Here is a 42581-nt window from a genome sequence, read left to right as displayed (position 1 = left end):
CGGCGGCCCCGGCCACGCTCAGTGATTGCAGCAGTTCCCGGGCCGCTTCCAACCCGGGTTCGGCCGCCACCGCGCGGTGCAGCAGACCGAGCGCGAGCGCCCCGTCCCCGGCCGCCAGGGCGTCCAGCGCCCGGTTGTAATCGATCCGACCGGCGTAACGCAGCCGGAACAGCACGCTCAGGTCCTCCCGGCAGGACGGGCAGCCGAGCGTCTGCGGGTCCGCCGGCACCCGGCACAGCGGGCACTGCACGTCGAGGAGGCTCACGGTGGTCATCGCGGACCGGCCTCCTCCGGGCGCACCGGGCCGAGCGACTCGGCGGCCGGCTCGCTGCCGAGCTCCCGCTGCGCCTGCGCGTACAGCGCCAGCAGGTTCGACATGTGGGTGTTGACCGCCTCCATGTTGGGCGCCTCGACCGCGTCGTCCAGCCCGCGCAGCTCCGCCATGATCCGCTGACCCAGGGCCGGCGAGACCATGTTCTGGTTGACGTAGACGTTGCACATGGTGAGCATCCGGAAGGTGTGCCCGAGCGAGTCGCACAGCTCGTCCGCCTTCTGGGCCGCGCGCATCGCGCCCTCCCAGTCGGCGGCCTCGCGGCGCAGCCGCAGCTCGGCGGCCACCGAGCGCAGCCGGTCCAGGTCGCTCGGGTCCAGGTGCTTCTCGCAGTAGTGGATGAACAGGCTCAGGTACGCCTCCGAGCCGCGCACCCAGCGCTGGGCCTTCAGCTGGCGCTGGGCCCGCTCCAGGGCCTCGTCCACCGACTGACCGCGGGTCTGCCCGGCCGCCAGGTCGTCCAGGGTGTCCATCAGCCGCTGCGCCTCGCGCATCTCGGCCTCGGTCAGCTCGCCACCCCAGCGGTCGGTGAAGGTCTCGATCTGCCGCTGCTGCTCCTCGACCTGCACCTTCAGCTCGGGGTCGAGGGTGACCCGCTCCAGCTTGACGGTCTTCTCGGCGCCGCCCTGGATCCGCACCGACAGGGTGATGGTACGGTCCCGGTCCAGGCCGAAGGAGACCTCCACCGGGGTACGGCCGCCGAGGCCCTCGGGCAGCCGCAGGGTGAGGTGGCCGATCAGCTCGTTCTGCTGGGCGACCTCGTGCTCGCCCTCGTAGACCGCGATCTCCAGCCGCTGACGGCCGCTGCCGGAGACCACGAACTCCCGGCTGACCGGCGAACTGGTCGGGTAGCTGGTGTTCTTGGGGATGATGACGGCGAGGCGGCCGTCGTTGAGCTCGATGCCGAGGTTCTTCGGGGTGATGTCGAAGGGGTTGGTGACCTGCATCAACTCGCCGCACTCCGCGCAGACTTCGGTGCCGGGCGGGTTGACCTTGGCGCAGGAGGCGCAGCGCAGGCCGACGTCCTCGGCGGCGGAGGAGGCCACCTTGGTCTGGCCGGGGGCGGCCGAGTTGAGCGGCTCGCCGCACAGCTCGCAGGCGGTCACGCCGGGGGCGGCCGGCGTGCCGCAGCGCGGACAGTTGTCGCCGCGCAGCACGGTGGTGGCCTGCGACTGCCTCGGGACGGTCACGCCGGAGGTGGCCGAACCGGCCATGTCCTGGCCGCACTTGGAGCAGTCAGCGGCGTCGGTGCCGACCGGGATGTGGCAGGTCGGGCAGGAGACCCGGTCGCCGCCGAGCAGGGAGGTCGCGCAGTTGGCGCAGTTGGAGGCCGACAGGTCCCCGGGGGCCCGACACTCGGGGCACTCCACCTCGCCGACCAGGGCGGACTGCACGGCCGCGCCGAGCGCCACGCACTGCATCGGGTTGACGCCGCGCTTGATCCGGTGGTTGCCGAAGACCTCGCCGAGCCGCCGGGCGACCAGCGGGATCGCGGTCGAGCCGCCGACCAGCACCACCTCGTCGATGTCCCCGACGGTCAGGTTGGCCTGCATGATGGCCTTGTGGGTCAGCTCGATGGTCCGCTCGATCTGGGCCTCGATCAGCTCCTCGAAGCGGGCGCGCTCGAACTCCGTCTCCAGCACCAGCTGTCCGGCGCCCAGGCCCGGCAGGATGACCTCGGAGGACTGCTGGTTGGACAGTTCGATCTTGACGGTCTCGGCGGTGGAGGCGATCTTCGGGCGGTCGCGCAGGTCGGGCTGGTAGTCGGAGCCGTACTCCTCGCGGATGTCCTCCAGCAGCGCGGTGGTGATCGCGCGGTCGAAGTCGTCGCCGCCGAGCAGGTTGTCGCCCTCGATGCCGAGCACCGAGACCGAGCCGGGCACCAGCAGCAGGATGGAGATGTCGAAGGTGCCGCCGCCCAGGTCGTAGACCAGGACGGTCCGACCCTCCTCGCCGGCCTCGCCGGCGAGCCCGTACGCGAGCGCGGCCGCGGTCGGCTCGTTGATGATCCGCAGCACGTGCAGGCCGGCCATCCTGCCCGCCTCCTGGGTCGCCGCGACCTGCCGCTCGCCGAAGTAGGCGGGGACGGTGATCACGGCCCGGTGGAAGGGCTCGCCGAGGCGCTGTTCGGCGTCCTCCTTGAGCCGGTGCAGGATGATCGCGGAGATCTCGATCGGAGTGTAGGAGCGGCCGTTGAACCAGACGTTGACGTCGCCGTCGGTGCCCGCGGTGACCTTGTAGTCGACCTCCTTGAGGGCCGCCTGCACCTGCGGGTCCTTGAACTTGCGGCCCATGAAGCGCTTGACCGAGCGGATCACGTTGGCGCCGTCGATGGCGGTCCGGCTGCGCGCGGTGGAGCCCACCAGCAGCTCGCCCTTGCGGCCGCTGCCGACCACGGAGGGCGTGGCCTCCTGGTTCTGCCGGTTGAAGATGATCTCCGGCTCGCCCCGGCGCAGGTGGGCCACCACGGAGTTGGTGGTGCCCAGGTCGATGCCGAGTGTGCGGTACATGTCGTTCCCCTCTTGCCCCTCGTGGTCCTGGCTACTTCTTGCGCTTGCCGCGCTTGCCCGGCTTGCCCGCGGCCCTGGCCTGCCGACGGACCCGGGGCGGGACCGGCCTGGCCCGGGCTTCGACGGGCTCTACGGGCTCGACGGGCTCCGGCTCGACGGGCTCCGGCTCGACGGAATCCGGCTCGACGGAATCCGATCCGAGGGCCGACGGCTCAACGGCGTCCGCCGCTACGGCCGACGGCTCGACGATCTCCAGCCCCTCGGGCCTGAGCTCCGCGATCCGGGGATCCTCGACCAGCGGCAGCGCCGACTCCGGTGCGGCGACCACCACTTGGGCCCGCCGCAACACCTCCTGGTCCCAGAAGAACCCGGTCACCACCGTCTGCACCACCGTCTCCGGCGCCACCCCCGGCCGCACCTCGATGCCGACGATCTCGGTCAGCGCCGGGTCCGCCGCCAGCCCCTCCAGCCGCATCGGCCGCACCCCGGCCTTGGCGAGCCGACCGAGCAGCCGTCGGCGGGTGGCCTCGATGCCCGCGCCGCGCCCGAGCGCAACCAACTCGCGGTCCAGGCCGAGGGCGGCGAGCGCGTCGTCGACCTCGACCAGGACGCCCAGCAGTTCGCGCTGCTCAGCCCGGGCGGCCTGCTTCTGCTCCGTCAGCTTGCTGCCCAACAGCGAAGCGCGGAACAGCAGTTGGCTGAACTTGGCATCCAGATCGACGGACTCGACGCCCGGCGGAACCTCCAGCCGCCGGTGGCCGTCGAGCGGGGATGCGGTCGGTGCGTCGGTCATTCCGGAACCTCGATCTGCGGCAGCACGGACAGGTCGGCCGCGTATCGGGCCGGGACGGGTGGTTCGGGGTCGGCCCCGGCGGGTGCGGGCTCGGCGAAGTCGGCGGCCAACTCGGCTCGGTGCAGGGCGAGAAGGGCCGGGGCGGACGGCAGCGGCGGGCGCTCGATCACCAGCAGCGGTTCGGCGAGCGCGGGCGCGAGGAGGTCGGCGGCCTGGTCGACTGGCTCCGGCGGGAGCGGCTGCTGGAGGTCCGCCTCCAGTCGGCGGTCCGGGTTGCGCAGCAGCGCGGCGGCGTCCTGGATCTGCTGGCGGGTGAACCGGCCCGCCTTCAGCGCCTTCCCGACCGAGAGGTTGATCTCGCGCACCCCGGCCGTGAGCGGGATGCCCAGGACCTCGTACGGCGAAGGTTCGTGCAGTGGCATGGCGGGCGGTCCCTCTCCTCACGGCTCGGACGGGCTGAACGGGTCGAACTGATCGGAACTCACGACTCCCGGAAGGTAACTGACGGCCACTCATGGCACGCACGGTCTACGACGACGGCGACTCCCGTGCGGTTGCCGGTCACCGGAGCCGGTTGATCCGCGTCTGCAGGGCACGCAGCTCCCGGTCCCCCGGGTTGCACTCGATGGCCGTGGCGATCAGCTGGCGGGCCTCCCAGTAACGGTGGGCGTTGGCCTCGGCGACGGCGAAGGAGCTGAGAACGATGCCGAGTTCGCTGTTCAGCTTCGCGGTGTCCTCCGGCGAGCCGGACAGGTCGAGTGCCTCCTTCAGCAGCCGGATCGCCTCCCCGTAGCGGCGGGCCTCGTAGTGGCCGATCGCCTCACCGCGCCAGACGCTGACCATCAGGCGCCGGATGTCGGCCGAGTCGTCGTAGGACTTGGCCTTCTGCAACAGGGCGGCCTGGGCGGCGAACGGGCTGTCCCGCATGGTGTCGATGACGTGGTTGGCCAGCAGCACAGCGACCCGGCGCGGCGCCTCGCGCGCGACGTCGCCGTCCCACTCCTGGTCGACGCGCAGGGCCTCGGCCATGTGCGCGACGGCGCGGGTGCGGCGGTCGGCGAAGGCAGCGGAGCGGGCGAGCTGGCGCAGCACGAACGCGAGGCCGAGCCGGTGGTCCGGGTCGTCGCTGAGGTCGATCAGCCGCCGCCACATCTCGGCGGCCTCCTCCAGCTCCGCGTCGGTGGCGTCGGGGTGGCTGAGCTGGCCGGCCCGGTTGCCGAGGGCGGCCTGCAGGAAGCGTATGGCGGTCAGGTCCCCGGGAACGAGGTCGAGGCTCTTCTGCAGCAGCGCGAGGGCGCGCGTGTAGTCCTTGTCCTCGTTGTTGATCTTGCGGGCCCACTGGGCGTAGGTGGCGCCGAGGTCGCCGCGCACCTCCTGGTCGTCCGAGGCCAGCGCGAAGGCCTTCTCCAGCAGCGCGGCGGCTCCGGCCTGGTCGTCGTCGCTGCCCTTGAGCAGGGCGCGGGCGGCCCGGACGCCGGACTCGGCGGCGATCCCGGCCGCGTCGGCGGGCAGCACGGCGCCCGGGACGGTCCGGGCGCGGGTGAGGCAGTCCAGGGCCTCGCGCCAGTCCTGGTTGCGGTGGTGCTCGCGGGCCTGGCTGACCAGGGACTCGCCGAGCAGCGCCTGCCAGCCCTCGCCGCGCTCGTGCTCGGCGACCGCGTCCAGGGCGGCGACGGCGGCGGCCTGGCGGCCCTGGAGGCTCAGGTAGCGCTGCGGGCCGAGTTCTCCGAACAGGCCGAGGGCCCGGGTGAGCGCGGGTGCGTCGGGGCCCGCCGGGCGCCGCCAGGCCCCGACGGCCTGCTCGAAGGCGGCGGCCCAGGCGGCGAGTTCGGGCTCGGCGCGCAGCAGCCGGTCGAGGGTGGGGCCGACGGCGAGGCGGCGGGCGGGGCGGCCGGGCAGCGTGATCCGGACGTCCTGCTGGGCGAAGGCGTCGGCGGCGTGGGCCTCCATGCCCAGGCGCAGGGTCCAGGCAGTGACCTCGTCGCCGCTGCGTCCGGCGGCCCGGTCGAGGGCGCGCAGGTCCTCGTGGAGGCGGTCGGTGAGCGCGGTGCGGGCCGTCGCCATCCGCTCCGGTTCGGGGGTGCGGCCGGTGATCCGGGCGGCCTCGTCCCACAGGCCGGGCTGGTGCAGGGCGGCGACCAGGCAGCCGAGGGTCCAGGCCCAGACGTCCTGGTCGTCGGCGGTCACGGCCAGCCGGTAGCCGGCGAGGCCGAGGGCGTGCAGCACCCGGGGGTGGGCCGGGTCCTTGCGCAGGAGCGCGCGGTAGGCCTGGTAGGCCTCGCGGTGGCGGCCCTCGACGGCGTGCTGGTGGGCCTCGTGCTCGGCGAGCAGGACCAGCGCGCCGACCGCCTGCGGGTGGTCGGGAGCGAGGGTGAGGACCTGGCGCAGGTCGCCGGCGGCCCGTCCGGGCTGTTCGGCGGCGAGTGCGGCACCGGCCCGGCGGACCAGGACGGCGGCCCGGGCGGCGCCGGCGTCCTCCGGCAGGTCGGCCAACGCCTCGTCCAGGCGGCCGAGTTCGGCGCGCAGCAGGGCGAGGTCGAGCCGCAGCGGCGCGGCGGCGGCGCTGTCGCCGAGCGCCTCGGCCCAGGCGGCGAGGACGGGTTCGGCCTGCTCCGGGGTACCGGCCCGGCGGGCGCAGTCCAGGACGGCGCGCAGGGCCGGGCCGGTGCAGCGGACGCAGCGCGGGGAGGCGGCCCCGGCGGGTGCGTGCAGGTGTGCGGCGCAGCTCTCGCGGCCGCAGCCGCCGCAGGTGCCGGTGGCGGGGTGGGCGCAGACCGCGCAGTCGCCGGTGGGGTGCGCCGGTGCCGCCATGGGGGCGGTCAGGAAGTGGCGGTACCAGTCCAGTGCGGTGGCCCAGTTGCCGGCCCGTTCGGCGAGCAGGGCGCGCAGCCGGGCGAGCGCCGGATCCCCGGCCGGGTCGGGGTCGAGCGGTCCGAGGAGGGCGATGGTCTGGACCGGTCGGCCCGCCAGCAGGGCCACGGCGGCCAGGTGGTAGCGGTCGCGCGGCCCGGCGGTGGCGTCGAGCAGGGCGGTGACCTGCTCGGGGGCGCCCTCGGCCAGGGAGAGGGCGGCGCGCAGCCGGGACTGCCGGTGGGTGAGGGCGCCGGGCAGGGCGTCGGCCAGGGCGAGCGCCGCGACGGCGCGTTGGCGGGCTTCGGGGTGGTCGCGGCCGGTGACCAGCAGGTGGGCGGCCTCGCGCAGGGCGGCTTCGCGCAGCGCGGCCCGGTAGCCGGGGGCGGCGGGGTGCTCGGCGGCGGCCTGCTGCCACAGTCCGCGGGCGGCGACCGGGTCGGCGGCCAGCCGGGTGCGGGCGAGCCGGTCGCGGGCCAGGGCCCGACGCTCTTTCAGCTCGCGGTCGTCCAGCCGCTCCCAGCGGGCGAGGGCGCCGGCCTGGTCGTCGGTGCGGGCGAGGGCGAGGCCGTGGTGGAAGGCGGCGATCCGGCTCCAGCGGGAGTCCGGTTCGGTTTCGGCCTCGGCGCGCAGGATCGGCTCGGCCTCGGCGGCCTGGCCGGCGGCTATCAGGGCGGCGCCGAGCCGGACCCGGGCGGCACGCCAGTCGGGGGCCTGGCCGAGGCCGGCCCGGTAGTCGGCGGCGGCCTCGGCCGGGCGCTCGGCCCGCTCGTGGACCAGGGCGAGGCCGAACCGGGCGGGGGCGAAGGAGGGTTGGACGGTCAGGGCCGCGGTGAACTGCTCCCGGGCCTGGTCGTCGGCGCCGAGCAGCAGGGCGAGCCGGCCGAGGGCGTAGCGCGGGCGCGGGTCGTTCGGGCTCTCCCCGGCGGCGGCCGCGAGGTCGGCCCAGGCCGCGTCGGTGGCGCCGAGCCGCTGGCGGGCCAGGCCGCGGAAGAGCAGGCTGTCGGTGCGCAGCGCCGGGCCGCGCCCCCAGGGGGAGGGCTCGCCGGGGCCGCGGCGCAGCGCCTCGTCGAAGGCGGTGACGGCGGGTTCGTCGCGGTGCAGGGTGAACAGTTGGGCGCCCCAGCGGAACCAGAGTTCGCCGCTGCCGCCGGGGGCGGCCGCGGCGAGCAGGGGTTCGGTTTCGGCGGCCCGGCCGGTGGCCCGCAGCAGGGCGGCCCGGGCGAGCACCGGCCAGTCCCGGCCGGGCAGGGCGGCGAGGGCGCGGGCGGTGGCGTGGTCGCGCTGGTCGGCGGTGCCCTCGTGGCACAGCCGTTGCAGCCAGTGCTGGGTGCGGGCGGCGGCCTCGGCCTCCTCGCCGGGGTCGGCGCCGGCGGCGGTGGCCTGGAGGAAGGCGAGCAGCGGCCCGAGGTCGCCGTCGGGGGCCTGCGTGCGTTCCTCGGCGAGGCGGCGCAGGCTCCACCGGGGCAGTTGCCGGGCCGGGTCGGCGAGCAGCGGGAAGGCCTCGCGGTGCAGGGCGAGGGTGGCCTGCTGGTCGCCCGTGGGGATGGTGGCCTCGGCCTGGCCGAGCAGGGCGAGGCCGCGCTGCGGGCTCAGCTCCCGGGGTCCGTTGGCGAGTTGGCGGGCCAGCCGGGCGTAGCGGCGGCGGGCCTGCGGGGCCTTGCCGGCAGCGAGTTGTTCGGCGGCGGCGGCGAGGGCCTTGGCAACGCCGGTGGCGTCCAGGGCCGTTCGCCGGCGCGCGAGTACGACGGCGGCCACACCGGCCAGTGCCACCACGACCAGCAGCATCGCGATCAGCAGCATGCACCGTCCCCCTGATGTTCGACAGTCGCCCACCGCATGATCAACAGTCCCCGCACGATCATGAGTTGACGTGATTTCGTGATGTTGCTCGGGCGCCATCAGAATAGGCCCTCCTCGGGGCGGCCGAACAGGAACCCGGACTATCCTGGGCAGCCACATCAGCAGCGGTGAGAAGCGTCGGGGGTCGCGTGTCCGAGTCTCGTTGGGTGCCCGGGCTCCGCTTCGGGCCCGAGTTCGACCCCGAGCAGTACGAACTGCTGGAGTTCCACCACCGCGGCGGCGAGGCCGAGGTGTGGCGGGCCGTTCGTACCGGCCACAACGGGATCAAGGAACTGGTCGCCGCCAAGATCATGCTGGAGCGCGACCCGTCCGAGGTGCGCCGCTGGCTGGGGCGCTGGGACGACGTCTCGCACAACGCCCACCGGCTCGGCGTCAACGACCTGGTGGTGCCCAGCTTCCTGCTCGGGCCCTCCCCGCACCGGCCGGGCACCGTGTCCTCCGGCGGGCTGCTGGGCTACCAGATCTCGCCCTGGGTCGAAGGCGTGCCGCTGCACACCTGGGCGCGCAGCCAGCGCGGCGGCCAGACGGCGGTGGCCGAGGTGCTGGCGCGGCTGTGCCGGATCGTCGACGAGCTGCACCGCAAGCGCTGGGTGCACCGCGACATCTCCCCCGCCAACGTGCTGGTGGACGGCCAGGGCCAGGTCAAGCTGATCGACCTGACCTTCCTCGCCCCGCTCGACCACACCCTGACCGTCGCGGTGTTCACCCCCGGGCACGTCCCGCCGGAGGCCGAACAGGTCGGTGGCTTCCCGACCACCGCCAAGGACCTCTTCGCGGTCGGCACCCTGGCCCGCACCCTGCTGCTGCCCGACCACGGCCGGCTCGACCACCGGCTCGCCGCCGAACAGGCCCGCGCCGAAATGCTCGCGGCCGGCTACGGCGAGGAGTTGGCCCGCTGGGCCTGCGAACCGCTGGCCCGGGACCCGGACCGCCGCCCCTCCCCGCTCGGCCCGTGGGTCGCCCGCGGCCGCGAACTCCTGCGCGCCCACCGTCCGGTGGCCCGCACCGCGGGCCTGGCCGTCCTGCCCGACCGCGCCGGCCGGCCGCTGGTGGTCACCGGCGGCGCCGACGGCACCGCGCTGGCCGGCCCCGGCCGCACCGGACAGCGGCTGCCCGCCGGCCAGGGCCCTGGAACGGTACGGGAGTTGGCGGCCGGCTGGGCCGGTCGCCAGGGCGAGCTGGTGGTCTGCGCCGAGGACCGGTCCGGCACCCTCTGGGTCGGCACCGCGACCGGCTGGTGGGAGGCGGCGCGCGGAATCAGCGGACTGGCCGGGGCGGTCAACTCGGCCGGGGAGCTGACGGTGTGGACCGCGGCCGGCGGCGCCCTGCGCTCCTACCGCTGGGCGCCCGGCCTCACCCTGACCGGCCAGGAGCACCCCGGCTGCCCCGCCGACCGGGTGCTCGCCGCCGAGGAGGAACGCCCCGGCGCCTGGCTGGTGCTGGTCGAGCACCGCGAGCGCGTGCTCAGCTGGCGGCCGGGCGCCGGCCGGCCGCCCATCCCGCTCGGCCCGCCGGGCGCCCTGCGCGCCGGGGCGCTGGCCCGTACCTCCGCCGGACCGCAGGCCGCCACCCTGCGGGCGGACGGCTCGGTCCAGCTGCACACCCTGGGCCCGGCGGGGGCGGGGGCGGCCCCGGAGATCGGCGACGGGGAGCCCGCCCTCGGCATCGCCATGGTCGGCCACCGCGGCGGGCCGACCATCGCCCTGGCGGGCGCGGGCGGGGTACGGCTGCGGCTGCCGGCCGGCGGCGCCTCGCGGCGGCCGCGCTGGTGGCGGCCCACGCTGCGCCCGGCCACCCGGGTCGCGCTGGCCGTGGGGGACGACTGGCGGCTGTGCCTGGCGGCGGTGGTGGAGGGCGAGTTGCAGGTGTGGCAGGAGGACGCGGCGTACCGCTGGCAGGCGGTGGAGCTGCCGGAGGAGGGCTGAGCCACCGCCGGGCACGGGTGCGAACGGGTCCTAAGCCTCCGGGCAGCCGTGCAGGAGCTCGGCGAAGGCCTCACCGACGGAGTCGAACGGGAAGATCCGCAGCGCCGCGTCGCAGTCCGGCGTGCTGATCACGTAGCGCTCGGCGAGGTAGGAGAAGTCGTCCCAGGGCTCCCAGGTGTGGGCGCGCAGCAGGACCCGCCCGCAGCGGGTGCAGCCGATCCACGGCACGAGCACCAGGTCGGCGAGCTCCGGCTCGCTCCAGCCCGTCACCACCTCGGCCTCGTCGCGCTCGCCGTCGAGCAGCCGCACCCCGGCGGGAGCGCTGTCGCCCGGGCAGCGCAGGAGGCCGGGAGTGAGCCGCTCGCGCTCGCCCCACTGCTCGGCGAGCACGGAGATCTGCGCCCGGTCCGCACCGCCGATCGGGACCTGGCGGGCGAGCAGGCCCTCGACCAGCAGACCGAGCCCGCACTCCTGCTCCCCGATCTGCCAGCAGTCCTTGACCTCTTTCGAGGCGGGCTCCGGAAGGAGATCGGCTATCCGGTACCAGAGGGCGGTGTCTTCGTCCATGGGTCGAACCCTAAACCCCTCGGCCGACCAGGGCCTCCGGCAGCACGTGCACCGGCCCGGCGGCACCGACGTACGTCTCGCCGCCCGTCGGCCATGAGCGGTCCGAGGCCGCGATCAGGGTGTCCGGCAGCCCGGCGGCTTCGGGGCGGAGTTCGACGCGGTGGTCGTGGCCCCGGAAGTCGCTGCCGATCACCTTCGCCGGGACGGCTCCCGCCACCGGCTCGGCCGTGAGCCGGAGTTGGCCCGGGCGGAGCAGCGCGAGGCCGCGACCGGGGGCGGTGGAGGGGTCGGCCAGCGACAGGGCGCCGAATGCCGTACGGGCCTCGACTCCCGTGGTCTCGGCGGGGATCAGGTTCGCCTCGCCCAGCACCCGGGCGACGGCGGTGTCCGCCGGGCGGTGGTACAGCTCGTCCGGGCTGCCGGACTGGGCGATCCGGCCGTCGCGCAGCACGGCGATGGTGTCGGCGAAGGACAGCGCCTCGTCCTGGTCGTGGGTGACCAGGACCGCCGTGGTCCCGGACTGCCGCAGGGTGGCGGCGACTTCGCGGCGCAGCTCGGCGCGCAGCGCGGCGTCCAGGGCGGCGAAGGGTTCGTCCAGCAGCAGCAGGCGCGGCCGGGGCGCCAACGCCCGGGCGAGGGCGACGCGTTGCTGCTGGCCGCCGGAGAGCTGGTGCGGGCGGCGCTCCCCCAGTCCGGGCAGGCCGACCAGGTCCAGCAGTTCGCCGACCCGGGCGCGGCGCTGCGAACGCGGCAGGCCGAAGCCGATGTTGGCGGCGACGCTCAGGTGCGGGAAGAGCGCGCCGTCCTGCGGGACGAGGCCGATGCCGCGGTGTTCGGCGGCGAGCCGGCTGCGGCCGTCGTCCAGGACGCGGCCGTGCAGCACGACCTGCCCGGCGGCGGCCGGGTGGAAGCCGGCCAGCACCCGCAGCAGGGTGGACTTGCCGCAGCCGGAGGGGCCGAGCACGCAGGCGAGGGCGCCGTCCGGCACGGTCAGGTCGATGCCGTGCAGGACCGGGCTGCGCCCGTGTGCGGCGTGCAGGTCGACGACGGAGAGTCCGGTCATGGGGTGCTCCCGGGACGGCCGAGGGTGCGGCGGGTCAGCAGCAGGACGGAGGGGACGGACAGCGCGACCATCAGGGCCGCGTACGGCGCCGCGGCGCCGTAGGCGAGGCCGCTGGTGTAGACCCAGAACTGGGTGGCCAGGGTCTGGGTGCCGGTCGGGCGCAGCAGCAGGGTGGCGGTCAGCTCGGTGGAGGCGGTGAGGCCGACCATGGCGACGGCGGCGCCGAGGCCGGGCAGGACCAGGGGCAGGGTGACCCGGCCGAGGACGGCGAGCGGCCGGGTGCCGAGCGAGCGGGCGGCCTCCTCGACGCCGGGCGGGACCTGGGCGAGGGCGGCGCGCACGGCCGTCAACGCCAGCGGGAAGAACAGCACGACGTACCCGGCGATCAGCATCGGCGGCTGCTGGTACAGGGGTTGGGCCCAGCGGACCGCGAAGTACACCACCGAGAGGGCCACCGCGATGCCGGGCAGCGCCCGGGTGAGGTAGGCGACCCGCTCGACCGCGCGGGCCGGCCGGGTGCCGCGCCGCCAGCCGTACAGGGCGACCGGGACGGCGGCGGCGGTGGCGACCACGGCCGCGCCGAGCGCGTACCCGAGGGTGGCCAGGGTGGCGCCGAGGACGGAGGCGGAGGGCAGGGTGGTGGAGCTGCCCTTGATCAGCCAGTACGCCAGCGCGTACAGCGGCACCCCGAGCGAGACGCCGACCAGCGCGGCCAGGGCGGCGAGCGCCGGGACGGTCCAGCCGCCGAGGCGCACGGGCGGGGCGGGGCGGGCGAGGGCGCCGTGCCGGGTGACCCTGGCCCGGCGGCCGGCCCAGGCCTCCAGGCCGACCAGCAGCAGGGCGAGCGCGACCAGCACCAGGGTGAGCAGGGAGGCCGAGGCCGCGTCGAAGCCCAGCTTGTACTGGGTGAACACGGCGGTGGCGAAGGTGGTGTACCGCAGCATCGCGAAGGCGCCGTACTCGCCGAGCAGGTAGAGCGAGACCAGCAGCACGCCGCCGGCCAGCGCGGGCCGGGTGAGCGGGAGGGTGACCCGCCACAGGGTGGCGAGGCGGCCGCGGCCGAGCGAGCGGGAGACCTCCTCGGCGGCGGCGTCGCCGTGCCGCAGGGCGGCCGCGACCGGCAGGAAGACCAGCGGGTAGAGCGAGCAGGTCATCACCAGCACCGCGCCCCAGTAGCCGTGGACGGAGCGGAACAGCGACACCCAGGAGTAGCCGCGGACGAACTCCGGTACGGCGAGCGGCAGGGCGAGCGCGACGGTCCAGGCCCGGCGCCCGGGCAGGGCGGTGCGCTCGACCAGGTAGGCGGCGCCGAAGCCGAGGACGGCGGTGGCCAGGGTGACGGCGGCGGTCAGGCCGAGGGTGTGCCCGAGCAGGGTGGCGATCAGCGGGCGGCCGAGCAGCCGCCGGGTCTGGTCCCAACCGGCCTGCGCGGCCTGGGCGATGACGAAGCCGAGCGGCGAGGCGACCACCGCGACGACGGCGACGGCGACGGGGGCGAGCAGGCCGGTGGCCCGCCATCGCCCCCGCGGCCCGGCAACGGGGGTCGTCACTGGAGCAGACCGGCGTCCTGCAGCAGGGCCAGGGCCTGCTTGCCGTCGCCGAGCTGGGCCGGGTCGGCGACGGTGCCGATGCCGTCCAGGGCGGGCAGTTCGGGCTTGCCCTTCACTCCGTCGACCAGCGGGTACTCGTAGCTCGCGGAGTTCGCGATGACGGTCTGGGCCGGGGCGGAGGCGAGGTAGCCGAGGAAGGCCTGGGCGGCGGCCTGGTGCTTGCCGTGCTTGAGGACGGCGGCGCCGGAGACGTCGACCAGCGAGCCCGGGTCCCCCTTGGGGAAGTAGTGCAGGGTCGCGTGGGTCTCGGCGGCGCCCTTCTCGTCGCGCATCCGGTAGAAGTAGTAGTGGTCGATGACGCCGCCCTCGACCTCGCCGCTGTTGATCGCGGCGGAGAGGGTCTCGTTGCTGTCGTAGACCTTGGCGTTGTCCTTGAGGCCCTTGAGCCACTGCTTGGCGGCGTCCTCGCCCTTGGCCTTGAGGACCTGGGTGACGACCGGGGCGAAGTCGGTCTCGCTGGGGGCGATGCCCAGGCGCCCCTTCCACTCGGGCTTGGCCAGGTCGAGGACGGAGGCGGGCGGCGCGGTGTCGGCGCCCTTGCCGGTGGCGGCGAGGAAGGCGGAGGTGCGGGCGGAGACGCCGACCCAGTCGCCCTTGCCGGAGCTGTCGTTGGCCGGGACGGACTTGAGGGTGTCGGGGGCGACCTTGGCGAGCAGACCCTTGTCGCCGAGGACGGTGAGCGCGGGCGGGTTCTCGGCGTAGAAGACGTCGGCCGGGGAGGCGTCGCCCTCCTGGAGGATCTGGTTGGCCAGCTCGGCCTCGTCGCCGGAGCGCAGCTCGACCTTGATGCCGGTGCGCTTGGTGAAGTCGTCGGTCAGCGCCTTGACCGTCTGCTCGTGCTGGCCGCTGTAGAGGGTGATGGTCTGGCCGGCCAGGGCGGTGCCGGAGGCCTCGGGGGAAGCGCTGTCCCCGCCGGAGCCGCCGGAGCTGCCGCACGCGGTGAGCGCGAGGGCACAGGCGGCGAGGAGGGACAGGGCCGCGAGGGGCCTGGCGGTTCCGGGCATGGTGAGGGTCCTCCGAGGAAGCGGGTTCGGCCGTGCACGCCTGCGGCAGTCGCAGGGCATCGACCTGGCGACACGAGAACCTAGGGCAGGAAAGGCTTGCCTAACAAGTGTCGGAGCGTCACATCTCGGTCCGGTCGCGGTGAGGTAGGACTTCGGTGAGCGCCACCCCAAGCCCTCGCAAAATCCCCTTCAAGCGCAGGTCGGAGCGGGCGCGCCCGGACGAGGCGGATTCCGGCGGCCGATCCGGGTCAACGATCTGGACTACGGTGCGTGATGGCGATTCGGCGGTACAAGGAGGGCCCGGACGCGCCGAGGCCTCGGAACCGGGCAGCGGTTCCGGGGCCTCGGGGTCATCGGGGAGGGGGATCAGCGGAAGCGGCGCAGCCGGAGGCTGTTGCCGACCACGAAGACCGAGGAGAAGGCCATCGCGGCCCCCGCGATCATCGGGTTGAGCATCCCGGCCGCCGCCAGCGGCAGGGCGGCGACGTTGTAGCCGAAGGCCCAGAACAGGTTGCTCTTGATGGTGCCGAGGGTCTTGCGGGAGAGGCGGATGGCGTCCGCCGCGGCCAGCAGGTCGCCACGGACCAGGGTCAGGTCGCCCGCCTCGATCGCGGCGTCGGTGCCGGTGCCCATGGCCAGGCCCAGGTCGGCCTGGGCGAGCGCGGCCGCGTCGTTGACGCCGTCGCCGACCATCGCCACGACCTTGCCCTCGGCCTGCAGCCGCTTGACGGTGTCGACCTTGTCCTGCGGCATGACCTCGGCGATCACTTGCTCCGGCTCGATGCCGACCTCGGCGGCGACCGCCTCGGCGACCAGCTTGTTGTCACCGGTCAGCAGCACCGGGGTCAGGCCCAGGGCCCGCAGCTTGGCGATGGCCTCGGCGCTGGTCGGCTTGACCGCGTCCGCCACCTCCAGCACGGCCCGCGCCTCGCCGTCCCAGCCGACCGCGATCGCGGTGCGGCCGGCCGACTCGGCCTTGCGCCTGGCCTCGGCGAGGGCCTCCGGCAGGTACTGCGACCACTCGTTGAGCAGCGCCTCCCGGCCGGCCACCACGGCGTGGCCGTCCACCACGCCCTGGACGCCCAGGCCCGGCACGTTCTCGAAGCCCTCGACGGCGGGCAGTTCACCGGCCTTGGCGGCGGCGGTGGCGATCGCCCGGGCGATCGGGTGCTCGGAGGCGTGCTCCAGGGCGCCGGCCAGGCGCAGCACCTCGGCCTCGGTGACGCCCTCGACGGCGTGGACGGCGAGCAGGGTCATCTGGCCGGTGGTGACGGTGCCGGTCTTGTCCAGGACGATGGTGTCGATCTTGCGGGTGGACTCCAGGACCTCCGGGCCCTTGATCAGGACGCCGAGCTGGGCGCCGCGGCCGGTGCCGACCAGCAGCGCGGTCGGGGTGGCCAGGCCCAGGGCGCACGGGCAGGCGATGATCAGCACGGCGACGGCGGCGGTGAAGGCGGCGGTCCAGCCCCCGCCGGTGCCCAGCCAGTAGCCGAGGGTGGCCACCGCGAGGGTGATCACGATCGGCACGAAGACCGCGGAGATCCGGTCGGCGAGGCGCTGCGCGGCGGCCTTGCCGTTCTGCGCGTCCTCGACCAGCTTGGCCATCCGGGCGAGCTGGGTGTCCGCTCCGACCCGGGTCGCCTCGACGACCAGCCGGCCGCCCGCGTTGACGGTGGCGCCGGTGACGCTGTCGCCGACCCCGACCTCGACCGGCACCGACTCGCCGGTCAGCATCGAGGCGTCCACCGCCGAGGCGCCCTCGACCACCGTGCCGTCGGTGGCGATCTTCTCGCCGGGACGCACCACGAACCGGTCGCCCACCGCCAGCTCGGCGATCGGGATCCGCACCTCGGTTCCGCCGCGCAGCACCGTCACGTCCTTGGCACCCAGTTCCAGCAGCGCCTTGAGAGCGGCGCCTGCGGTGCGCTTGGAGCGGGCCTCGAAGTAGCGCCCGGCCAGGATGAAGGCGGTGACGCCGGCCGCCGCCTCCAGGTAGATGTTCGAGGCGCCCTCGCTGCGGGCGATGGTGAACTCGAAGCCGTGCCGCATGCCCGGCATCCCGGCGTCGCCGAAGAACAGCGCCCACAGCGACCACAGGAACGCGGCGCCGGTACCGAGCGAGACCAGGGTGTCCATCGTCGCGGCGCCGTGCCGGGCGTTGGTGAAGGCTGCCCTGTGGAACGGCCAGGCGGCGTAGGTGACGACCGGGGCGGCGATGGTCAGTGACAGCCACTGCCAGTTGTCGAACTGCAGCGCCGGCACCATCGCCATCGCGATCACCGGGACGGCCAGGGCCAGCGCGGTGAACAACCGCTGGCGCAGCGGGGCCAGCTCGTCGGCGGGCTCGGCCTGCTCGACGCCCTCGCCACCGGCGGCGGCCGGGGGCTTGGGCAGGGCGGCGGTGTAGCCGGTGGCCTCGACGGTGGCGATCAGGTCGGCCACCTCGACCTCGCCCTCGAAGGTGACCTTCGCCTTCTCGGTGGCGTAGTTGACGCTGGCCGAGACGCCGTCCATCCGGTTGAGCTTCTTCTCGATGCGGGCCGCGCACGAGGCGCACGTCATTCCGCCGATCGAGAGTTCCACCTCCGTGGAGGCGGGTGCCTGCGTGGTCATCGTTGCTCCTCGTGACAGTCGGTACTTCGAGGTACGTGCGCGGCCGGGCCGTCATACCCTGCAGGGGTATCGGGCGGTGCCGGGTTCATTTATACCCATGGGGGGTATCGAAGGCAAGCCTTGGAGGATACCCCAGGCCGGTATTTTTCCAGCCCACGAACGGCATCCAGCCGTCGGGCAGCGTGCACCGAACGCGCACAGCGCGCCCCGCCAACAGCCAGGCCCCGAGGCCTCACCCGGTTGCGCCCCCGCCGGTGCCGGGCGGCCGGCTCGGGCCCGGGGAAGGACGTGTTCCCTCACAGAGGTCTCACGCCCAAGTGGAAACGCGTCTCACAACACAGGTCAGCGCCGCGGGACGCGTCCCCGTGGCCGATGAGACGTCAGGCCGACTCCCCGACGGACGGCAAGATGAGGCACAGTTGTGCGCCCCGCCATCTCTGACGACTCATCACGGATCTGGAGAGCCTCCTGTGAGCACCCCCCTCCCCACCCGGCGCCGGTTGTCGCTGGGCCTGGCCCTGGCGGCCGTGCTGACCGGCGTCGGCGCGTACACCGCCTCGGCCGCATCCGCCGCGGCCGCGCCGACCCCGGTACCCCTCACCTCCTCGGCCTGCCCCGCCGACCTGCAGCAGGGTGAGGCCGACGGCTGCGTCACCCAGCTCCAGCTGGAGCTGAACCTGACCGGTGCCCGGATCACCGTGGACGGGCAGTTCGGCCCGGCCACCGACACGGCCGTGCGCAACTTCCAGGCCGCGCACGCCCTGAGCGTCGACGGCATCGTCGGGCCGGCCACCAAGTCGGCGCTCGACACGGCGGCGGCCGCCGCCTCCGGCACCGTGGACCTGCGCACCCAGTGCGGCGACCTGCAGACCGGCGCCAGCGGCCCGTGCGTCTCGACCCTGCAGACGATGCTGAACTCGTTCAACGCGGGCCGCCTGACCGTGGACGGGCAGTTCGACCCGGCCACCGACACGGCCGTGCGCAACTTCCAGGCCTCGCACGCCCTGGCCATCGACGGGGTCGTCGGCACCGCCGTCAAGAACGCCCTCTACACCAGCACCCCCACCCCGCTGCCCAGCGGCCCGATCGACCCCGCCAAGGTCCTGAACGCGGCGAAGTCGTACCTGGGCGTCCCCTACGTGTGGGGCGGCGGCCACTCCCTGCGCGGCGAGGGCCCCGGCCCGTCGCTCGGCACCTGCGACGGCTACACCGGCTCGATCCAGCCCTGCCCGGCCAACACCACGGCCGGCCTGGACTGTTCGGGCCTGGTCCGGGCCGCCTTCTGGTTCGGCGCCGGCATCGACCTCGCGGGCGGCGGCGACACCGACCAGCAGACCCTGGACAGCCACCTCACCCCGATCGCGGAGTCCCAGCGCCGGCCCGGCGACGTCGAGTACTTCGGGACGGACCCGCACACCACCACCCACGTCGTGCTCTACGCCGGCACCGACCCCGCCACCGGTGCGGACATGATGTACGAGGCGAAGGAGACGGGCACCAACGTCCACTACGTCGGCCTGCGCACCGGCGGCTACTGGTACCACGTCTCGGCCTGACCGCCCGGGGGCTGATCGCCCAGGCATGTCATCGGCGGCCTCACCGTCCGCCCCGGGCCCATCCACCTGTCCCATGGGCAGCGAGAACGCCCATGCCTACCAAGCTCGCTGCCATCGCCGCGGGAGCCGTCTCGTTCACCGGCCTCGGAGTCGGCACCGCCACCACCGCGTCCGCCACCGCACCTCCCGCGTGCGGCTGCTACGGCAAGGTGCAGTCGATCCCCGGGAATCGGCGGATTCCCGGGGACATCGCAACACAGTGATCGCCTGGCGTCGGCCAGGAGCCCGGCGAGACGCTCGGCTGGGGTCCCCCAGCCGAGCGTTTTGTCGCCCTCGAAGCGGGATGAACTCGGACGTAGGTCAGTCCGTGGCCTTGGGATGACCGGTGCCCGCGTAGGTGATCCAAACAATGCGGTCGGCATCGTCGATCAGGTACCAGATGCGCCCGCCGGCCGTGACCTCGTACTGCCAGCGCTCCAGGGCTTGCCCCTTGAACATGGCGGTACTGAGACTGTTCTTGAGTCGGTGCTGACGGCCAAGGTTGTCAGTCGCGCGGGGGGCGGCTCGGATCATCTCGAAGGCACGGCGCATGGCCCAGGTACGGGAGGTGCCGACCGGTCTCAACGGAACGCGGCGACATTGCGGGCGGCCCAGTCGGCGAAGGGGTGCGGGGCCCGGCCGAGGACCCGCTGAACGTCCGGACTGACGCGCAGCTCGGCCGGGTTCGGGGAGCCGAGGATGTCCAAGGTGTCGTCGGCGAGTTCCGCCGGCATGCTCCGGGCCATGGCGGCCCTGGCCTCGTCGCGGGTGAGCTCGTGGAACCTCACCGGCGTGCCGAGCGCGGCCGCGACGGCCTCCGTCTGCCCGCGCGGCGTGATCACCTCCGGGCCGGTCAGCTCGTACACGCCGCCCGCGTGCCGGTCGTCCAGCAGGCAGGCCGCCGCGACTGCGGCGATGTCCGTCGGGTCGATGATCGGCACGCCGACGTCCCCGAAGGGCGCGGCGACGACCTGGTGCGCGCGAACGGACTCGGCCCACCACAGGGCGTTGGAGGCGAAGCCGCCCGGCCGCAGGACGACCCACTCCAGGCCGGACTCCCGCAGCGCGTCCTCCAGCGCGCGCATCGCGATCCGCGTCGGGCCGAACGGCCTGGTCGCCACGCCCTGGCTGGAGAGCAGGACGACCCGGCGCACCCCACCGGCCGCGGCTTCGGCGATGATGTCGGTAGGGTCGGCCCCTGCGGCGTGCAGGTCGCCGGACAGCAGCAGGAACAGCGCCTTCGCCCCCTCCAGCGCGGGCCTGAGGCCGGCCGGCCTTCCCAGATCGGCCACCAGGTGGCGGACGCCGTCCGGCACCGCCGCCGCGTGCCGCGACACCGCCGTCACCTGCTCCCCCGCCTCGGCCAGCGCCTGCGTCAACGGCCGGCCGATGTTCCCGGTAGCCCCGGTCACCACGATCATGATCAGCTCCTTGTCGGTGTCCTCTGTGCTCCTCACGCTAGGAGCGGCGGCTAACTTTTCGTAAGGACATACCTGGAGGTAAGTTCATGACATGACGGAAGGTTTGCAGCACAGCCAAGCCGAGGCCAGAGCCCGGTATGACGTGTTTCACACCGACTGCCCCGCGCGCGACATGGTCGACCACGTGACCAGCAGGTGGGGCATCTGGGTGCTGATCTCCTTGCGGAGCAACGACCTCCGGTTCTACGAGCTGCGCGAGAGCATCCAGGGCATCAGCGAGAAGATGCTCTCCCAGACCCTGCGCGCGCTGGTCGACGACGGCCTGGTCTGGCGGAAGGTCGAGCCGACGACGCCACCCCAAGTCACCTACGGGCTCACCGTGTTCGGCCGGGAGGTCAGCGAGCCGCTGACGGAGCTGTTCGACCGGATCACCAGCCGACTGTCGCTGCTCGGCCTGCGCCGGCCCGGCAACGACTGACCGACTGCCGGTGAACACCCGGCGGCCTTCGCGCCGGTTCGTGCTACTCGATGCCGAGTGCCTTGCCGTAGACCGCGGAGCTTCGACGGACCGTCATGCCCACCCGCTGGTAGAGAGACAGCGCACCGGTCTCCGAATGAGTCCACAACGTGCACGTGCGGTGGCCCTGGCGGTAGAAGGCGCGGAACGACTCCCGCAACAGCATGCGGGCGATCCCCCGGTTACGGTGATCCCTCCGGACTGCGACCCGCTCGACATATCCCTCGTCAGTGCCCGGAACGTTCAACGACAGCACCGCGCCGACCATCTGCTCGCCGGCGTACGCCACTGGTGAGAGCGCCGGTGCGAACGTGTCGCGCTCGACGGTGTGCCGGGCCCATTCCTCGTAGGACTTCCGCCGCTTCTGCCATTCGTCGAACGCGTCCTCGGTGAGCTGGTACGCGGCTCGTTCGTCACCGGGTTGGAAAAAACGCAAGGTGATCCCAGGCGGCGGCCCGGGCACCACAGGTTCGGCGGGCATCGCGATCTCCAGCAGCCACTGGGCGACGAACGGCTCGTACCCGCGGGATCGCAACAGCTCCACCGCCGCCCGGTCGCTGTCCGAGACCGTCTGGCTGAGCCGTTCACTGCCCGCTCGGCGTGCCCGCGCCTCGACCCAGTCGAGCAGTGCGCTGCCCAGCCCTTTCCCCCGATGATCGGGGTGGACGTCGACCGCACTGCGTCGACCGCCGTGCACCCAGGCCCGACCGATGAGACACTCGGCCGAGTCGTACACAAGGAACGTATCGACGGCCAGGTCGAGGCCGGGCAGTGTGAGGTCCGCGGCTATGCGGTCGGGTTCGGTCTCGGGACAGCCCAGGAGCTCGCGCTCGCAGGCGGCAACCAAGTCATGTACCGCACGGGCATCGGCGACGGTCGCGGCCCGACACCGGTAGGAAGCCGGGAACAACGCGGAAGACAGATCAGCCATGGCGTGACTCTGTGCCAACCGATCTCACTCTGTCGACCGAGTTACCCAACCACTGGCAGTTTCCGTAACCATCAGGTAGGTGCCCCAGCCGCGCCACACGTCGGCGGCCCCTTGGCATCAGTCATCTAGGATCTCGGCCATGCGCCACAGCCTCACCGACCTCGCCCGCTGCCTCTGGGGCGACGAGTACGGACCCACCCCCGACTGCGACGCGCAGTGGCAGCACGAGGAGTCCTACTTCACCGAACTGCCGACCTTCGCCGGCCCGGACGAGATCCTCACCATGTTGCGGACCCTCTGCCCGCACCTGGTCGACGGCTACCTCCCGGTCCGGGTCCGCAACCCGTCGGAGCGTGGCCGCAACACCGACGGTGCGCCGCCGAATGCTGGGTGCGGAACTTCGGAGGATCAGAGAGGGACTCAGCCTCAGAGTCGATGACGTGGCAGCCCGACTCGGCTGGCACCAATCCAAGGTCAGCCGACTGGAGAACGGCCGCCACGGCGTGAAGGCGAATGAGGTCGGGATACTGCTCGACGTCTACGAAGTCACCGACCCGGAAACCCGGGAGGCGCTCGCAACGCTGGCGCGCGAAGGCAAGCGCAGGGTGTGGTGGCAGCCGTACTCGGATGTGATCTCGCAGCGCTATGCCTCGTTCATCAGCTTCGAGGCGGAGGCTGTGTCGATCCGGAACGCTGACGGCTTCGCCGGCATCGTTCCGGTCCGTGACTCCAAGGACCCCAGCGGTCCGGCGCTCGTCTTCCCGGCCGAGGCATGGACGGCGTTCGTCACCGCCATCAAGGCCGGCAATATTCCCAACGCCTGAACATTCCTGCGTGAGAAGTCGGCCAGGCCGACTTCTCACGCAAACCTCTCCCCAGCCTCCCCACCGCGCTCAAGAAACTGAAGCAGGTCTTCGCCGACTGAAGCCTGTTGCGGGAGACCGGTCCTCCGTACGATGCCGCGTGTGATCAAGGAAATGCCTGTATGTCGTCGGGAGCGGCGATGAAAGCCACCGCCGTCTCTCCGCCGCGGCCGTTGGATGTCACCTCGGTCTTTCCCGAGCTCGCCGCTCATGCGAGGACAGCGGTCCGGCTGCATCCTGCGCCGGCGACTCCCGGCCCGCGTGACAGCTCCGTGGGAGGGCCGCTGGCCTGGCCGGAGGATGAAGCATGGCCGACCTGTCCGGGTGGCCGTCATCCGGTGCACCGGCAGCCTCATCGCCCCGCCAACGTCCGGGGCGATCGGTCGACAACGTTCGCCTACCACGGTGAGATCACCTGGGACCGGATACCCAAGGACGAATCGTGGCCCTTGCTGCCCGTGATGCAGGTGTATGCGCATGACGTGCCCTGGTACGACGGTTTTCCGGAGGGCATGGACATCCTTCAGATCCTGTGGTGTCCGTTCCAGCACTCCTACGACGCTCGGGGGGTGCCCTACAACGGAATCGCCGGCCCGTGGGTCCAGGTCCGCTACCGCCGCACCGATGACCTGGGAGACCGCTTTCTGACGCCGCCGGAGCCGGTTGCCATCGGTGAGCCCGGCTATCTGCCCACCCCCTGCCTGCTTCGGCCGGAGCCGGTGACCGAGTACCCGCACCCGGGTGTCCTGGGCGAGGAGTTCGAGACCCGGGTCGAGGAATGGGAGACGGCGACCTTCCCCGACCCCGACTACCCCGAAGAATACGAATCCCGCTACTCCTGGGACCTCTCGACGGCCCCGGGCTGGAAGCTCGGTGGCCATGAACCCTGGAACTACCAGGGCTACTACGGCCCGGTGCGGTGCGGCACGTGCGGCAGCGGGATGCGCTTCGTGGCCGCGATCGCCAGCGACGAATGGGACGGGGGCACGGAGAGCTGGGCGCCTGTCGGCTTTCTCGAAGGCAGCCCGCGCGATCGGCGTCAGTGCCAGGAGCCGACCGACGTCGTACTCGGGCGACGAGAGACCATGCGCGTCTTCACCTGCTCCCTCTCCCCAGATCACCCGGTCATCAGCGACCTGATGTAGCCGCCCGGCACTGTCACTTCGGGCCGCGTTCGTCGTCTCCGTCAGGACCGGCGAGTCCCCCAACGCCCGAATGGTTTGCGTGAGAAGTCGGCCTGGCCGACTTCTCACGCAAGTCCCGTCAGTGGTGGCCGTGGTGGTCGTGGCCCGCGTGCGGGTCACCGTGTGCTGCGTGCCCGTCCGCGTCCGGGGCGCCGCCCATCATGCGGAGCATCGCGGCGCCGCCGGTGCGGAAGAAGCGGATGAGGAGGACCACCGCCAGCAGCAGGAAGGCGATGTTGAGCCAGGTGGTGTAGTTCCACTCGACGCCGGACATCGGGATCTCGGCGTTCCGCTGGTTCGGGACCAGGCCGAGGCCGCCGAAGAGGAACTCGACCGTGTAACCCGCGAGCACCATCGCCGTGTAGAAGGTGCCGAGCAGGAAGAGGGCCATCCGGGGGCCGTAGTACTTCCGGTAGATGTTGAGGATCGGCAGGATCAGCAGGTCGGCGAAGATGAACGCGACCACGCCACCGAAGCTGATGCCGCCCTTCCAGAGGACCACCGCCAACGGCACGTTGCCGATCGAGCAGACGAAGGACGCGATCGCCACCAGCGGGCCGACCAGCGGGCCCCACAGCTTGCCGGCCAGCGGGTGGTCGGCGAAGAAGAAGGCCTGCCAGAACGAGTCGGGGACCCAGGCGGCGATGGCACCGGCGATGAGCAGGCCGATCACCAGGTCCTTGAGGATGGCGGCCCACTCCATCACGAAGACGTGCGAGACCGAGGTGAGGCCTTGCCGGGAGAGCAGGCGCCGGGCGAAGGAGCCCTCGCCCGCGACCGACATGTCCATCGCGGCGTGGCCCTCCATCGAGCCCGCCCGCCCGAACTCCGCCTGCTCGCGGGCCTCCCGGAGCAGCCGCTCGCGCAGCAGCAGGCGGAAGAGCAGGGCGAGCAGCAGGATCATCACCGGCCCGCCGACGAACTCGGCCGCGGTGAACTGCCAGCCCAGCAACAGGGCCAGGATGACGCCGAGTTCGATCACCAGGTTCGTCGAGGCGATCTCGAAGGCCATCGCCGCGGTGAAGTTCGCGCCCTTGCGGAACAGCGAGCGGGCCAGGGCGACGGCCGCGTAGGAGCAGGAGGAGGAGGCCGCGCCGAGGGCGGAGGCGACGGCGAGGGTGCGCGGGCGGTCGTCGCCGAGCAACCGCACCACGGTGGACTTGTGGACCACGGCCTGCACGACGGCGGAGAGCAGGAAGCCGAGGATCAGGGCCCAGGTGATCTCCCAGGTCATCGATCCGGCGATGGACAGCGCGTGCAGGATCGCGTGCATGGTGGTCCGCCTTCCTCAGAGCCGTGTCCCCGGTGGGCGCCGGTCACCATATACCCGTACGGGGTATTCAGGAACCGTGGCGCGCCGACACCCGCCGCGCCGAGCACGCACAGCACGGTGGCAGCCAGCACGGCGTGGTTGGCGCCGTCGGCGGCGGCCCGGGCGCTGGCGGGGCGGCCGAGGCCCATCAGGGTGACGGTGACCGCGACGCCGAGCGAGGAGCCGAGGTAGCGGGCGGTGTTGTTGGCGCCCGAGCCCGTCGCGGCGCGGTGCGCGGGGACGCTGGTGACGGCGAGGCGCCCGAGCGCCGCGTTGAGCACGCCGCTGCCGACACCGGCCACCGCCAGGCCGGGGGCCAGCCCGCCCGCTCCCTCGGCATCTCCCTGCGCACCCTCAGCCGTCTGCTCTCCGAGGTGATGCAGGAACTCGGCACCTCCAGCCGCTTCGAGGCGGGGGTGCGGGCGGCCAAGCTCGGCTGGTGGACTGACGTTCGTGACGAGTTGTGATCGCTTCTCATGACGGGTTGTGACCGGTCTGCGAGCCCCCGACCGGCGTCCTAGCCTGAAGGGGGACACATGGCACGGCCACACGCGCCCTCCGCGGCGTCGACACCCCAACCCCTTCCAGCCGAAAGGGGGGCATTTGTCATGACCACCCAAGCCACCCAGTTCACCCTGGAAACCGTCGACGGCTCCGGCATCGTCCTCGGACAGTCCTTCCTCACCCTGGACGGCAACGGAGAACCCGCCATCGCCTACCTCTCCGGCCCCGCGACCGAGGCCTCCGTGATCGTGGCGCGCCGGCACAACGGCCAATGGACGCTCGACAACACCGGCGGCCGCGGCACCCCCGACAACACGCGGGTCGGCCTGGGGTTCGACTCCAGCAACGTTCCGCACATCGCCTACCGGGACGGCGGCACCGACAACGGCATCTTCGGCACCAAGACCAACGACGAGTGGTCGTTCGAGGAGATCCCCACCCAGGGCGGGATCATCGCGCGCGGCGTGGCCGACGTCTCCCTGCAGATCGAACCGAACCTGCACGACCCCCCGTTCGCCGACACACCCACCGTCGGTTACCGCGACGCCTTCCAGGGCGACTCCGTGGCCGTCGCACGGAAGGTCGGCGCATCGTGGCAGATCAGCGGCGTCGACGGAGCGAGTGCGACCAGGAACGGCCTCTCCCTGGCCTTCGACAGCAGCGCCAACCTGAGGGTCGCCTACTTCCAGGGCTTCGACGACGGCACCGCCGTCATCCCGGAACCGCTGAAGCTGGGAGCCGAGGTGCCCAGCGACGTGACCGACACCGCGCCGCCGACCTTCGTGAGCCAGGTGATCGACAAGGACGTCCACGCCGCCGCCGGCGTCTCCATGGCCCGCGGCCTCTTCGCCACCCAGCTCGTCGCGTACGCCGACCACCAGGTCGGCATCGTCCACGCCTGGGTCAACGAAGGCGTGGGGCTCCCCCCGAGCATCGAGGTGGTCGCCCCGGCCAACGGCGGCGCCGGCCCCCGCCACCCGTCCGCGGCGGGCAGTCCCCACCAGCTCCTCTTCGTCACCTACCTCGACGGCGGCCAGGTCATGCTCGCCGAGCGCGCACCCGACGGAGAGTGGAACAGCCGGCCCGTCGCCCCCGGCGACGGCTGGCCCTCGCTGGCCTTCGGCAAGGACGGCACGGCACACCTGGCCTACGGGACAGGCAAGTTGATGTACGCCCGAGCCCCCATCGACCCCGTCTGACCGCCAACACCCCCACCGACTCCGCAGCCACCCCGATCCCACCCGCCCGGAACCGACCCCGCAACGGGAACTGATGCGTCGCACCACCACCGGGGTGGCCGCACTGCTGGCCGCCACTCCCCTGCTCGCCGCCTGCGGCAGCGGACCCGGGGCGCCCACCGACCCGGCCGCCGGTCGGCCGAAGACGGAGCTCGCCCTCCCCGCCGACAAGGAGGCCTGGAACGCCACCTCCCCGTACCCGACCAGCACGGTGACCCTGGCCGTCAGGCAGCGGTTCAGCGTCGCCGGGAACAAGGGCCCCCAGCAAGGGGCCTGGATCCAGACCTCGGCGAGGGACGGCGCCGCACTGCGGCCCGGCCCGGACGTCGTCACCACGCCCTGCCCGGAGGACTCGCTCGGCTGCGTCGAAGGAGTCGACCACGTCTACACCGCCCTCGCTCCCGGCACCAGCACGCTGACCTGGGAGTTCCACGACAGGAGCAAGTGCCGCGACGCGCCGACGCAACCGGTCGTCGGGTGCAGCGACATCACCAAGAGCATCCAGGTCACCGTCCGCTGACAGCCTCCGCCAGCCCGCGGTTGAGGGCCGCGTGCACCCCCGGTTCCAGGTGGCGGGCCCAGGGCGGGTTGTGCTCGCCGCGTAGGCGGGCGCAGCAGGCGAGGGCGTGGCCGAACTGGTCGGGCGTGAGATAGCCGAGGTGGTGCGTGGTGTCGTCGGCGGCCGCGCCGTTGAGCGTCCTGCTGGTCAGGTCTCCCATCGGCAGGACGGAGAAGCCGCGCCGGGCCGTGGCGTAGCTGTGCGCGGCGTTGGCGGTGAAGACGCCCATGCCGAGGAAGACGGTCACCAGGTCGGTCAGCTTCTCCTCGTCGGCTTCGGGCCACGAGGCTCTGAGGCGTCCTTCGCCGATCAGGCGCAGATGGCCGAGTTCGTGGGCGATGAGCGCCGCGAGTGCCGCCGGCCGGTCGGCGTGCCCGACGTCGAGCTCGATGACGTCCCGGCCCTCGGTCCGGTGGTAGTGGCCGACCGTGCGGCGCTTGCCGCTCCGCCCTGCGGAGTTCTGGTCCTCGGCCTCGAAGAGCTGGACTTCGAGGGCCCCGGTGTCCGCGTCCATCACGGCGCCGACGCGGTCCACGAACTCCCGGATCCGGGCCCGCTGGTCGGGCCCGGTCAGGCCGGTCGGCAGGAAGTCCGCGGTCGGCAGGGCGAATTCGCGCCGCACGGCCTGTTCCCCGAACTCGGCCACGCACCAGCGGAGGACCTTCTCCACCCACGCCCGCCCCTTGGCACCCTGCGGATCCTCGGCGGACGCCGAGCCGGACACCGAACCGGCCGCCCGCATCCAGGGTTTGACCTCGTCGAGGTCGATCGCGCCCGGAAAGCCTTTCTCCGGCCGCTTTTCACCTCCGAAGATCCATGACATGCCGGCATCCCCCCGTGCATCACTCGTGCATCCCCTGCGATCCACTGTAGCCACGCGTCCGGCGCCCGGCGAGAAGCGGGAGGCGGCGGTTTCTCCGAGGCTGCCAGTCGCGGATGCAAGCTGCGACGGGACCAAATCTTTGGTCGACCTCTGGGTGGGGCTGAGGGCGCACGAGACTCCGGCTGCGGACCGTGAGACCGCCGTTCAGCAGCTGCGGGACGTCCCGCCGGGGTTCCTGGCCCAGTACGTGCGCGTCGGCAGCCTCACCGCCGCGCTCGACCTGCCCGAGCCGGCGATCGGCCGGGAGGCCGCCGAACTGGTCCGCGGCCGGCTGCGCGCGGCCGCCGCCACCGGGGCGGACCTCCGACGCGAGGTCCTGTTCGCCCGCTGGCCGGCCGCCACCGGAGAGCACCCGTCCTGGCCGTGGCCCACCAGTCCTCAGGTCTTTCATCGGTATGCGATTCGTGCCGCAATTCCACCTGGCTGGACTCATGGCGTCACACCTTTGACATATCCGGAATGACAGCCATAAGGGCTCTCATTACGTTCATCGCAGGTCGGTCGCCTGGCCGGCGTCCGCGAGAGAGACAGAGAGAAGTGACATGCTCACGCGCACATTAACTGTGGCCGCTGCCGGAATAGGCGCGACAGTCCTTGCAGCCACCGGCATCACCTACGCCTCACCCTCCGGATCCACCTCGGTGCTCCCGTCCGTCCAACAACCGACAGCCCAGCCTGGCCAGCCGGCGGCCCCGCCCGCCCAACAAGCCGCCCCGGCCCCGGCCGCGGCCGCCGCTGGCGGCGGCAGTGCAGGCGGAGAGAAGAACGCGGGCGGCGGGCACGACAACGGCGGGCACGACAACGGCGGCGGCGGACGTGACAACGGCGGCGGCGGGCACGACAACGGCGGCGGCGGGCACGACAACGGCGGCGGCGGACGTGACAACGGCGGCGGCGGGCGCGACAACGGCGGCGGCGGCGGACGCGAAGGCGGCGGCGGACGCGAAGGCGGCGGCGGCCGTGAAGGCGGCGGCGGCCGTGAAGGCGGCGGCGGCGGACGCGAAGGCGGCGGCGGCGGACGCGAAGGCGGCGGCGGCGGACGCGAAGGCGGCGGCGGCGGACGCGAAGGCGGCGGCGGCCGTGAAGGCGGCAAACGCGGCCACCACAAGGAGGGAAGGATCTTCATCAACGAACGTACGTACTCCGCAGGCACTGAGGGCTGCATCACCGCGGCCAGCGGCCTGGGCGCCAGAAGCTTCAACATTCGCAACGAGAGCTGGAGGACCGTCGAGGTCTTCCGCGGCTTCAACTGCGACAACGGCGGTCCGGTCGCCGTCGTGGGCCCCCACAGCTCCAACAACGGCGTGCGGGCCCGTGGCCTCGACGAGAACGAGTGGGGTGGCGACTGGGATTGCGAGGGCGTCGTGGGCAGCTTCCGGGTGATCGGCCACCACCGCGAGTGGTGACAGCCTGCCGGAAGCGGGCGCTACGCGGCTTCGAGGCCGTCGCCTACTCGCATCAGTGCCTCCCCCGCCTGCTCTCCCGTTGGGACGGCTACCAGTGGGCACCGGAGTCGATCGCGGTCGACTCCGCCGCCGCCCGACGAGTGCCGAACGGGATCGACTGCGATGGGGTGGTCCACATGTCGGCACCTCAGCCACGCAGGACCCACGTGGGCAAGCACCGTACGACCTGATCCACCTGGAAGCACGAGACGCCCCCTCCTCCGCGGAGAGGGGCGTCTCGTGCTTCCGCCCGGCGCCCTGTCCGACCTGGACGGCCGTCGGAATGACGCCCACCCCGGCGGGAGGCGGCGGCTTTCCGGGGCGGCCGGTCGCGGGGCGCAAGCTAGGACGGGACCAAATCTTTGGTCGACCCGGGTAGGGGCTGATGGCGCGCGAGACTCTGGCTGCGGACCGTGAGACCGCCGTTCAGCAGCTGCGGGACGTGGGGTTGCGGGTCACCGGGCCACGGTTGGAGGTGCTGCAGTCGCTGGCGGCCGAGCCGCACCAGGACGTCGAGTCGATCACCGAGGCGGCGCGGGAGCGGTTGGGGACGCTGACCAGCCAGGCGGTCTACGAGATGCTGCGCAACTTCCTGGAGACCGGGCTGGTGCGCAAGTTCGAACGGCCGGGCCGGACGGCGGTGTTCGAGTTGTCCGGGCCGCCGCACCACCACGCGCTGTGCAGCCGGTGCGGGCGGGTGGCGAACGTCGAGGTGGAGGCGCCGGCGCCGCCCCGGAAGGGGCTGCGCGGCTGGCGGGTGGACGACGCCGAGCTGGGGTCTTCCACGGGGAGTGCCCGGACTGCCGGGGGCGCCGGCCGGAGTGACCGGCCGGCGCCCCTGAGGTCGGTCAGCCGGCGGGTCAGCCGGCGGCCGGGGCGGGGGTCGGCCAGACGATGCCGGCCTGCACCACATGCGCCGGGGCGGGGGCGGCGGGGGTCGGGTCCGGCCAGACGATGCCGTTGTCCGCCGGACGCGCGGTGGTCGTCGCGGACCCCTCGACGGCCAGGACCGCGGCGGCGGCGAAGGCCATCGGGGCGAGCAGGCGAACGGCAGTAACGCCGAGCGCCTCCCGGACGTCCCCGGCGTGCACCCACTCGCCGAGCGCGATCACGTCCAGCTCACCGTCCGCCGCCTCGATGGCCGGGCCCGCCTCGGCCATGCCGGATTCCAGCTCGTCCAGGATCCGCCGCACCGGCCAGTCGGCGCGCTCGGCGACGTCGGCGGCGTTGTGCTCGGGGGTGAAGCCGGGCAGTCGGCCCTCGACGATGCGCATCAGCGCGGCGCCGCAGTGGGCGAGCAGCTCGCGCACCGTCCAGTCCGGACAGGCGGTGGGCAGCTCGAACCGCTCCAGCGGGGTGTCGCGCAGCAGGGGCAGCAGGGTCTCGCGCTCGGTGCGCAGGAGTCTGCCCGGGCGCGCCGGGTCGCGGGTGGTGATCATGGGGCTCTCCCGTCAGATAGGACTGCTGATCAGTGGCCGGGCCTCGCGCTCCCGCGGGAGGCGGTCCAGCCCTCGGACAAGCCCGAGGTTGTGGTGGATCTCCAGGGCGGCGGTGGAGCGGTTCAGGGTGATGAAGTGCAGGCCGGGCGCCCCCTCCCGGAGCAGCCGCTCGGCCAGCCGGGTCGCGTGCTCGACGCCGATCCGGTGCGCCGCCGCGCGGTCGCCGCGGGCCGCCTCCAGCTGCCCGGCCAGGCCCTCCGGGAAGGAGGCGCCGCTCAGCTCGGCGAAGCGGGCGATCTGGCGGACGTCGGTGGCGGGCATGATCTCAGGGATGACCGGGGTGTCGCAGCCCGCCGCGGCGAGCCGGTCGCGCAGCCGCAGGTAGTGCTCGATCTCGAAGAACATCTGGGTGACGGCGTAGTCGGCGCCCGCCCGGCACTTCGCGGTGAAGTGCCGGATGTCGTCCTCCCAGTCCGTGGAGCGCGGGTGGCGCTCCGGGAAGGCCGCCACGCCGACCGAGAAGGCGCCGAACTCCTTGACCAGGTGGACCAGTTCGATCGCGTGGCGCAGGCCCCGCGGGTGCGGCTCCCAGGCACCGTTCGGGTTGCCCGGCGGGTCGCCGCGCAGCGCGAGCACGTCGCGGATCCCGACGTCCGCGTAGCGCCGCAGGATGGCCTGGAGTTCGGCGGTGGAGTGGCCGACGGCGGTCAGGTGGGCCACCGGGCGCAGGGTGGTCTGCGCGGCGATCCGCTCGGTCGTCCCGATGGTGCGGTCGCGCGAGGAGCCGCCTGCGCCGTAGGTGACCGAGACGAAGGTCGGCGCGACCGCCTCCACCCGCCGGATCGCGGCCCACAGGGCGCGCTCGCCGGCCTCGTCCTTGGCCGGGAAGAACTCGAAGGAGTACGTCCGCTCGCCCGCCGCGAGGATCTCGCGCAGGCCGCGCGGGCCGCTCCGGATGGTCTGGTCCATGGCTGTCACCTCATGTGTTGGGGTCGGTCGGCTGTCCGGGACTGCGGCCGGCCCGGTACGCGGGCGGCCGCGCCCATCCTGCCCGTCGACCGCAACAGCACTGGTACAAGGCCGACTTGAGGCCAGGTCGAGAGCCGTTGGAGGACGCGGCCGCCGCTCGGGACGAGGGCGGCGGCCGCGTCCGGCCCGGGGGCCTCCCGCCTGTGGGAGTCCGGAGACGGGCCCGGACGCGTTCGCCGAGCGTCAGTGGACGGCCGCGGTGAGGAAGCGCTCCTCGATGATCCGCAGCGTGCGCGCGTGGTCGACCTCCAGCGCGGTCATGTCGATCTTCCGGCCGCTGACCTGCTCCAGCAGGAAGACGAACTCGACGAAGGAGAGCGAGTCGATCAGCCGGTTCTCGATCAGGTCGAGGTCGGGGGCGATGTCGGTCCGCTCGGGGTGGCGCATGAGGATCCAGGCCTTGATCGGCTGCAGGGTGTCGGACACGGTCGTACTCCTTTGTCGTGGTGCGAGTGGGGGGTGGGGGCAATGGATTCGAGGGCTTGAAGAAGGCGGCGACGAAGGCCGGGTCGTCGGTGTCCGCCAGGACGGCGGCGTGCTCCTCGGGCAGCAGGTAGCTGCCCTCGGCGGGGTCGTGCACCAGGTAGTCGGCGCTGGTCTGGGCGTGCAGCCACTCGGCGGCGTAGCGCTGGTCCGGCCCGGCCTTGGCGGCGAACTCCTCGGCGAGCGCGGACAGGAACGGCCGGGCCATCGGGTTGATCAGCGACACCCGGCTGGCGAAGCCGCGTTTCACGCCGGGGTCCATGCCGCCGGGACGGGCTGCGCGGGGCCCGGGTGCACCGGGTCCACGGCCGGGCCGACACCGGGCCGAGGCCGGGCCCCCGCAGCGGAACCGAGGCCGCGTCAACTCTTCTACTTACCCTAGGGGGGTATGGTATGTTCTCGGTGAAGCAGCCGCCCGGACCACTCCGGAAGGCATCGCGCGCACCGACCGACAGGAGCACACCATGAGCGAGACCACCGTCACCGTCGAGTCCTCCGCCACCGAGGCCTCCTCCTGCTGCGGCTCGTGCGGCACCGGCGCCGCCAAGACCCCCGCCACCGCGACCGCCGAACGCGCGGTCTTCCAGGTGAAGGGCATGACCTGCGGCCACTGCGTCACCTCGGTGACCACCGAGCTGACGAAGGTCGACGGCGTCACCGAGGTCGCGGTCGACCTCGCCACCGGCCAGGTCACCGTCGACAGCACCCAGCCGCTCGCCGACACCGACGTCGCCGCCGCCATCGACGAGGCCGGCTACGACCTGGTCGGCCGCCTCGACGGCTGAGGCTGACCGGCCGTCGGCCCGGACGGCACCCCGTACGTCCGGGCCGACTCCCCTCCCACCGAGCCCCGGTAGAGTGGGAACACTCCTCACCGCACAGGAACCGGAGACGGCCATGGCCAGCTACAGCCCCCACAAGGACGACTTCCTCAAGCGGCTCCGCCGCATCGAGGGCCAGATCCGCGGCCTGCAGCGCATGGTCGAGCAGGACACCTACTGCATCGACGTCCTCACCCAGGTCTCCGCGGCCAGCCGCGCCCTGCAGTCCTTCGCCCTCCAACTCCTGGACGAGCACATCGAATGCTGCGTCCGGGACGCCATCGCCGAGGGCGGCCAGGAGGCCAACAGCAAGATCCGCGAGGCCAACCAGGCCATCGCCCGCCTGGTCCGGTCCTGATACCGGCGCATACGACGGCAGGCCCTTCGGTCACACCGGGGGGCCTGCCGCGTTACGGGGTGGGGGTATCAGAGGGGCATCGGAGGGAGCTCCGAGCGGGTGTCAGACCCTTTCGAGCGGCCGGTGCGGACCCTCCGGCAGCTCCACGGCGATCGCGTCACCGGGCCGCACCGGCCCGCCCGCCCGGACGACGCCCATGATCCCGGCGCGGCGCACGATCGTCCCGTCCTCCGCCCGCCCGACGACCTGCTTCAGCAGCCCCGTCCGGTAGTTGTCGATCTGCGCGCACGGGTTGCGCAGGCCGGTGACCTCCACCTCCGCCTCCGGACCGATCCGCAGCACCGCGCCGACCGGCAGGCCGAGCAGGTCCAGGCCCTCGGTGGTGATGTTCTCGCCGAGCGCGCCCGGCGCCACGTCGAAGCCGGACTCGCCGAGTTCCGCGAGCAGTTCGCGGTGGATCAGGTGGACCTGGCGCAGGTTGGGCACGGTCGGGTCCTGCGCGACGCGCGAGCGGTGCTTGACCGTCACCCCGGCGTGCACGTCGCCCTCCACGCCGAGTCCGGCGAGCAGCGTGACGCCCTCCCGATTCGACTTACTGAACGAGTACTCGGCGTTGCTGCTGACTGCCACCACGGTGCCGCTCATGCGCTTCGGACCCTCCTCGCGGACGTACGTTCGACCGGGATCGAAGCCTAGCTCCCGCAAGGCGCCCTGAGCAGCGGCAGGACGATCTCGTCCAGCACCTCGGCGACCACCCGGTCGGACGGCACGGCGCCCTCGATCAGGAACGCGTCGCGCAGCAGGTCCAGCGGCAGCGCCACGACGCGCGCGGTGAGCCGCGCCGGGTCGATCTCGCCCCGCTCGGCGGCCCGGTGCATCATCGCGGCCAGGCTGTTCACCGGCCCGTGTTCGACGAGCCCGCCGCGGAACCGGCCGCGCAGCTCGGGGACACGCATCAGGTCGACCAGCAGTCCGTGGACGGCGTCCATCGGCAGGTCGTCGAAGCGGTGCAGCAGACCGCCCAGGAACTGCACCAGGTCGGTGCGCAGGTCGCCGGTGTCCGGCGGCTCCCGGTAGTCGGGGGCGTTGCGGCCGAGGGCGGCCATCACCAGCTCGACCCGGTTCGACCAGCGGCGGTAGAGCACCGGCTTGCTGGTACGGGCGCGGGCGGCGACGCCGTCCATGGTGAGCCGGTCGTAGCCGTGCTCGGCGAGTTCGGCCCAGACGGCATCGAGGATCGCCCGTTCGAGTTCGTCGCCGCGCCGCCGCGAGCCGGCCGTACCCGCTCCGTCACTCACCACTGGATCCCGCACCCGCCCTCGGAGATACGTTGCGTTTCTTATCAAGGGCAGTTTACAGTCGAAAGCAAGAAACGCGCCGTATCTTATGGCCGAGATCAGGGGGTTCGTCATGCACGCCGCACTCACGAACGACACCGCACCCGCGACCGACGTCCTGGTGGTCGGCGCCGGCCCGGTGGGTCTCACGCTCGCCATCGGACTGGCCCGCGCCGGGGTCGCCTGCCGGATCATCGAGCGGGACCGGGAGTTCCGCACCGCCGGCGTCCGCGGCAAGGGCGTCAACCCGCGCACCCTGGAGTTCTTCGACGACCTCGGGGTGGTCGAGCGGATCCTCGACCGGGGCGTGCTCAACCTCAAGCTCCGCGTCTACGAGGGCGACCAGCTGCTCCAGGAGGTCGACCCCGGGGCCGGCAACCCCGCCACCCCCGACCGCCCGTACGCGGGCATGCTGCTGCTCGCCCAGCACCAGACCGAGGCCGTGCTACGCGAGCGGCTCGCCGAGTACGGCGTCACGGTCGAGACCGGCACCGAGCTGACCGGCTACACCCAGGACGGCGACGGCGTGCTCGCCACCGTCCGACGGGACGGCCTGAGCACCCGGCTGCGCGCCCGCTACCTGGTCGGCTGCGACGGCGGCCGCAGCGCCGTCCGCAAGCTGACCGGCATCCCCTTCCTCGGCGAGACCTGGGACGAGGAGCGTTTCATCATGGCCTCGATGGACGTCGACGGCCTCGACACCGACCACATGCACCTCTGGAACCACCCGAAGTTCGGGGCCGGCGCCATGACGCTGGTCCCGATGCGGCAGGACGCCACATGGGCCGTGCACGCCGCCGTCGAACCGGACGAGCACGGCGAGCTGCCCGCCCCCACCCTGGACACCTTCCGCCGGCTCTTCGCCGAGCGGGCCGGCCTGCCCGGGGTCCGGATGCACGAGCCGATCTGGTCCACCGTCTGGCGCCCCACCGTGCGGGTGGTCGAGCGCTACCGCGACGGCCGGGTCCTGCTCGCCGGGGACGCCGCGCACTGCCAGTCCGCGGCGGGCGGCCAGGGCATGAACAACGGCATCCAGGACGCCCACAACCTCGGCTGGAAGCTGGCCGCCGTGCTGCGCGGCGCGCCCGAGGCGCTGCTCGACAGCTACCAGGACGAACGGCTGCCGGTCGCCCGGGCGAGCCTCGCCGCCACCTCCGCCCACCACAGGACGGCGTTCGCCGGCAACGGCGCCGACGCGCTGACCGACCAGTTCCGCACCCTGGCCGCGCAGGGCGCCGACCTCACCGGACTCTCCCTCGACTACCGCGGCGGGCCGCTCGGCCGCGACCTCGACGAGGCCACCGGCGTCCGGGCCGGCGACCGCGCCCCGGACGCGCCCTGCGCGACCGCCGACGGCACGCCGACCCGGCTGTTCGACCTCTTCCGCGGACCGCACTTCACCCTGCTGACCTTCGGCGACCACCCGGGCCTGGCCGAACTGCCCGCCACCGCCGGGCTGCGCCGGGCCGCCGTGCTCGACCCGGACGGGCACGCCGCCCGCGCGTACGGGCTGCACGGGGACGCCGTGGTGCTGGTCCGGCCGGACGGCCACGTCTCGCTCACCGGGGCGACGGCGGACGCGGGTACGGTCCTCGACCACCTGCGGACCTTCGCCCTCTGACCCCGGCCACTCAGGCCGGGACCGCCCGCTCTTCGGCGTCGGCGAGCCAGAAGTACACCGGCGAGAGCCCGAGTTCGATCACCATCAGCACCACCTGGAACCCGTGCGGCCACCCGTCCACGACGATCGCCAGCACCCGCCCGAGGCCGCCCAGCAGGAACACCGCCGTCAGCCACCGGACCACCCGGGCGGGCACCGGCGCCTGCCGGGCGGCCCAGATCCAGGCCGCGCCGTACCCGGCGAAGATCGCGCCCATGAAGCGGCCGAAGCTGTCGATCGTCGGGCCGGGGTCCGCGATCCCGGGGATCGCGGCGTTCCCGCCCAGTACGTGGAAGAGCCCGATCGCCACACAGGCGACCCCCATGATCCACGCGAGCACCCGCAGTGTCCTCGCCATGAGCCCATCACCTCACCGCCGGTCCGCCTGTCGTCAGGTCTTGGTTGACACGTGTCCACCAAGCTAGCGCTGGCTGGTGGACACGTGTCAAGTAACCTGTCCGGCATGTCAGTCCAGGAACGCCGAAAGCGCCTGTCCCCCACCGAGCGCCGCGCCCAGCTGCTCGCCGTCGGCGCCCGGGCCTTCGCCGCCCGGCCCTACGAGCACGTGCTGATGGAGGAGGTCGCCGAGCAGGCCGGGGTGTCCCGCGCCCTGCTCTACAAGCACTTCGCCGGCAAGCAGGAGCTGTTCGCGGAGGTCTACCGGCAGGCGGCCGGGGACCTGCTGGTGAAGAGCCGCTTCGACCCGGCGGACACCCTGGTCGAGCAGCTGATCCAGGGCATGGACGCCCACCTCGACTACTTCATCGCCAACCGGCACGCCGTGCTGGCCGCCAACCGCGTCCTCGCCGGGGACCCGGTGATCCAGACCATCATCACCGAGGAACTGGACACCCTGCGCGGCCGCCTGCTCGGGGCGCTGCCGCTCACGGACGAGAGCGCGCGCCGGGCCGTCTCCCAAGTCCTGCGCAGCTGGCTGGTGTTCGTACGGGTGCTGGTCGTGGACTGGCTGACGGAGCAGAGCTGCACCCGGACCGAGCTGCGCGACGCCTGCATCGGCGCGGTGCTGGGTGCGCTGCGACCGCTGCTGCCGGCCGACCCGGCGCCCGAATGGGGGCGGTGAGACCTCGAACCGGGTTCGGGCGCGTACCATCGGGCATAACGAGAAGACCGCCTGAAGGGCTCAATTCCCTCAGAAAATACGACAGTTGGATGCTCGCGCCCTACAGGCCCACCCACTCCCGAAGGGATCCATGTCCACCGCCACCCCCGACACCGACACCCCGCTCCCACCACTCCACCTGCTGCCCTTCACCCCCGCCCGGCCGCCGCACCCGACCACCCTCCCGGACGGGACCCCCGCATGGCTCGTCACCCGCTACCACGACGTCCGTCAGGCCCTCGGCGACCCCCGTGTCACCCGGGCCGATCTGCACGAGGTCGGGCCCGCGGGCAACACCGCGGACGTGACCGCCAACCCGGCCTCCCTGTTCAACCAGGACGGCCCCGCCCACCGCCGGCTGCGCGCCACCGTACAGAAGGCCTTCACCCCGCGCGCCGTCGCCGACTGGCAGCCCTGGGTCGCGGCGGCCGTCCAGCAGGCGGTGGACGCGCTGGTGACCGGCGGGCCCCCCGCCGACCTGGTCGCGGCCTTCACCCGGCCGGTGCCCTACGCGGTCACCGCCCGGCTGATGGGACTCGACGGCGACGGTCCCGACCACCTCGACGAGGACCGGCTTCGGCGCTGGACCCTCGCCCTGCTGGCCCAGGGCGGCGACCCGAGCGAGGACCACGGCGAGACGCTCGCAGAATTCCTTTTCTTCACCCGCGAGTTGATCGAGCGTCGACGGCGCAGACCAGGTGAGGACCTGGTCAGCCGACTCGTCCGGGCCGCCGACCAGGACGGCGGCGTCCCCGAGGACGCGCTCGCCTTCCTCGTCCTCGGCCTCACCGCCAGTGGCAACGACAGCGTCACCGGCGCCCTCGGCAACGCCCTGGTCTACCTCCTCGGCGAACGCGCCGACCACTGGCCCCGGCTGGCCGACCCGGACATCACCGAGCACACCGTCGAACGCCTCCTCCACTTCATCCCCCTCGGCGACGACGAGACCACCGCCCGCCGCACCGCCGCACCGATCGAACTCGGCGGCGTCACCATCCCGGCCGGCGCCGTCCTCGCCGTCAGCATCGGCAGCGCCAACCGCGACCCCGCCGTCCACCCCGACGGCCTCGACGCCGACCTCGACCTCCCGCTCGCCGCCCCCACCCTCGCCTTCAGCGCCGGCCCGCACTACTGCATCGGCGCCTGGCAGGTCCGCCTGGAGATGCGCGAATCCCTCCGCCGCCTGGCCACCGCCCTCCCCGGCCTGCGCCTCACCACCCCGCCCGACCGACTCCCCTGGCAACTCGGCACCACCACGCGCGGCCCGGCCGCCGTCCCCGTCACCTGGTGATCCGGGCTTGTCCGGCCGTTCCCGCCGGGCGCGCGACGCGAAGTGTCGGACACGCCCCCGGGAGCGGCCTCAGCCGTCCAACAGGGCGTGCTCCCAGTGCACTTGCCGCTGCTCGATCCAGTCGGCGTCGCTGCGCCAGATCTCCCCGTGGCCCTCCGCCCACAGTCGCGCCCAGGGCTGGACACCCCGTCCGGCCTGCTCCCGCAGGAAGTCGTGCATGGAGCGGGTCCGACGCCCCAACAGCGGGACCAGGCGGCGCCGTTCGCCCTCGTCCAGCCCGTAGGCGTCGGCGAAGACCCGCACCCGCTGCCCGGCGTCGGCGCGCTGCCAGGCCGGATCCGCCGACAGCGGGACGAAGCCGTGCAGGGCGTAGGCGACGTCCCACAGCCGGGAGCCGGGGGCTGCGGCGTCCCAGTCGATGAAGGCGAAGCCGCCCCCGTCGTCGGCCACCAGGTTCCACGGGGCCAGGTCGTGGTGGGCGATGATCTCGTGCTCGTCCGCCGGGATCAGCACCTGCCAGCGGGCGTCCGGCGGCGGCGTGAAGTCCCGTACGGCGTCGTGGAACTCGCGGATCAACCGGGCGACGCGGGCCAGCCGCTCCACCGGCTCCACCAGCGCGAAGCGGTCCGGCCAGACCACCTCGCCCGGCACGAAGTCGAGCACCTCCCGCCCCCGGTCGTCCAGACCGAGCGGCCGGGGAGCGCCCCGGAACCCCACCGCGTGCAGATGCGCGAGCAGCGCGTGCACGGCGGGCGTCCACGGCCCGGCCGGGCGGCGCACGGTGTCCCCGACCCGGACGACACCGGCGCTGACGTTCCCGCCGCTCAGCGGCTGCTCCACCTCGCGATCCATCGCACCAGTCTGCCACGCGGCCCTGCCACCGATCACCGGGGCCAACAGCCCGCCGGGCACAGCCCGCTAGGCCCACAGACCCTCGCCCAGCACCCCTCCCGCCGGCGCCCCCGGCAGCACGTAGGCCACCGCCGAGGCCGTGTGCACCAGGAAGGGGTTGAGCGCGTCCTTCGCCGCCAGCCGCTCCTGCACCTTGCTGAACTGGGCCGGGTCGCGGACGAAGGCGCAGAACAGCAGGCCCCGGTCGTACGGGGCGTCGTCGTAGCTGTAGCCGCGCCGGAGCATCCGGGCGCCGGCGTCGAGCCGGGGGCTGGTGAGACGGACGTGGGCGGTGTTGGGGATGACGTAGGAGCCGTCGGGGTTCTTGGCGTAGATGTCGGGGTCGTCGTGTTCGGCCGCGCCGGTGAGCGGGGTGCCGTCGGTGAGGCGGCGGCCCATCGCGAGGTTGCGGCGGTCCTCGGGGAGGGCGGCGAAGGCGGCGGTGTCCATCCGGATGCGGCGGTAGACCAGCACCGTGCCGTGCTCGTACGGCCCGGGCGGGCCCCAGACCCACTGGCGGGCGGCCGTCTCGTCCGGGTTGGCGGTGCCGTCCTTGAAGCCGAAGAGGTTGCGCGGCGTGGTGCCCGGGGAGGTTCGGGCCAGGAAGCCGGACTGGGTCCAGCGGACGCCCGCCCCCGCCGACCTGCCCGCCGCGCCGACGAGTTCGGCGAGGACCGTGAGCGGCCAGCGGTCGGCGGCGCACAGCTGCACCACCAGGTCCCCGCCGCCGCGCGCCGGGTCCAGCCGGTCGCCGGGGAAGGCCGGGACGTCCGCCAGCGCGGGCGGCACGTTCAGGGCCAGCCGCGCGGCCAGCCCCGGGCCGACCCCCACCAGGCTGGTGAGCTGTGCCGGCTCCGCGCCCCGCAGGCGCGGGTCCGTCGAGGTGCCGCCGGCCGCCTCGGCGAGCACCCGGGTCAACTCGCCCAGCAGGGAACGCAGTACGGCGCGCCCGTCCGAGGTGGCGGCGGGCGCCAGGTCGAGGGCCAGCAGCACCGTGGCGGGCTGCTGGGGGGCCGTCACCCCGGCCTGCCGCTCGCCGTGGAAGGGAACGGCGGCGGGTGCGGAGGGGGGCGGGGGCGAGGCGGCGGGCCGCCCGCGCCCCAGCGCGACGAGCCCGGCACCGATCCCGGCGGCCAGCCCCGCACCGCCGCCCGCGATCAGCACCCTTCGGTCGACACCGCTTCCGGCAGCTCCCGGTTCTTTCCGCGCCTTTCCGGTTTCGGCATGCATGACCGACATTGGAGACGATAGAACACCCCTTATGCAACTTTTGACTATCCGTCAACTCGACTCCGATTCCCGACCGGTCCGTGGACGGACCTCGCTCCGGGGCCTCCCCGCGCTTCTCACCGCCGCCGCCCTCGCCCTGTCCGGCTGCTCCTCCACCGCCGACCCCTCCTCCGACGCCCACCACCCGGACGGCACCGTGGTCCGGGTCCCGCAGGACTTCCCGACCATCCAGAAGGCCGTGGACGTCGCCCGCGAGGGCGACACCGTGCTGGTCTCACCGGGCACCTACCAGGAGAGCGTGCGGATCGCCAAGCCCCGCATCGTGCTGCGCGGCACCGACCGCAACACCGTGGTCCTGGACGGCGGCGTACGGCTGGTCAACGGCGTCACCGTGAGCGGCCCCGGCTCGGTGGTCGAGAACCTCACCGTGCACGGCTTCCTCGCCAACGGCGTGCTGTTCACCGGCGTCACCGACGAGAAGCTGCAGCAGCGCGGCGCCGGCGGCTCCGCCTACAACCCCCTGGACACCACCCGCTTCCCCGCCGTCCAGGGCTTCCGCGCCACCCGCGTGACCGCCTACAACAACGGCCTGTACGGCATCTACGCCTTCGACGCCCGGGCGGGGGTGATCGAGGACTCCTACGCCTCCGGCGGGGCCGACTCCGGCATCTACGTCGGCCAGTGCAAGCCCTGCGACACCCTGGTGCGCGGCAACACGGTGGAGCGCAACGCCGTGGGCATCGAACTCACCAACTCCTCGGACGGGCTGTACATCCTCGGCAACCGCGTGGTCGGCAACCGGGTCGGCGTCACCGTCAACTCCAACGACCTCGAAGCCCTCGCCCCCCAGCACGGCGCCGTGATCGCCGGGAACGCCGTCAGCGACAACAACGCCCACGACACCCCCGAACAGGCCGACGGCGGCTTCGGCATCGGCATCGGGATCGGCGGCGGCACAGCGAACCGGGTCGAGCGCAACCTGGTCGTGGGCAACCTGGCGGCCGGCGTCATCATCACCGACCCGGCCGGCCACCCGGCCGGCGGCAACCAGGTCCAGCGCAACCGCACCGAGGGCAACGGCGTCGACCTCGTCCTCGCCTCGGCCGACCCCGGCAACTGCTTCACCGGCAACCAGCCCGCCGTCCAGAGCCCGCCGGACCTCGAAACCCAGGCCGCCTGCGGCGCCCAGGGGCGCGGCCCGCTGGCCTCCGGCCGTGCCGCCACGGTCCAGGCGCCGCCCGGCCTCGCGTTCAACCAGGTCCCGCCCCCGCCCGTGCAGCCGTCCCTGCCCGACCCGAACGCCCCCGGCCGCCCGGCCGTCGGCCTGCCGGGAGCCGTCGA

Annotated in this window: 43 protein-coding genes and 2 pseudogenes (1 of these 45 only partly in view); 20 read left to right on the top strand and 25 right to left on the bottom strand. The window is 73.2% G+C overall.

The annotated features are described in order from the left end of the window. From ACIRYZ_RS25635 to ACIRYZ_RS25615, 5 genes are all read right to left on the bottom strand, one after another. Positions 1 to 274 (bottom strand): hypothetical protein (locus ACIRYZ_RS25635; protein ID WP_402948121.1); only part of this gene is annotated, 274 nt, incomplete at its 3' end. Next, the gene (locus ACIRYZ_RS25630; RefSeq protein ID WP_402948118.1) at positions 271 to 2841 is read right to left on the bottom strand and encodes an Hsp70 family protein; all 2571 of its coding nucleotides are present in this window, start codon (positions 2839 to 2841) and stop codon (positions 271 to 273) included. The genes ACIRYZ_RS25635 and ACIRYZ_RS25630, both read right to left, overlap by 4 nt. Before the next feature lie 31 nt (positions 2842 to 2872). Continuing rightward, complete coding sequence (locus tag ACIRYZ_RS25625; RefSeq protein WP_402948115.1) at positions 2873 to 3634, bottom strand: nucleotide exchange factor GrpE; 762 nt, start codon at positions 3632 to 3634, stop codon at positions 2873 to 2875. Beyond that, on the bottom strand, positions 3631 to 4056 hold the full coding sequence (locus ACIRYZ_RS25620; RefSeq protein ID WP_402948113.1) for a hypothetical protein: 426 nt from the start codon (positions 4054 to 4056) through the stop codon (positions 3631 to 3633). Before ACIRYZ_RS25620 ends, ACIRYZ_RS25625 begins: the two co-directional genes overlap by 4 nt. Before the next feature lie 139 nt (positions 4057 to 4195). After that, positions 4196 to 8287, bottom strand: a complete 4092-nt coding sequence (locus ACIRYZ_RS25615) for a hypothetical protein (RefSeq protein WP_402948110.1) — start codon at positions 8285 to 8287, stop codon at positions 4196 to 4198. A gap of 188 nt (positions 8288 to 8475) precedes the next feature. Between ACIRYZ_RS25615 and ACIRYZ_RS25610 the strand changes: the two genes are divergently transcribed. Then, positions 8476 to 10272, top strand: a complete 1797-nt coding sequence (locus ACIRYZ_RS25610; protein ID WP_402948107.1) for a serine/threonine protein kinase — start codon at positions 8476 to 8478, stop codon at positions 10270 to 10272. Between the two features lie 30 nt (positions 10273 to 10302). On the opposite strand, the gene ACIRYZ_RS25605 is transcribed toward ACIRYZ_RS25610, so the two are convergent. From ACIRYZ_RS25605 to ACIRYZ_RS25585, 5 genes are all read right to left on the bottom strand, one after another. Then, positions 10303 to 10839: a hypothetical protein gene (locus ACIRYZ_RS25605; RefSeq protein ID WP_402948105.1), complete on the bottom strand. Its 537-nt coding sequence runs from the start codon at positions 10837 to 10839 to the stop codon at positions 10303 to 10305. A gap of 10 nt (positions 10840 to 10849) precedes the next feature. Next, positions 10850 to 11902, bottom strand: coding sequence for an ABC transporter ATP-binding protein (locus ACIRYZ_RS25600; protein ID WP_402948102.1), 1053 nt, complete (start codon positions 11900 to 11902; stop codon positions 10850 to 10852). Then, positions 11899 to 13452, bottom strand: a complete 1554-nt coding sequence (locus tag ACIRYZ_RS25595) for an ABC transporter permease (RefSeq protein ID WP_402948099.1) — start codon at positions 13450 to 13452, stop codon at positions 11899 to 11901. Before ACIRYZ_RS25595 ends, ACIRYZ_RS25600 begins: the two co-directional genes overlap by 4 nt. After that, entirely contained in the window at positions 13449 to 14516 is a 1068-nt protein-coding gene (locus tag ACIRYZ_RS25590) for an iron ABC transporter substrate-binding protein (protein ID WP_402948097.1), read from the bottom strand. Before ACIRYZ_RS25590 ends, ACIRYZ_RS25595 begins: the two co-directional genes overlap by 4 nt. Before the next feature lie 366 nt (positions 14517 to 14882). Next, positions 14883 to 17129, bottom strand: a complete 2247-nt coding sequence (locus ACIRYZ_RS25585; protein ID WP_402948094.1) for a heavy metal translocating P-type ATPase — start codon at positions 17127 to 17129, stop codon at positions 14883 to 14885. A gap of 470 nt (positions 17130 to 17599) precedes the next feature. Here ACIRYZ_RS25585 and ACIRYZ_RS25580 point away from each other — a divergent pair, with 470 nt between their 5' ends. Next, positions 17600 to 18685, top strand: a complete 1086-nt coding sequence (locus ACIRYZ_RS25580; RefSeq protein ID WP_402948091.1) for a peptidoglycan-binding protein — start codon at positions 17600 to 17602, stop codon at positions 18683 to 18685. A gap of 92 nt (positions 18686 to 18777) precedes the next feature. Then, positions 18778 to 18948 (top strand): hypothetical protein, encoded by a 171-nt coding sequence (locus ACIRYZ_RS25575; protein ID WP_402948089.1) that lies wholly within the window; start codon positions 18778 to 18780, stop codon positions 18946 to 18948. Positions 18949 to 19045: 97 nt separating this feature from the next. On the opposite strand, the gene ACIRYZ_RS25570 is transcribed toward ACIRYZ_RS25575, so the two are convergent. Then, a complete protein-coding gene (locus ACIRYZ_RS25570; protein WP_402948087.1) occupies positions 19046 to 19276 on the bottom strand; it encodes a hypothetical protein in 231 nt (76 codons plus the stop codon). A gap of 29 nt (positions 19277 to 19305) precedes the next feature. Then, positions 19306 to 20145 carry an SDR family oxidoreductase gene (locus tag ACIRYZ_RS25565; RefSeq protein ID WP_402948130.1) on the bottom strand — a complete coding sequence of 280 codons (840 nt, stop codon included), beginning with the start codon at positions 20143 to 20145 and terminating at the stop codon, positions 19306 to 19308. 91 nt (positions 20146 to 20236) lie between these two features. Here ACIRYZ_RS25565 and ACIRYZ_RS25560 point away from each other — a divergent pair, with 91 nt between their 5' ends. After that, entirely contained in the window at positions 20237 to 20623 is a 387-nt protein-coding gene (locus tag ACIRYZ_RS25560; protein WP_402948084.1) for a winged helix-turn-helix transcriptional regulator, read from the top strand. Positions 20624 to 20666: 43 nt separating this feature from the next. Here the strand turns inward: ACIRYZ_RS25560 and ACIRYZ_RS25555 are convergent, their stop codons facing one another. Then, positions 20667 to 21593, bottom strand: a complete 927-nt coding sequence (locus tag ACIRYZ_RS25555; RefSeq protein ID WP_402948081.1) for a GNAT family N-acetyltransferase — start codon at positions 21591 to 21593, stop codon at positions 20667 to 20669. 139 nt (positions 21594 to 21732) lie between these two features. Here ACIRYZ_RS25555 and ACIRYZ_RS25550 point away from each other — a divergent pair, with 139 nt between their 5' ends. The 3 genes from ACIRYZ_RS25550 (at position 21733) to ACIRYZ_RS25540 (ending at position 23601) form a co-directional block, all read left to right on the top strand. Further along, positions 21733 to 22032: a hypothetical protein gene (locus ACIRYZ_RS25550; RefSeq protein WP_402948078.1), complete on the top strand. Its 300-nt coding sequence runs from the start codon at positions 21733 to 21735 to the stop codon at positions 22030 to 22032. Position 22033: 1 nt separating this feature from the next. After that, positions 22034 to 22417 (top strand): DUF397 domain-containing protein, encoded by a 384-nt coding sequence (locus ACIRYZ_RS25545; RefSeq protein WP_402948075.1) that lies wholly within the window; start codon positions 22034 to 22036, stop codon positions 22415 to 22417. A gap of 179 nt (positions 22418 to 22596) precedes the next feature. Continuing rightward, positions 22597 to 23601: a hypothetical protein gene (locus tag ACIRYZ_RS25540; protein ID WP_402948074.1), complete on the top strand. Its 1005-nt coding sequence runs from the start codon at positions 22597 to 22599 to the stop codon at positions 23599 to 23601. 118 nt (positions 23602 to 23719) lie between these two features. On the opposite strand, the gene ACIRYZ_RS25535 is transcribed toward ACIRYZ_RS25540, so the two are convergent. Beyond that, positions 23720 to 24913: a permease gene (locus ACIRYZ_RS25535; protein WP_402948071.1), complete on the bottom strand. Its 1194-nt coding sequence runs from the start codon at positions 24911 to 24913 to the stop codon at positions 23720 to 23722. A 23-nt stretch (positions 24914 to 24936) separates the two neighbouring features. Here ACIRYZ_RS25535 and ACIRYZ_RS25530 point away from each other — a divergent pair, with 23 nt between their 5' ends. From ACIRYZ_RS25530 to ACIRYZ_RS25520, 3 genes are all read left to right on the top strand, one after another. After that, entirely contained in the window at positions 24937 to 25419 is a 483-nt protein-coding gene (locus tag ACIRYZ_RS25530; RefSeq protein WP_402948069.1) for a hypothetical protein, read from the top strand. A 141-nt stretch (positions 25420 to 25560) separates the two neighbouring features. Further along, positions 25561 to 26655: a hypothetical protein gene (locus tag ACIRYZ_RS25525; RefSeq protein WP_402948067.1), complete on the top strand. Its 1095-nt coding sequence runs from the start codon at positions 25561 to 25563 to the stop codon at positions 26653 to 26655. 73 nt (positions 26656 to 26728) lie between these two features. Continuing rightward, positions 26729 to 27214: a hypothetical protein gene (locus ACIRYZ_RS25520; RefSeq protein ID WP_402948065.1), complete on the top strand. Its 486-nt coding sequence runs from the start codon at positions 26729 to 26731 to the stop codon at positions 27212 to 27214. Here the strand turns inward: ACIRYZ_RS25520 and ACIRYZ_RS25515 are convergent. Continuing rightward, complete coding sequence (locus ACIRYZ_RS25515; RefSeq protein ID WP_402948062.1) at positions 27201 to 28076, bottom strand: hypothetical protein; 876 nt, start codon at positions 28074 to 28076, stop codon at positions 27201 to 27203. The genes ACIRYZ_RS25520 and ACIRYZ_RS25515 overlap by 14 nt on opposite strands. Positions 28077 to 28215: 139 nt before the next feature. On the opposite strand from ACIRYZ_RS25515, the gene ACIRYZ_RS25510 reads away from it, so the two are divergent. The 4 genes and pseudogenes from ACIRYZ_RS25510 to ACIRYZ_RS25495 all read left to right on the top strand — a co-directional run. Continuing rightward, positions 28216 to 28599, top strand: coding sequence for a hypothetical protein (locus tag ACIRYZ_RS25510; protein WP_402948060.1), 384 nt, complete (start codon positions 28216 to 28218; stop codon positions 28597 to 28599). Positions 28600 to 28678: 79 nt separating this feature from the next. Beyond that, the gene (locus ACIRYZ_RS25505; RefSeq protein WP_402948057.1) at positions 28679 to 29542 is read left to right on the top strand and encodes a hypothetical protein; all 864 of its coding nucleotides are present in this window, start codon (positions 28679 to 28681) and stop codon (positions 29540 to 29542) included. After that, positions 29539 to 29772 carry a DUF6087 family protein gene (locus ACIRYZ_RS25500; RefSeq protein ID WP_402948054.1) on the top strand — a complete coding sequence of 78 codons (234 nt, stop codon included), beginning with the start codon at positions 29539 to 29541 and terminating at the stop codon, positions 29770 to 29772. The genes ACIRYZ_RS25505 and ACIRYZ_RS25500 overlap by 4 nt, the downstream gene beginning before the upstream one ends. 194 nt (positions 29773 to 29966) lie before the next feature. Then, positions 29967 to 30236 (top strand): annotated as a pseudogene (locus ACIRYZ_RS25495) (transcriptional repressor); the annotation flags it as partial. On the opposite strand, the gene ACIRYZ_RS25490 reads toward ACIRYZ_RS25495, so the two are convergent. From ACIRYZ_RS25490 to ACIRYZ_RS25470, 5 genes and pseudogenes are all read right to left on the bottom strand, one after another. Further along, positions 30152 to 30367 (bottom strand): hypothetical protein, encoded by a 216-nt coding sequence (locus ACIRYZ_RS25490; RefSeq protein ID WP_402948139.1) that lies wholly within the window; start codon positions 30365 to 30367, stop codon positions 30152 to 30154. The pseudogene ACIRYZ_RS25495 and the gene ACIRYZ_RS25490 overlap by 85 nt on opposite strands. Before the next feature lie 74 nt (positions 30368 to 30441). Then, complete coding sequence (locus tag ACIRYZ_RS25485; protein WP_402948051.1) at positions 30442 to 31020, bottom strand: maleylpyruvate isomerase family mycothiol-dependent enzyme; 579 nt, start codon at positions 31018 to 31020, stop codon at positions 30442 to 30444. A gap of 12 nt (positions 31021 to 31032) precedes the next feature. Next, a complete protein-coding gene (metF, locus tag ACIRYZ_RS25480; protein WP_402948048.1) occupies positions 31033 to 31989 on the bottom strand; it encodes a methylenetetrahydrofolate reductase [NAD(P)H] in 957 nt (318 codons plus the stop codon). 243 nt (positions 31990 to 32232) lie between these two features. Beyond that, positions 32233 to 32475 carry an acyl carrier protein gene (locus tag ACIRYZ_RS25475; protein WP_402948046.1) on the bottom strand — a complete coding sequence of 81 codons (243 nt, stop codon included), beginning with the start codon at positions 32473 to 32475 and terminating at the stop codon, positions 32233 to 32235. Positions 32476 to 32581: 106 nt separating this feature from the next. Beyond that, positions 32582 to 32740 (bottom strand): annotated as a pseudogene (locus ACIRYZ_RS25470) (SAM-dependent methyltransferase); the annotation flags it as partial. Positions 32741 to 32996: 256 nt separating this feature from the next. On the opposite strand from ACIRYZ_RS25470, the gene ACIRYZ_RS25465 reads away from it, so the two are divergent. After that, entirely contained in the window at positions 32997 to 33317 is a 321-nt protein-coding gene (locus tag ACIRYZ_RS25465) for a heavy-metal-associated domain-containing protein (RefSeq protein WP_402948043.1), read from the top strand. A 112-nt stretch (positions 33318 to 33429) separates the two neighbouring features. Further along, complete coding sequence (locus tag ACIRYZ_RS25460; protein WP_380613096.1) at positions 33430 to 33711, top strand: metal-sensitive transcriptional regulator; 282 nt, start codon at positions 33430 to 33432, stop codon at positions 33709 to 33711. 102 nt (positions 33712 to 33813) lie between these two features. On the opposite strand, the gene ACIRYZ_RS25455 is transcribed toward ACIRYZ_RS25460, so the two are convergent. Both ACIRYZ_RS25455 and ACIRYZ_RS25450 read right to left on the bottom strand, forming a co-directional pair. After that, positions 33814 to 34356 (bottom strand): MOSC domain-containing protein, encoded by a 543-nt coding sequence (locus tag ACIRYZ_RS25455; RefSeq protein WP_402948040.1) that lies wholly within the window; start codon positions 34354 to 34356, stop codon positions 33814 to 33816. 47 nt (positions 34357 to 34403) lie between these two features. Next, positions 34404 to 35009, bottom strand: a complete 606-nt coding sequence (locus ACIRYZ_RS25450) for a TetR/AcrR family transcriptional regulator (RefSeq protein ID WP_402948037.1) — start codon at positions 35007 to 35009, stop codon at positions 34404 to 34406. Positions 35010 to 35121: 112 nt separating this feature from the next. On the opposite strand from ACIRYZ_RS25450, the gene ACIRYZ_RS25445 reads away from it, so the two are divergent. Continuing rightward, on the top strand, positions 35122 to 36669 hold the full coding sequence (locus ACIRYZ_RS25445; protein WP_402948035.1) for an FAD-dependent monooxygenase: 1548 nt from the start codon (positions 35122 to 35124) through the stop codon (positions 36667 to 36669). Between the two features lie 10 nt (positions 36670 to 36679). On the opposite strand, the gene ACIRYZ_RS25440 is transcribed toward ACIRYZ_RS25445, so the two are convergent. Further along, positions 36680 to 37066 carry a DUF4345 domain-containing protein gene (locus ACIRYZ_RS25440; protein ID WP_402948033.1) on the bottom strand — a complete coding sequence of 129 codons (387 nt, stop codon included), beginning with the start codon at positions 37064 to 37066 and terminating at the stop codon, positions 36680 to 36682. A gap of 105 nt (positions 37067 to 37171) precedes the next feature. On the opposite strand from ACIRYZ_RS25440, the gene ACIRYZ_RS25435 reads away from it, so the two are divergent. Further along, on the top strand, positions 37172 to 37789 hold the full coding sequence (locus ACIRYZ_RS25435; RefSeq protein WP_402948030.1) for a TetR/AcrR family transcriptional regulator: 618 nt from the start codon (positions 37172 to 37174) through the stop codon (positions 37787 to 37789). 130 nt (positions 37790 to 37919) lie between these two features. Then, a complete protein-coding gene (locus ACIRYZ_RS25430) occupies positions 37920 to 39119 on the top strand; it encodes a cytochrome P450 (RefSeq protein ID WP_402948027.1) in 1200 nt (399 codons plus the stop codon). 69 nt (positions 39120 to 39188) lie between these two features. On the opposite strand, the gene ACIRYZ_RS25425 is transcribed toward ACIRYZ_RS25430, so the two are convergent. Together ACIRYZ_RS25425 and ACIRYZ_RS25420 are read right to left on the bottom strand one after the other, a co-directional pair. Further along, positions 39189 to 39971, bottom strand: a complete 783-nt coding sequence (locus ACIRYZ_RS25425; protein ID WP_402948024.1) for a phosphotransferase enzyme family protein — start codon at positions 39969 to 39971, stop codon at positions 39189 to 39191. 66 nt (positions 39972 to 40037) lie between these two features. Continuing rightward, positions 40038 to 41174, bottom strand: a complete 1137-nt coding sequence (locus ACIRYZ_RS25420; protein ID WP_402948022.1) for a Dyp-type peroxidase — start codon at positions 41172 to 41174, stop codon at positions 40038 to 40040. 97 nt (positions 41175 to 41271) lie between these two features. On the opposite strand from ACIRYZ_RS25420, the gene ACIRYZ_RS25415 reads away from it, so the two are divergent. Then, on the top strand, positions 41272 to 42581 hold the 5' portion of the coding sequence (locus ACIRYZ_RS25415; protein WP_402948020.1) for a nitrous oxide reductase family maturation protein NosD. 52 nt of this gene lie beyond the right edge of the window; only the first 1310 of its 1362 coding nucleotides appear in the window; it begins with the start codon at positions 41272 to 41274; its stop codon lies beyond the right edge, outside the window.

This window comes from Kitasatospora sp. NPDC101155 (genome assembly GCF_044768305.1).
Taxonomy (GTDB): domain Bacteria; phylum Actinomycetota; class Actinomycetes; order Streptomycetales; family Streptomycetaceae; genus Kitasatospora.
The sequence above is the reverse complement of the archived record's forward strand: the minus strand, read 5'-3'. Positions and strand labels throughout refer to the sequence as shown.

Bases quoted from the DNA above. Each gene is read 5' to 3' on its own strand.
- ACIRYZ_RS25630 (WP_402948118.1), bottom strand. From the start codon at position 2,841: ATGTACCGCACACTCGGCATCGACCTGGGCACCACCAACTCCGTGGTG.
- ACIRYZ_RS25625 (WP_402948115.1), bottom strand. From the start codon at position 3,634: ATGACCGACGCACCGACCGCATCCCCGCTCGACGGCCACCGGCGGCTG.
- ACIRYZ_RS25620 (WP_402948113.1), bottom strand. From the start codon at position 4,056: ATGCCACTGCACGAACCTTCGCCGTACGAGGTCCTGGGCATCCCGCTC.
- ACIRYZ_RS25615 (WP_402948110.1), bottom strand. From the start codon at position 8,287: ATGCTGCTGATCGCGATGCTGCTGGTCGTGGTGGCACTGGCCGGTGTG.
- ACIRYZ_RS25605 (WP_402948105.1), bottom strand. From the start codon at position 10,839: ATGGACGAAGACACCGCCCTCTGGTACCGGATAGCCGATCTCCTTCCG.
- ACIRYZ_RS25600 (WP_402948102.1), bottom strand. From the start codon at position 11,902: ATGACCGGACTCTCCGTCGTCGACCTGCACGCCGCACACGGGCGCAGC.
- ACIRYZ_RS25590 (WP_402948097.1), bottom strand. From the start codon at position 14,516: ATGCCCGGAACCGCCAGGCCCCTCGCGGCCCTGTCCCTCCTCGCCGCC.
- ACIRYZ_RS25585 (WP_402948094.1), bottom strand. From the start codon at position 17,129: ATGACCACGCAGGCACCCGCCTCCACGGAGGTGGAACTCTCGATCGGC.
- ACIRYZ_RS25575 (WP_402948089.1), top strand. From the start codon at position 18,778: ATGCCTACCAAGCTCGCTGCCATCGCCGCGGGAGCCGTCTCGTTCACC.
- ACIRYZ_RS25570 (WP_402948087.1), bottom strand. From the start codon at position 19,276: ATGCGCCGTGCCTTCGAGATGATCCGAGCCGCCCCCCGCGCGACTGAC.
- ACIRYZ_RS25565 (WP_402948130.1), bottom strand. From the start codon at position 20,145: ATGATCGTGGTGACCGGGGCTACCGGGAACATCGGCCGGCCGTTGACG.
- ACIRYZ_RS25560 (WP_402948084.1), top strand. From the start codon at position 20,237: ATGACGGAAGGTTTGCAGCACAGCCAAGCCGAGGCCAGAGCCCGGTAT.
- ACIRYZ_RS25555 (WP_402948081.1), bottom strand. From the start codon at position 21,593: ATGGCTGATCTGTCTTCCGCGTTGTTCCCGGCTTCCTACCGGTGTCGG.
- ACIRYZ_RS25550 (WP_402948078.1), top strand. From the start codon at position 21,733: ATGCGCCACAGCCTCACCGACCTCGCCCGCTGCCTCTGGGGCGACGAG.
- ACIRYZ_RS25540 (WP_402948074.1), top strand. From the start codon at position 22,597: ATGAAAGCCACCGCCGTCTCTCCGCCGCGGCCGTTGGATGTCACCTCG.
- ACIRYZ_RS25535 (WP_402948071.1), bottom strand. From the start codon at position 24,913: ATGCACGCGATCCTGCACGCGCTGTCCATCGCCGGATCGATGACCTGG.
- ACIRYZ_RS25525 (WP_402948067.1), top strand. From the start codon at position 25,561: ATGACCACCCAAGCCACCCAGTTCACCCTGGAAACCGTCGACGGCTCC.
- ACIRYZ_RS25520 (WP_402948065.1), top strand. From the start codon at position 26,729: ATGCGTCGCACCACCACCGGGGTGGCCGCACTGCTGGCCGCCACTCCC.
- ACIRYZ_RS25515 (WP_402948062.1), bottom strand. From the start codon at position 28,076: ATGTCATGGATCTTCGGAGGTGAAAAGCGGCCGGAGAAAGGCTTTCCG.
- ACIRYZ_RS25505 (WP_402948057.1), top strand. From the start codon at position 28,679: ATGCTCACGCGCACATTAACTGTGGCCGCTGCCGGAATAGGCGCGACA.
- ACIRYZ_RS25485 (WP_402948051.1), bottom strand. From the start codon at position 31,020: ATGATCACCACCCGCGACCCGGCGCGCCCGGGCAGACTCCTGCGCACC.
- metF (WP_402948048.1), bottom strand. From the start codon at position 31,989: ATGGACCAGACCATCCGGAGCGGCCCGCGCGGCCTGCGCGAGATCCTC.
- ACIRYZ_RS25465 (WP_402948043.1), top strand. From the start codon at position 32,997: ATGAGCGAGACCACCGTCACCGTCGAGTCCTCCGCCACCGAGGCCTCC.
- ACIRYZ_RS25460 (WP_380613096.1), top strand. From the start codon at position 33,430: ATGGCCAGCTACAGCCCCCACAAGGACGACTTCCTCAAGCGGCTCCGC.
- ACIRYZ_RS25455 (WP_402948040.1), bottom strand. From the start codon at position 34,356: ATGAGCGGCACCGTGGTGGCAGTCAGCAGCAACGCCGAGTACTCGTTC.
- ACIRYZ_RS25445 (WP_402948035.1), top strand. From the start codon at position 35,122: ATGCACGCCGCACTCACGAACGACACCGCACCCGCGACCGACGTCCTG.
- ACIRYZ_RS25440 (WP_402948033.1), bottom strand. From the start codon at position 37,066: ATGGCGAGGACACTGCGGGTGCTCGCGTGGATCATGGGGGTCGCCTGT.
- ACIRYZ_RS25435 (WP_402948030.1), top strand. From the start codon at position 37,172: ATGTCAGTCCAGGAACGCCGAAAGCGCCTGTCCCCCACCGAGCGCCGC.
- ACIRYZ_RS25430 (WP_402948027.1), top strand. From the start codon at position 37,920: ATGTCCACCGCCACCCCCGACACCGACACCCCGCTCCCACCACTCCAC.
- ACIRYZ_RS25425 (WP_402948024.1), bottom strand. From the start codon at position 39,971: ATGGATCGCGAGGTGGAGCAGCCGCTGAGCGGCGGGAACGTCAGCGCC.